At 63.5% G+C, this 54,267-nt stretch carries 64 protein-coding genes (2 of these 64 only partly in view); 38 read left to right on the top strand and 26 right to left on the bottom strand.

The window, feature by feature from the left end; all coding sequences use genetic code 11:
• From ACQUSQ_RS05800 to ACQUSQ_RS05790, 3 genes are all read right to left on the bottom strand, one after another.
• Positions 1-365: the 5' portion of a DUF6884 domain-containing protein gene (locus ACQUSQ_RS05800; RefSeq protein ID WP_435067591.1), read on the bottom strand. Its footprint begins 61 nt before the window's first position; 365 of the gene's 426 nt are visible here — the first part of the coding sequence; it begins with the start codon at positions 363-365; its stop codon lies off the left edge, out of view.
• On the bottom strand, positions 358-1,818 hold the full coding sequence (locus tag ACQUSQ_RS05795) for an HNH endonuclease (RefSeq protein ID WP_435067589.1): 1,461 nt from the start codon (positions 1,816-1,818) through the stop codon (positions 358-360). Before ACQUSQ_RS05795 ends, ACQUSQ_RS05800 begins: the two co-directional genes overlap by 8 nt.
• Before the next feature lie 188 nt (positions 1,819-2,006).
• Positions 2,007-2,303, bottom strand: a complete 297-nt coding sequence (locus tag ACQUSQ_RS05790) for a hypothetical protein (protein ID WP_435067588.1) — start codon at positions 2,301-2,303, stop codon at positions 2,007-2,009.
• 479 nt (positions 2,304-2,782) lie between these two features.
• Between ACQUSQ_RS05790 and ACQUSQ_RS05785 the strand changes: the two genes are divergently transcribed.
• The 11 genes from ACQUSQ_RS05785 to ACQUSQ_RS05735 all read left to right on the top strand — a co-directional run bounded on the left by ACQUSQ_RS05785 (position 2,783) and on the right by ACQUSQ_RS05735 (position 12,248).
• Positions 2,783-3,514 carry a hypothetical protein gene (locus tag ACQUSQ_RS05785; RefSeq protein WP_435067587.1) on the top strand — a complete coding sequence of 244 codons (732 nt, stop codon included), beginning with the start codon at positions 2,783-2,785 and terminating at the stop codon, positions 3,512-3,514.
• A gap of 41 nt (positions 3,515-3,555) precedes the next feature.
• Positions 3,556-5,835, top strand: coding sequence for a DEAD/DEAH box helicase (locus tag ACQUSQ_RS05780; RefSeq protein ID WP_435067586.1), 2,280 nt, complete (start codon positions 3,556-3,558; stop codon positions 5,833-5,835).
• A 123-nt stretch (positions 5,836-5,958) separates the two neighbouring features.
• A complete protein-coding gene (locus ACQUSQ_RS05775) occupies positions 5,959-6,768 on the top strand; it encodes a hypothetical protein (protein ID WP_435067585.1) in 810 nt (269 codons plus the stop codon).
• A 718-nt stretch (positions 6,769-7,486) separates the two neighbouring features.
• The gene (locus tag ACQUSQ_RS05770; protein ID WP_435067584.1) at positions 7,487-8,137 is read left to right on the top strand and encodes a DNA-directed RNA polymerase subunit epsilon; all 651 of its coding nucleotides are present in this window, start codon (positions 7,487-7,489) and stop codon (positions 8,135-8,137) included.
• A 547-nt stretch (positions 8,138-8,684) separates the two neighbouring features.
• Positions 8,685-9,077, top strand: coding sequence for a hypothetical protein (locus ACQUSQ_RS05765; RefSeq protein ID WP_435067583.1), 393 nt, complete (start codon positions 8,685-8,687; stop codon positions 9,075-9,077).
• A complete protein-coding gene (locus tag ACQUSQ_RS05760; protein ID WP_435067581.1) occupies positions 9,074-9,376 on the top strand; it encodes a hypothetical protein in 303 nt (100 codons plus the stop codon). Before ACQUSQ_RS05765 ends, ACQUSQ_RS05760 begins: the two co-directional genes overlap by 4 nt.
• A gap of 23 nt (positions 9,377-9,399) precedes the next feature.
• Positions 9,400-9,642, top strand: a complete 243-nt coding sequence (locus tag ACQUSQ_RS05755; RefSeq protein WP_435067580.1) for a hypothetical protein — start codon at positions 9,400-9,402, stop codon at positions 9,640-9,642.
• Positions 9,643-9,948: 306 nt separating this feature from the next.
• Positions 9,949-10,209 (top strand): hypothetical protein, encoded by a 261-nt coding sequence (locus ACQUSQ_RS05750; protein WP_435067579.1) that lies wholly within the window; start codon positions 9,949-9,951, stop codon positions 10,207-10,209.
• Positions 10,202-10,654 (top strand): hypothetical protein, encoded by a 453-nt coding sequence (locus ACQUSQ_RS05745; protein ID WP_435067577.1) that lies wholly within the window; start codon positions 10,202-10,204, stop codon positions 10,652-10,654. Before ACQUSQ_RS05750 ends, ACQUSQ_RS05745 begins: the two co-directional genes overlap by 8 nt.
• Positions 10,655-10,692: 38 nt before the next feature.
• On the top strand, positions 10,693-11,136 hold the full coding sequence (locus ACQUSQ_RS05740; RefSeq protein ID WP_435067576.1) for a hypothetical protein: 444 nt from the start codon (positions 10,693-10,695) through the stop codon (positions 11,134-11,136).
• Positions 11,133-12,248: a tyrosine-type recombinase/integrase gene (locus tag ACQUSQ_RS05735; RefSeq protein WP_435067575.1), complete on the top strand. Its 1,116-nt coding sequence runs from the start codon at positions 11,133-11,135 to the stop codon at positions 12,246-12,248. The genes ACQUSQ_RS05740 and ACQUSQ_RS05735 overlap by 4 nt, the downstream gene beginning before the upstream one ends.
• A 506-nt stretch (positions 12,249-12,754) precedes the next feature.
• On the opposite strand, the gene ACQUSQ_RS05730 is transcribed toward ACQUSQ_RS05735, so the two are convergent.
• From ACQUSQ_RS05730 to ACQUSQ_RS05720, 3 genes are all read right to left on the bottom strand, one after another.
• Positions 12,755-14,515: a hypothetical protein gene (locus tag ACQUSQ_RS05730; protein WP_435067574.1), complete on the bottom strand. Its 1,761-nt coding sequence runs from the start codon at positions 14,513-14,515 to the stop codon at positions 12,755-12,757.
• Positions 14,516-14,584: 69 nt separating this feature from the next.
• On the bottom strand, positions 14,585-15,109 hold the full coding sequence (locus tag ACQUSQ_RS05725) for a hypothetical protein (protein ID WP_435067573.1): 525 nt from the start codon (positions 15,107-15,109) through the stop codon (positions 14,585-14,587).
• A 61-nt stretch (positions 15,110-15,170) separates the two neighbouring features.
• Entirely contained in the window at positions 15,171-16,841 is a 1,671-nt protein-coding gene (locus tag ACQUSQ_RS05720) for a methyl-accepting chemotaxis protein (protein ID WP_435067572.1), read from the bottom strand.
• A 105-nt stretch (positions 16,842-16,946) separates the two neighbouring features.
• Here ACQUSQ_RS05720 and ACQUSQ_RS05715 point away from each other — a divergent pair, with 105 nt between their 5' ends.
• Complete coding sequence (locus ACQUSQ_RS05715) at positions 16,947-17,288, top strand: rhodanese-like domain-containing protein (RefSeq protein ID WP_435067570.1); 342 nt, start codon at positions 16,947-16,949, stop codon at positions 17,286-17,288.
• Positions 17,289-17,336: 48 nt separating this feature from the next.
• Here the strand turns inward: ACQUSQ_RS05715 and yciH are convergent, their stop codons facing one another.
• A complete protein-coding gene (yciH, locus tag ACQUSQ_RS05710) occupies positions 17,337-17,630 on the bottom strand; it encodes a stress response translation initiation inhibitor YciH (RefSeq protein ID WP_049935096.1) in 294 nt (97 codons plus the stop codon).
• Between the two features lie 176 nt (positions 17,631-17,806).
• On the opposite strand from yciH, the gene ACQUSQ_RS05705 reads away from it, so the two are divergent.
• The 3 genes from ACQUSQ_RS05705 to ACQUSQ_RS05695 are packed head-to-tail and all read left to right on the top strand — an operon-like array spanning position 17,807 to position 20,268.
• Positions 17,807-18,301: a phosphate-starvation-inducible PsiE family protein gene (locus ACQUSQ_RS05705; protein WP_435067569.1), complete on the top strand. Its 495-nt coding sequence runs from the start codon at positions 17,807-17,809 to the stop codon at positions 18,299-18,301.
• A 32-nt stretch (positions 18,302-18,333) separates the two neighbouring features.
• Entirely contained in the window at positions 18,334-19,224 is an 891-nt protein-coding gene (locus tag ACQUSQ_RS05700) for an alpha/beta fold hydrolase (protein ID WP_435067567.1), read from the top strand.
• 42 nt (positions 19,225-19,266) lie between these two features.
• Complete coding sequence (locus tag ACQUSQ_RS05695) at positions 19,267-20,268, top strand: AIR synthase family protein (protein ID WP_435067566.1); 1,002 nt, start codon at positions 19,267-19,269, stop codon at positions 20,266-20,268.
• Here ACQUSQ_RS05695 and ACQUSQ_RS05690 read toward each other — a convergent pair whose 3' ends face one another.
• A complete protein-coding gene (locus ACQUSQ_RS05690; RefSeq protein WP_435067565.1) occupies positions 20,269-20,697 on the bottom strand; it encodes a desampylase in 429 nt (142 codons plus the stop codon). It abuts the gene before it with no gap.
• A 5-nt stretch (positions 20,698-20,702) separates the two neighbouring features.
• Complete coding sequence (locus tag ACQUSQ_RS05685) at positions 20,703-21,257, bottom strand: isopentenyl-diphosphate Delta-isomerase (RefSeq protein WP_435067564.1); 555 nt, start codon at positions 21,255-21,257, stop codon at positions 20,703-20,705.
• A 94-nt stretch (positions 21,258-21,351) separates the two neighbouring features.
• Between ACQUSQ_RS05685 and ACQUSQ_RS05680 the strand changes: the two genes are divergently transcribed.
• Positions 21,352-22,314 carry a hypothetical protein gene (locus tag ACQUSQ_RS05680; RefSeq protein ID WP_435067563.1) on the top strand — a complete coding sequence of 321 codons (963 nt, stop codon included), beginning with the start codon at positions 21,352-21,354 and terminating at the stop codon, positions 22,312-22,314.
• Here the strand turns inward: ACQUSQ_RS05680 and ACQUSQ_RS05675 are convergent.
• Positions 22,311-23,243: a CPBP family intramembrane glutamic endopeptidase gene (locus tag ACQUSQ_RS05675; protein ID WP_435067562.1), complete on the bottom strand. Its 933-nt coding sequence runs from the start codon at positions 23,241-23,243 to the stop codon at positions 22,311-22,313. The two genes, ACQUSQ_RS05680 and ACQUSQ_RS05675, sit on opposite strands and share 4 nt — an antisense overlap.
• Before the next feature lie 47 nt (positions 23,244-23,290).
• Positions 23,291-24,577, bottom strand: coding sequence for a glucose-6-phosphate isomerase (locus tag ACQUSQ_RS05670; protein WP_435067561.1), 1,287 nt, complete (start codon positions 24,575-24,577; stop codon positions 23,291-23,293).
• 108 nt (positions 24,578-24,685) lie between these two features.
• Between ACQUSQ_RS05670 and hisS the strand changes: the two genes are divergently transcribed.
• From hisS to ACQUSQ_RS05650, 4 genes are all read left to right on the top strand, one after another.
• Entirely contained in the window at positions 24,686-25,984 is a 1,299-nt protein-coding gene (gene hisS / locus ACQUSQ_RS05665) for a histidine--tRNA ligase (protein WP_435067560.1), read from the top strand.
• Between the two features lie 49 nt (positions 25,985-26,033).
• Positions 26,034-26,291 (top strand): hypothetical protein, encoded by a 258-nt coding sequence (locus ACQUSQ_RS05660; protein ID WP_435067559.1) that lies wholly within the window; start codon positions 26,034-26,036, stop codon positions 26,289-26,291.
• Between the two features lie 75 nt (positions 26,292-26,366).
• Positions 26,367-27,170: a tRNA pseudouridine(38-40) synthase TruA gene (gene truA, locus ACQUSQ_RS05655; protein ID WP_435067558.1), complete on the top strand. Its 804-nt coding sequence runs from the start codon at positions 26,367-26,369 to the stop codon at positions 27,168-27,170.
• Positions 27,171-27,208: 38 nt separating this feature from the next.
• Positions 27,209-27,826, top strand: a complete 618-nt coding sequence (locus ACQUSQ_RS05650) for a molybdenum cofactor guanylyltransferase (RefSeq protein WP_435067557.1) — start codon at positions 27,209-27,211, stop codon at positions 27,824-27,826.
• A gap of 1 nt (position 27,827) precedes the next feature.
• Here the strand turns inward: ACQUSQ_RS05650 and yqeC are convergent, their stop codons facing one another.
• The 5 genes from yqeC to ACQUSQ_RS05625 are packed head-to-tail and all read right to left on the bottom strand — an operon-like array spanning position 27,828 to position 31,126.
• Positions 27,828-28,553 (bottom strand): selenium cofactor biosynthesis protein YqeC, encoded by a 726-nt coding sequence (yqeC, locus tag ACQUSQ_RS05645; protein ID WP_435067556.1) that lies wholly within the window; start codon positions 28,551-28,553, stop codon positions 27,828-27,830.
• 20 nt (positions 28,554-28,573) lie between these two features.
• Complete coding sequence (locus tag ACQUSQ_RS05640; protein WP_435067555.1) at positions 28,574-29,197, bottom strand: DUF7411 family protein; 624 nt, start codon at positions 29,195-29,197, stop codon at positions 28,574-28,576.
• Complete coding sequence (locus tag ACQUSQ_RS05635) at positions 29,198-29,551, bottom strand: DNA-binding protein (protein WP_435067554.1); 354 nt, start codon at positions 29,549-29,551, stop codon at positions 29,198-29,200.
• Positions 29,552-29,595: 44 nt separating this feature from the next.
• The gene (locus ACQUSQ_RS05630) at positions 29,596-30,051 is read right to left on the bottom strand and encodes a 30S ribosomal protein S19e (protein WP_435067553.1); all 456 of its coding nucleotides are present in this window, start codon (positions 30,049-30,051) and stop codon (positions 29,596-29,598) included.
• Between the two features lie 40 nt (positions 30,052-30,091).
• Positions 30,092-31,126, bottom strand: a complete 1,035-nt coding sequence (locus ACQUSQ_RS05625; protein ID WP_435067551.1) for a lysylphosphatidylglycerol synthase transmembrane domain-containing protein — start codon at positions 31,124-31,126, stop codon at positions 30,092-30,094.
• 85 nt (positions 31,127-31,211) lie between these two features.
• On the opposite strand from ACQUSQ_RS05625, the gene thiL reads away from it, so the two are divergent.
• Positions 31,212-32,075, top strand: a complete 864-nt coding sequence (gene thiL, locus ACQUSQ_RS05620; RefSeq protein WP_435067550.1) for a thiamine-phosphate kinase — start codon at positions 31,212-31,214, stop codon at positions 32,073-32,075.
• On the opposite strand, the gene ACQUSQ_RS05615 is transcribed toward thiL, so the two are convergent.
• From ACQUSQ_RS05615 to ACQUSQ_RS05605, 3 genes are all read right to left on the bottom strand, one after another.
• Positions 32,072-33,199 carry a site-2 protease family protein gene (locus ACQUSQ_RS05615; protein ID WP_435067549.1) on the bottom strand — a complete coding sequence of 376 codons (1,128 nt, stop codon included), beginning with the start codon at positions 33,197-33,199 and terminating at the stop codon, positions 32,072-32,074. The genes thiL and ACQUSQ_RS05615 overlap by 4 nt on opposite strands.
• 80 nt (positions 33,200-33,279) lie before the next feature.
• Positions 33,280-33,534: a DUF7123 family protein gene (locus ACQUSQ_RS05610; RefSeq protein WP_435067547.1), complete on the bottom strand. Its 255-nt coding sequence runs from the start codon at positions 33,532-33,534 to the stop codon at positions 33,280-33,282.
• A gap of 222 nt (positions 33,535-33,756) precedes the next feature.
• On the bottom strand, positions 33,757-34,533 hold the full coding sequence (locus tag ACQUSQ_RS05605; protein ID WP_435067546.1) for a molybdopterin synthase: 777 nt from the start codon (positions 34,531-34,533) through the stop codon (positions 33,757-33,759).
• Between the two features lie 113 nt (positions 34,534-34,646).
• Between ACQUSQ_RS05605 and pyrH the strand changes: the two genes are divergently transcribed.
• Positions 34,647-35,357 carry a UMP kinase gene (gene pyrH, locus ACQUSQ_RS05600; protein WP_435067545.1) on the top strand — a complete coding sequence of 237 codons (711 nt, stop codon included), beginning with the start codon at positions 34,647-34,649 and terminating at the stop codon, positions 35,355-35,357.
• On the top strand, positions 35,354-36,961 hold the full coding sequence (lysS, locus tag ACQUSQ_RS05595; protein ID WP_435067543.1) for a lysine--tRNA ligase: 1,608 nt from the start codon (positions 35,354-35,356) through the stop codon (positions 36,959-36,961). Before pyrH ends, lysS begins: the two co-directional genes overlap by 4 nt.
• Here the strand turns inward: lysS and ACQUSQ_RS05590 are convergent.
• From ACQUSQ_RS05590 to ACQUSQ_RS05580, 3 genes are read right to left on the bottom strand one after another with little or no spacing between them, the layout of a single operon-like run.
• Positions 36,958-37,296 (bottom strand): cupin domain-containing protein, encoded by a 339-nt coding sequence (locus tag ACQUSQ_RS05590; RefSeq protein ID WP_435067542.1) that lies wholly within the window; start codon positions 37,294-37,296, stop codon positions 36,958-36,960. The genes lysS and ACQUSQ_RS05590 overlap by 4 nt on opposite strands.
• 36 nt (positions 37,297-37,332) lie before the next feature.
• Entirely contained in the window at positions 37,333-37,683 is a 351-nt protein-coding gene (locus ACQUSQ_RS05585) for a DUF192 domain-containing protein (RefSeq protein ID WP_435067541.1), read from the bottom strand.
• A 47-nt stretch (positions 37,684-37,730) separates the two neighbouring features.
• On the bottom strand, positions 37,731-38,456 hold the full coding sequence (locus tag ACQUSQ_RS05580) for a hypothetical protein (RefSeq protein ID WP_435067540.1): 726 nt from the start codon (positions 38,454-38,456) through the stop codon (positions 37,731-37,733).
• A gap of 168 nt (positions 38,457-38,624) precedes the next feature.
• Between ACQUSQ_RS05580 and ACQUSQ_RS05575 the strand changes: the two genes are divergently transcribed.
• From ACQUSQ_RS05575 to ACQUSQ_RS05525, 11 genes are all read left to right on the top strand, one after another.
• Positions 38,625-39,575 carry a hypothetical protein gene (locus tag ACQUSQ_RS05575; protein WP_435067539.1) on the top strand — a complete coding sequence of 317 codons (951 nt, stop codon included), beginning with the start codon at positions 38,625-38,627 and terminating at the stop codon, positions 39,573-39,575.
• Between the two features lie 86 nt (positions 39,576-39,661).
• Complete coding sequence (locus ACQUSQ_RS05570) at positions 39,662-39,871, top strand: zinc ribbon domain-containing protein (RefSeq protein WP_435067538.1); 210 nt, start codon at positions 39,662-39,664, stop codon at positions 39,869-39,871.
• On the top strand, positions 39,872-40,036 hold the full coding sequence (locus ACQUSQ_RS05565) for a hypothetical protein (protein ID WP_435067536.1): 165 nt from the start codon (positions 39,872-39,874) through the stop codon (positions 40,034-40,036).
• Between the two features lie 103 nt (positions 40,037-40,139).
• Positions 40,140-41,279, top strand: coding sequence for a multicopper oxidase domain-containing protein (locus tag ACQUSQ_RS05560; RefSeq protein WP_435067535.1), 1,140 nt, complete (start codon positions 40,140-40,142; stop codon positions 41,277-41,279).
• Positions 41,280-41,407: 128 nt separating this feature from the next.
• Complete coding sequence (locus ACQUSQ_RS05555; RefSeq protein ID WP_435067534.1) at positions 41,408-41,533, top strand: hypothetical protein; 126 nt, start codon at positions 41,408-41,410, stop codon at positions 41,531-41,533.
• 36 nt (positions 41,534-41,569) lie between these two features.
• Positions 41,570-42,079 carry a DUF7097 family protein gene (locus tag ACQUSQ_RS05550; RefSeq protein WP_435067533.1) on the top strand — a complete coding sequence of 170 codons (510 nt, stop codon included), beginning with the start codon at positions 41,570-41,572 and terminating at the stop codon, positions 42,077-42,079.
• A 46-nt stretch (positions 42,080-42,125) separates the two neighbouring features.
• The gene (locus ACQUSQ_RS05545) at positions 42,126-42,677 is read left to right on the top strand and encodes a GMP synthase subunit A (RefSeq protein ID WP_435067532.1); all 552 of its coding nucleotides are present in this window, start codon (positions 42,126-42,128) and stop codon (positions 42,675-42,677) included.
• A 510-nt stretch (positions 42,678-43,187) separates the two neighbouring features.
• Complete coding sequence (locus tag ACQUSQ_RS05540; RefSeq protein ID WP_435067531.1) at positions 43,188-43,688, top strand: cation:proton antiporter regulatory subunit; 501 nt, start codon at positions 43,188-43,190, stop codon at positions 43,686-43,688.
• Entirely contained in the window at positions 43,689-44,879 is a 1,191-nt protein-coding gene (locus ACQUSQ_RS05535) for a cation:proton antiporter (RefSeq protein WP_435067530.1), read from the top strand. It begins immediately after the preceding gene.
• Between the two features lie 105 nt (positions 44,880-44,984).
• Complete coding sequence (locus ACQUSQ_RS05530; RefSeq protein WP_435067529.1) at positions 44,985-46,892, top strand: DUF2070 family protein; 1,908 nt, start codon at positions 44,985-44,987, stop codon at positions 46,890-46,892.
• Between the two features lie 40 nt (positions 46,893-46,932).
• Positions 46,933-48,045, top strand: coding sequence for a DUF373 family protein (locus ACQUSQ_RS05525; RefSeq protein WP_435067528.1), 1,113 nt, complete (start codon positions 46,933-46,935; stop codon positions 48,043-48,045).
• Here ACQUSQ_RS05525 and ACQUSQ_RS05520 read toward each other — a convergent pair.
• On the bottom strand, positions 48,042-48,884 hold the full coding sequence (locus ACQUSQ_RS05520; RefSeq protein ID WP_435067527.1) for a polyprenyl synthetase family protein: 843 nt from the start codon (positions 48,882-48,884) through the stop codon (positions 48,042-48,044). The two genes, ACQUSQ_RS05525 and ACQUSQ_RS05520, sit on opposite strands and share 4 nt — an antisense overlap.
• Before the next feature lie 57 nt (positions 48,885-48,941).
• A complete protein-coding gene (locus tag ACQUSQ_RS05515; RefSeq protein ID WP_435067526.1) occupies positions 48,942-50,030 on the bottom strand; it encodes a helix-turn-helix transcriptional regulator in 1,089 nt (362 codons plus the stop codon).
• Positions 50,031-50,156: 126 nt separating this feature from the next.
• Here ACQUSQ_RS05515 and ACQUSQ_RS05510 point away from each other — a divergent pair, with 126 nt between their 5' ends.
• Together ACQUSQ_RS05510 and ACQUSQ_RS05505 are read left to right on the top strand one after the other, a co-directional pair.
• A complete protein-coding gene (locus ACQUSQ_RS05510; RefSeq protein WP_435067525.1) occupies positions 50,157-51,473 on the top strand; it encodes a DUF7096 domain-containing protein in 1,317 nt (438 codons plus the stop codon).
• A gap of 36 nt (positions 51,474-51,509) precedes the next feature.
• Positions 51,510-51,950, top strand: coding sequence for a type IV pilin (locus tag ACQUSQ_RS05505; RefSeq protein ID WP_435067524.1), 441 nt, complete (start codon positions 51,510-51,512; stop codon positions 51,948-51,950).
• Here the strand turns inward: ACQUSQ_RS05505 and ACQUSQ_RS05500 are convergent, their stop codons facing one another.
• Together ACQUSQ_RS05500 and ACQUSQ_RS05495 are read right to left on the bottom strand one after the other, a co-directional pair.
• Positions 51,951-52,571 carry a methyltransferase domain-containing protein gene (locus ACQUSQ_RS05500; protein WP_435067523.1) on the bottom strand — a complete coding sequence of 207 codons (621 nt, stop codon included), beginning with the start codon at positions 52,569-52,571 and terminating at the stop codon, positions 51,951-51,953.
• A gap of 53 nt (positions 52,572-52,624) precedes the next feature.
• Positions 52,625-52,891, bottom strand: a complete 267-nt coding sequence (locus ACQUSQ_RS05495) for a thioredoxin family protein (protein WP_435067522.1) — start codon at positions 52,889-52,891, stop codon at positions 52,625-52,627.
• 649 nt (positions 52,892-53,540) lie between these two features.
• On the opposite strand from ACQUSQ_RS05495, the gene ACQUSQ_RS05490 reads away from it, so the two are divergent.
• Entirely contained in the window at positions 53,541-53,702 is a 162-nt protein-coding gene (locus ACQUSQ_RS05490; protein ID WP_049935049.1) for a preprotein translocase subunit Sec61beta, read from the top strand.
• Positions 53,702-54,267 carry the 5' portion of a pyridoxal 5'-phosphate synthase glutaminase subunit PdxT gene (gene pdxT / locus ACQUSQ_RS05485; protein WP_435067521.1) on the top strand. The gene runs 37 nt beyond the window's last position, so the window shows 566 of its 603 coding nt (coding positions 1-566); it begins with the start codon at positions 53,702-53,704; the stop codon falls past the right edge of the window. Before ACQUSQ_RS05490 ends, pdxT begins: the two co-directional genes overlap by 1 nt.

Below are 54,267 nucleotides of genomic sequence, written 5' to 3'. Positions count from 1 at the left end.
TCAACGGACACGTTGTTGTCTTCAAGAAGGGGTAGCAGTTCCTCGTAGTAGTCTTTCCCCGCGTGTAGAACGAGGGTAATGTCGTCTGAAAGAAGTCCCTCTTCATCCAACTGTTCGGCAACGCGATTGGCCCATTCTCGCTTCCGCCTTACCTTTGCACCAGTGAGGGTTTCGTCGTAGGGCTCGATAGCAGTCCCGTTTGGGTCAAGAAGACCATGTTTAGCCGAGAGGATCCACCAGTCGTCGTGATACTGTTCGGCATAGGCCTGCATCTTCTCGAAATAGGATGATGTGTAGAGGTCCTTTGGAGTAGCTGGCTCCTCTTGCTTGGTCTTGACACAGCTTACAAGCCCAATTTCAGTCATCGTTGAATCCGTGACGTTGGCGGTGTTCGGTGAGAAACATCGGGTGAGGTTCTGCCTGCTCTTCGTCGGGGAGAGAGATCTTGTCGTCTTCAAGCCGCTTGAATTCGTGGTAGCCGTTCCGATCAGGTGCTTCCTTCACCAAAATCTCATACTCGTCACTGATTGCGAGCCACCCCGTATCGAAGGCCCAGTGGTGTAGCTTACAGAGGGCAATCCCGTTTCGCACATCATCTGCCCCGCGCTCCTGCTTGGGGTAGATATGGGCTGCTTCGACCTCGGGATTCCCATTCGGTGTTTCTCGACTGCTACCACAGATTGCACATGTCTTATCATACGCTTGCCGAACCAACTCCGAGAACGCCGTATCGCGTGCACGTCTGCGAGCTTCGGTATATGTCTCCTCGTCGGTCAATTGCGGTTCGCTATCCGTTGCGTTTTCGAGACGTGTGCGCTCCGTTTCAACGACCTCCTGGGTCGGCTCGTCCGTCCCGTGGTGTGCCTCACGTTGATGCTCCATCGTGAAGACAAGAACTTCTCTCCCACCTCGCTCTTCAGTCTCATAGGCAAGAACATCAACCAACCCTTGATACTCCCACTCTCGATTGCCCGACTGCTGGTAGAAGAAGTGGATCGGGATGTCGGACGAAACAGCGTCAATGAGAACTGAGTTTCCGGGAGAACTTTCGCTTTGATCCCCACTCAAGCCTTCACCAATATACTCGAACTGTCCCCGAATTACCGTATCGTCGTAGGGGCCATCTTCGTTGGCAAACATCAACACGTAGCGTTGGTCGTCGTCATCCCGCCGTGGGTTGATTCCTGAAATCTGGTAGCCAAAGCCAGTATCAAACGCTTCTTCAATTTCGTCCTTCGACAGACGGTCACCAATGGACAGTCCTTCTGGCGGCGTCCACATCGATCCCGTTTCGGTCTTTGTTTCCAGTAACTCGCGGCCTTCAGGGGTGAGTCTATTCACTCCATCTTCGCGTTCCACGAATCCCAGGACTTGCAACCATTCCCGGTGTCGAATCGCAGGACCAGGCGTGGACATCTGAGCCTCGTCGAACTCGCCGACGAGCAGGCCCATGATGTCCTCATCAGTCATCGACCCATCCTGCAAGGCTTCGAGGATAGTGTCGAATCCCTTCACTCCCGATGAGAGGGCCTCGTAGAGTGTTCCGGGTTTCTGGTCTTTGAGCCACCGCTGGCCATACGTATCAAGTTCGCACCCGGTGTCGGATAGCTCGATGAATCTGATTGATTCGAGAAACGTGAGATGGTGGCTGACAGCATCCGAACTCCCTGCTCGGGTGTTTTCGATGATCCACTGGTTGAGTTGGTTTCGGGTGGGAGACTCGTCACGGACGTGGGCAAGCATCGAACGGAGATTTTGGAGCCGATTGGAGACGCCGCCGTAGAATCGATCGGCGGTCATCCGGCGGTCGTCAGCCATGCTCGTTCTGTAACATCACCGAGATTGTAAGAGTATGCCATATCTGTGGAAAGTATACCTTGGAGGTAGTTCATTTGTGTCAGACAAATAACACTCTGTTTCGCGTTGATTGACGCTCCACTCGCGCCCGAACAGCGGTGTTTCGGACGTTCTAAAGAAGGACCTTGGTACGTGTAGACTACTCTGGGTTAGGCCTGATTGAGATACGTATCTGCTACAAACCCTTCTTCGGCGAGGAGTGACCGAGCATCCCGACGCACGGACCGGTTGGTCGGGCGTCCCTCGTGAGTCCGAATGTGCTCTTTGATGCTCTCGGCAACCAGATCCACCAACTCACTAGCCGCACAGTCGGCCACGCTCTCAAGCGTTTTCGAGTAGCCGCGCTCTGCTGCTGGGAACCCTTGTCTTGATTCGAGGACTTCGTCGTTGACCGCCGTAATCTCGTAGAGATAGCCGTTGACTCGCAGTTCCAAATCTCGATGCACATAGTGAATCCCAATCCGAATCCGTATATAATCGCGGACTGCCAATATTAGCAGTCCGGTGTTTGCCATCGCCAGCAATCCCGGGATTGCTAACATCCGAGTTCCCGAATCGCCAATTACTGGACAGCCGGAATCGCTTCTAATAGCAAAATCCTGGCTTGGGGTCAACACAGTATCGACTCTAATGTAGGTAATGGATGGCACCTCACCTCTCACGTGTCAGACTACCCTGTGGTCAACTGATGAAGGCAAAATAGACACCAGTAGTCGATACAACAATTAACGACAAAGGCGTTATAAGGGCTCTGAACTTGACGGACTCGTCGAGTGCATGAATATTTTAAATAGATTAGGTAGAGCTGTTCCGAGCTCCGCGTTATTATGTCTGTAGTCAAAAAATCGACCGCGATTGTACAGAGGGAGTGACAGAAGACCGTCCAGAAAATTAATCAAACATAGGATCAGCTAAATGAATAGTTGTGCCAAAGCCATTAGACGAAGAACAAGACAGATTGGCGGTAAACATTGCTCTTGTCATACTCACTGTCACCCTCACTTCGCTGGTATGGTATTTTGGTGGGATCTATGAGTCAGGGGTTACTAATACGCTGATTGATGCATCAGTCAGTATTATACTGACGGGGATTGTTGCTGCAATCTATTACCGCCAATGGCGTACTGAGAAAAAACAGGTAGAGATCGGAGAGGCGATGAAAGATTTCCAGTCACAGCCAGCATTAGATGTAGTAGACAAAAAGCCGATCAAATCTGGATGGAAGCTGTATCTCGGTAATTTTGGGTTCGGGCCTGCACACGATCTACACCTGATAATCGACATCGATGTTGAAACCGATGACTACGCTCCCCAGTCTACTCCTGTTCGATTAGAAAACCAGCTTGACGATTCGGGAAATGATGATCTCTCTACCAATGCAATACTGCCAAAATCTGAGTCAGAGCCGTTTCTGGCGGAAGATGTAGATGTATACCTCGAAGATTCTGAGCCAATATCATTATCAACTCTATTCGAGGAGTTGGATATCTATGCCGACGACGGGAGCGAAGTGACGATCAATCTTACCGTAAAGGGACAAGACGGTTTCAAAGATGAATATACTGCCGATGCTGGAGAATACACAATCGTCGTGGATGACTTGTCGGGAGTGGCGGATTACAACGTCGATACGATCCTTACTCGCGAACGGAACTAGCAGCCCATAGGGTTATCACACTCTTTTGATATAAACATGCTATGGACCAAGGGATTTATCGGATCGAGTCAGAACTGCAAGGGGACAATGACGAGTCGATGCACATCCATTGTGAAGATGGACGATATGTTAAGCCGGAGGACGACGCCGATGAGCGAGTTTTATCGGCCGTTGAGAACGCACTTTCAGACTCTTTCCTCAAGCTATTCTATCGGTACCCGAACACACGTGAGGGGGACGGAAAGAAGATTGATTTAGTAGCCGTAAGCGCTGATCTTGGAGTACATGCAATTTCTGTATTCGACTTTAGCATAGAGGAAATTGAGAGTATTACTAATCAAACGTGGACGATCGAAGACAGGGGTTCTATAGCAGCGGTTAGAGAGGCTCGCAGTGCAGAACAGAGTCTTAAGCGTCAATTCGAAAAACGAGATGAACTATTAGAAGGGGAATTTGATCCTGATCTTCGCGCCGACGTACAGGGTTTTATTGCGTTGCCGAATATTGAACAAAAAGAATTTGTCGAACAGTTTGACCTCCCTGAACGGGTCCTACAGCGAATCATCTTCTCGAACCATCTGGATTCAACAACAAAGCTGCAATCAAGACTGACGGTAACTCAAAATTCAGCGCTGCCGGACAAAGTACTTCGACACGTCTTGGCAGTCTTGAAATTTAGTGACTTATTGAGTGGTTCTCAACTAAATGTCGTCGACGAACCTCAAACAAAGGGTGAAGTCGCGAAGACTATTCAGAATCGTCTTAAGTGTATCACAGACGAACAATTTAAGATTGGTTTTGAACATCCAGATGATCCACAACGAATACGAGGAATCGCTGGATCTGGGAAGACGGTGGTGATGGCATTAAAAGCCGCAATTATTCACTACCAAGAAGATTGGGATATTTGCGTGACATTCCGGAATCACGGCCTATATCAGACGCACCGGAATCTAATCATCGAGTTTTATAAGGCGCTCTCTGGCGGTAGTTCTCCAGATTGGGGAGATTCATTGGAGCTTCTCCATGGGTGGGGAAATAAGGATCGTAACGGTATGTATCGAAGGATCGCATTAGCGAATGGTGCAGACTTCTTTACTTCTCCACAAGCCAGTGACAAATTCAACGAATATAATCCAGCGATGAAGCTTGAGAAAGTATGTGAGCACTTATTAAATACAACAGATATAAGTCCGCAATATGATGCTATCCTAATCGACGAAGGGCAAGACTTCACGCCATCTTTTTATCAAATGTGTCGAGATGCCTTAACCGACGAACAGCGGCTGTATTGGGCCGCTGACGAGGCACAGAATCTATCAACACTCCAAGCTAGAGACTTGAAGACTCTCTTCGGAACGGATGAGAATGGGGAATTGGACATTGCAACGGATGTGAGTGAGGGCTTCATTTCGGGAGGACTACAGGGCACTCACGTCATGGACCGATCTTTCCGGACACCTCGATCGATATTAATGACAGCACACGCGTTTGGGATGGGTCTCTATCGTGACGATCCAATCCGTGCGATTCGTGACCAGGAGCAGTGGGGACGTCTTGGATACGAGGTTACCGAAGGAAACTTTTTGAAGAAAAATGTCGGTGAACCACTTCGATTGGAGCGCCCAGCCCGAAATTCTCCCCATCCACTTACACAGGTGGAACCGAATCGTGACGAAACAATTTATCCTCTCCTCAAGACACACTGGGCAGATACTTCAGAGGGGGAAGCGCGGTGGGTTGCAAAACAAATTGACAGAGATCTCAAGTCAGGCCTCTCGAAAGACGATCTTATGATTATCTACTTCTGGCCGCCAAGCGTACGAGATCAGGCCAAACGAACATTATTTGAGGAGATCAGAAAGCATAGCGAGCAAATAGAAAATAATCATGACGCTATTCATCAAGTAGGAGACACAGATAGAGCAGAGTTCAGAAAGCCAGGGAAGATTTCACTAACACAAGTTCACTATGCTCGTGGAAATGAAAGTCCAGTAGTCTACCTCATGGGCTTGGAGTATATTTCGAAGAGCGGATATGATGAATATATGTCGAGGAACTCCAACTGGCATGGCCAATACCTTGGCGCCCGCAATGAAGCGTTCGTTGGCCTAAGCCGCACACTTGCCTGGTGTCGTGTATCCGGACATGGTGAACATGATAGTGCCTTCCACGAGCTTGAGGATATTTATCGTGACACTGATTGCCACAAGCCACATCTCACGTATCCAGCACCGGAACCAAACGCCGAACAGAATGATCCTGGCCCGATGGCTATTCAACGTACTCTTCCCACTTCTGATGGACAACGAGATGGATAAGGATTCAGGATCTTGTTGAAACCCTTCGTCCCTGACATTCGATAGAGCCCTCTTCTACCCACTTAGAAGTTAAGCAGGACTGTGAAAGACTAAACTGTATGAACTTGAAGCAGAGGCAAGTAGATGTCCGAGGAGTTCCAGGTGACGGCGAGTCTGAAAGGTGCGATCGGTGAGACGCTTCTCACAGAGCACAAGTCAGCAGTCCAAGATTATTTTATTGATTGGTGTGTCTCCGATTTGAAGGAGAATAATCCAGAATGGGTACCTGATACGGAGTATCGGGTTGTGTTTGACATCGGACGAAGTCCACATTCGTATGATGTTTCGATTGATGGTGATTTCGCTACTTGGTATCCTGATGCACTCTATGAACTGACCTTCAACTCATCCTACGTGACTGGGCAAGACTTTGACCGGTATACTGTTGAGTTCCCTGTAGAGGTAAAGACAGGACAGTCCTCCGAGTTAAGCGACAATCAGCGTGCAGTAATGGCAACTATTGAGCAGCAGTCAAACCCGATCTTTCCTATTCGAGTTCGTGTGGACGTGAGCGATCTTCCGGGCCGATTCAACATCGTTCCGCACCGCATCCAGCACCGTAAGGACACGTCACTTCCGGAATACAGCACCGAAGGAACTCCCAAGCCAGAAGAAACGAAACCGGATTCAACGGAAACCTCGTGTAGTTCTCTCTCAGAATTCCAAGACAATACTGAATCGGATTTAGAGGAATACGTATCGGCCGAATTAGCGGAGGCGATAAACGAAGTATCTGATAATCACACATCGAGCTTTACTGTTGAGGAAATCATTACTGTACTTGACCGAGATATCACTGAAGAAGAAGTCCGGGCAGGGTTAGACCAGTTGGCTTTTAATGGTCAGATTTACGAAGGAAGCCCGGAGCAGTGGAAGTCTATGCAGCAGGAATAGTTATTCTCAGCTAAAGTCATGGTGAGCAACCTCAGACAACGAGGTGTCGAAACTAATCGGCTCATAATCGGCTGAACAGGATGAGGTCGTCGTACACGCTTGTTCGGACGCACAGCAGCGGCGAGCAATCGTTCATAATCGGTTTGTATACCCGCAAGAATCGATCTACTCCGAAATCGCCCTGCGGTATGAACGACAATACGAACACGTACACACGGCCTTATCTGCCCAGCAATCGCCACCCAATCCGTCGATTTCGGCTGTGTCGCCGCTTACACCGAAGCCAGTTCACTCGGGGCTGCCATCATCTGTACCGCCGAATCGCCCGACAGCAACCGGTTATGAGATGTCTGATGGACAGTTGTGAAGTCAATATCGCGTCGCGCAGTTCGTGCACTCTCCGCTTTTCGGACGCGTTGTGCCCCTCTGCGTCGGATTGACCACTTGCTGAGGTCGGTGCGTCGCCAGCCTCATAGTAGGGTTTTCGAGGGCTGTGATTCCTTCTTGCGGTGGTGAACCCGAGTATGGCACTTACGAAACGGCTGAAGCTTCGTTCAAATAGTATGTTGGCGGTTCTTAGCCCCCAGATCCGATTATGAAAATGGTCACCAGATTAAACGAATCACTGCTGAACCGGTTCCAATACGGGTCGGATCCAAAACCGACTCAAAGACTAAATGGATTGCCGTGAATTCCACCAGACAGCGACGGGATACCGATGGCCGAAGAACGCGTGCAGGCGACCGAAGCGACGAGCGAGACGGAGACTGACCATGAGGTCGATGATGACCCGGAACTGGTTCCGTCCGCACAGCAGCTGCGCGACCACCAACCCGACGCCTACACGACCGGATACGATCCATTGGGAGAGACACGAGTTGGGATCGGGACAGCGAACGGGAACATCAAGCGACTCATCCGACTGAATGAAGGTCGTCACCACAGCGACGGCAATCACAGCACCCGCGAGGCCGCACGCGATAAGAAACGCATCACTGAGTCATTCTGTACAGCCCTTGACGTTCCCACCTACCAGCAACAGCGAGCCGTCTCGGCGATGGGTCAGCTGAACCTCGACCGCTTCGGCCAACAAAAACGGATCGAGAAGGTAGCCCTCTGTACGATTGGCATCGTCGTCGATCGTGAACGGAGACGCTACTTTTTGCAAGGCAATGACCCGACAGAAGTGGATCTATCAGAGGCGAGTCAGCAGAGGTTCCCGGATCGGTTCAGCCAACATCCGAAGTTCCAGGATCTCTGCGCCCAGCATGGCGTCTCCGATGATGACCACTACAGCGTGACCCAACTCGTCAAAGCGGAACTCAAGCGAATCGGATACTTCGAGCGAGAGAACCAGCCACTGCAGTAGGATGCCTGTTGATTTCTGCCCTTAGAGCGCCGCTGAAGACCATACTCGTTCCTTTAAGTGCTTCTTGCGACAATATGCGTAATTGAGGCGGTTCGGTCAGTGTGGTTCCCCGTAAGGGGAAGCCGCTGGCCGGCTCTTATCGCGGCCGAAATTGGCGACCTCCGAAGTCATAAGACTTCAAGCAGTGCTACTTCTTCGAGCTTTGGCTCTCGGGGAATAGTACGCTCGCACGAAGGAAGCCCTTAGCAGGGTTTCCGGCGAGGGCTCATCCTTTGGGAGTCTTTCATCGAGGGGTCACCAAGTGTCCGCGGACCGTTCTTCTGAACACGCGCGCCAATTCCCGCGCGATGTATTCGAAGTCTTCGACGGTCAGTACTCAGCACCGTCCTCATTCTGAGGAGTCGTGACTGACTCGACGACCAGCAGTCGTCGATAGCGGCTGTTCTCTCAGAGTCTGCGTCCCACGCCCAGTGGCGACGCTGTCCAGCGATGCCGCGATATCTGGCTGAGTACCGCCGTCGGCAGACAGGGAATCAACCACCGCATAATGTTCAATCACTACACGCACGACGAGTCGTACGTCCCGCCCATCAACCGCCCCCACGCCCCCGAGATGTGGGAAGCACGCACGCCCGCAGAGATCTCCCTCGAAGAGGGATGGAAGGCAGCGATCCCCGTTCGCGCCCCCGAGTGCAATGCACGGTTCACGCGTCTGTACGCACCCTACGACGTACTGTTCGTCGTCCGAGGCGGCCTGCTTCGGACGGAGCTCATCAACGATGGCCGCATCGACACGGAAGGGCTCTCCGTCTGTTCGGCGTGCGACGAGCTCTACGATCCGCTCCGAGCGAGTAGGACCTGTCCCTGGTGTGACGCCGTGCTCCCCGACCAGCGGACAACGGGCGGCGTGACGCTGGTCTCAGGCGGTGGGCAGCGATGAGCGGACCGCCGTTCGTGGAGCTGGGCGACCTCGACGGGACGCACGGCTGGGTCCGGACGAAGGGGTTCGTCAACTGGATAGAAGACGTTGCGTCACACCAGCCGTATCAGCGTGTCGCGCTCGGCGACGATACGGCATCGGAGCCGGTCATCTGCACCGTCTGGACCGAGGATATCGAGCTTGAGGAAGGCGTCGGCTACCATTTCGGTGGCGTCGACGACACCTACGAGAAGCTCGAAGAGGTCCAGCTCAAGCTCTACGAGAAGTCCTGGGCGGACGAGTTCTGGCGGCGAGAGTAAGCGACCAACAGGAACCACACATCATGCATCACGACAACACGGACGCGAACGGCTGGGGGTACCGAAGCGGCGGCGGACACATCATCGGTGAGTCGATGCCAGGGACGTTCGGGGATGCCGAGCGCACGCTGCATGACCGACAGGGGCAGACACCGGTCGTGGACGAGGAGGTTGAGGTGCCGGCGACTGAAACAGAGGACGGGACTGAATCGGTCGAGACCGGTGATGTCGAGATCGATGACCTCGTGAAGCGGCTGCGGGAGTAAACTAGCGTGTAGCTCCCAGCAGTTGCTGGGGGTTCAGTAGAGCTATCGGCGCTTTGCGCCTCGTTCTACGCGCGAGAATACGGACGCGAGGCTGAAGCGTATGTTGCTGGAAGCGTCAATCCCACAACAGCAGAGGCCGTCGAATTGCGCATCGTCGATGGCGAGGTGCAGCTGATCCCTATCGTTCAGGAGGACGGATGAAACCGGCAATCAGCTACAGTAATACAGCCTCGGCAGCATCACCACATATGGTAGTGTATCCGTATGCGGTAAGTTTATTCCGAGGAAACCATATTTGGTAAGTGTATGGCAACGATGCAAACAGTACATATGGCCGACGATAGACGGGGGCTGCTTACCCCGCGAGAACGGGAGATACTGTCCGGCGAGGCCGATGTCAACGAGGACTATTACTACGCGGTTGTGAGTCGCGTCCGGAAGAAAATCCAGAAACTCGACGAAGACGTGCGGATCCTCCGTCAAAATCACCCGGCCCTGTACTCGGAACTCCAAGCCGTCATTGCGGAGGACGAGGCGAACGAGGCGAACGAGGAAGACGATGAGTAGCGACACACAGCCGTCGATGACCTACCCGACGACGGGACAGTACGAGCGTTGGAAAGATCGGACAGCAGAATTCGACATGAGCGTCTCCGAGTTCATGCAGGCGATGGTCGAGGCCGGGCTCAAGAAGTTCGACGCGACCGTCGATCCGGACGAAACGAATCAGAAACTCCGCGAGCAACGAAACGATCTGAAAGACGAACTCGACCGGACCCGAGCACGTATCCAGACGTTAGAGGATCGTCTTCACGACGACGAACGGAACACCGTCCACCAGTACGTCGAGAATAACCCCGGCGCCACTTACGACGAAATCATTCAGCACGTCATTGACACTGTCCCAGAGCGGGTGAGCGACCACCTCGATGAACTGGAGGGCGAGTCCCTCACGGCCGATGACGGCGCGTACTACGCTACTGACGACGACGCTTCGGATGGTGGTGGATGATGAGTCGCGGTCGGAAATCCCCAGATCCAGAAGATCGCATGGGCGTCTACAAGCGACTGTCGGATGTGCCGGATCGCTACCGCCTCCACCACCACGCGAACGCCTACGAAGGGCGCGATGTGTGGGAGGAGTTCCTGACTGAGCACCTGTTTCCGCGCTTCGATTCTGATCGATTCAAAGAGGATGCGCGTCGCGCTGGCCGTTACTGGAAGGAGCACATGGCCGAGCGCGGCCGTCATCACGCGCTTGCCACGCCGGCCGATGTGGAGACGTGGATGGCAGACCTCCTGGATCGACTGAAACTCAAGACCGCGTACAACTCCTACTGGGTCCGCGTGGAGCGGTTCTATCACTGGCTCCAGTGGCACACGGAACACCCGCATACGCACCATCCGGTACTGATGGCTGCCGCCGACGGTGGAGCGGCAGGTGAGGTGTGGGACGAGAAGATGGCCCGCCGTCGAGGCGGTTCGAAACGATGAGTGATACCCCTGACGCCGAGACGACAGACGCACAACGAGCGGAACTGGCCGCTGCGTTCGGCAAAGAGTTGGACCCGCTTGCAGAGTATGAGGCGACGTTCCAACAGGCCGACGCGGATCCCTTCGCGCTATTCACAGCCGAGGTACTGGCGACACGGGATATCTCCACTCGAACACGCGAGGGGTATGACCGCGTCTTTCGACAGTGGCGCGAGTTCATGGCTGACCAAGGTCGTCACCCAGCCTGTCCGAGTGAGGGCCATGTGAAAGGGTTCGCTCGACACGAACTAGACACCAAGGACAATCATCCTGATACGGTGAAAGAGAAGCTCCGGAAGCTGAACAACGCCTATACGTACTGGCAGGATGATCCGACGTTTCCGCACCCCCAAGACCACAACCCCATCAACCTCGCCAAGACCAAGGTGACGTTCGCTGACGTGGAGAGTAAGGAGCCGCCACGAATCCCGCTGGCGGACCTTCGAGACGTACTGGAGGACGTGACGCACGTCCGCGACCGTGCTATTATCGCGCTCCAGTTGAAACTCGGCCTCCGGGCGACGGAAGTGTGTAACCTGCAGTTGTCGGATATCGATATTCAGAACGCCGATCTCCGTGAGCACTATCCGGAACTCGGATCGAATCCGCGATTGGAAGGGCGTCAAAACGCCGTGTACGTGCCGCACGACCGCGAAGGGAACAAGTCCCAACGGCCGCGCCTCCTCCCGCTGGACGACGAGCTTCGACGTGTGCTACTCCGCTATCTGCTCATCCGACCGGATACGGGTGAGCCATGGGTGTTCCTCTCGTTAACTCGCCACGAGCAGCTCCGAAAACAGGATATCAACCAGCCGTGGAAAGATGCATTTAGACCGGAGTACGCCGAGACGGAGCAGCATCGAGCCGTCACCAGCCACTACGGTCGTCACCACTTCACGACGTACTGGCGGGTTGAGGAGAATCTGAATCGGGAGCTCATCAAGTACATGCGGGGCGACACTGCAGGTTCTATGTCAATTCAAGAGCGCGGTGCGATTGACGAGTACATTCACACCTACTACGAGGATATCAGAGATCTATATCGCGAGAATGTGTTCAAGCTGAATGTGTGAATCACCCTCCTCCGCGGTTACACAATCTCTTGGCTCTAATACTGGTCTCGCGGTGCCATCTTACAGGCAAGCCAGTGTGCCCCAAGCAGCTCTGATTCGACCTGACTCAGCTTGAATTTCTCATTGAGTTCCGGACGAACGACGTAAGAGAAATGGATAGTCTCATCACGGTTCCGCCGATGCCGATTGAGCCGATTACTGAGGGAGACCGTTTCGCCAATATATTCGAGCGGTGGCGCATCGTTCGGATTCCAAATCCGATAGAGACCACCCTTATCCGGAACATTACCCCTGGACTCGCTGAGCGGCTCAGGTGGCGACCAAGCAAATCCCATCCAATCCGATTCAGTAACACCTGTCGGATTCGTCCATGAGAGGGGATCAGCGCCTTCCCGGAAGCCCCGATATGAATCGTCGCGTGTTGATTTCGATGATGACCTCGACGTCGGGATTCAGATAATTGGTCTCGGTCATCAGCCGCGCCATCGTCACGCGCTTGTACTCGTTTAACTGTGGAAACTATCATCCACACACTGGAGTATTCCGTCTTTCTTTTCGACATCATCAACAGGGGTTTTGGAGCGGCTATGTCGGAGATCGTCATCTGACTGGTGACCAACGCTTAATCCCAGTTCTTCTGGCGACCACGTGATGAAAATATGCATCGGATCGAATTCAGGAATGTCAGAAACATCGAGATCACAGGCCCAGCAACCGGTTTCTACGTCAAGGCGTTTTAATTGAAGTTTTTCGCTAGGTGTGATGGCTAATATTAATCTGTTATTCTCATCCTCCGATATTATATCAAGAATGAATTTTTTCTCTTGTTTAGGCCTTGTTTCGTTAGGTTTGAACCGGAATGATAACGACCCTTCCTGTTGAGCGATTGCTTTCTCGCCACCTTTTGGATCTCCCAGTAGCTCCTTATTTACATCGTTCTTCATCATCATGTCTACGGATTGCGCCGAGTCGGGATCCATTGGTCTATATCCATCCGGCAGTTCATGCTTCGGCTGGTAATTTGGGATTTCAATTCGGCGTCGGGTAATTAATTCTTCAGAGAGATTGGGATAATATATTAGCCCAGAAACTACAACTCCTGAAATATCAGGACGAGGCGTGAGTTGTCTTCCTGTGTGTTGCCTTATTTTCAATTCCTGAAGTGAATCGCCTTCATTCAAATTTGGAAAATTTATGTGTAGTATCGAAGGTTTATTACCAAATTTTTTCGATACATCTGTGAATTGATTTTGAAATCTGTTATATATGTCTGTTCCCCAAGTAGATTTCTGGATTGCAATAAAATTCACGTTACGGACGAGAAGAGTCGCCTTTCTATCTATTGCCTCAAATAACAAGACCCAATTTCCAAAATCATCAAGTTTTTTGCCTATTTCCAAACTATTTGAAATTGCTGGCTCGATAAGATCCTCATAGAAGTTGTTCATAAGATCAAAAGCATTTGTTTTGTATTTCGGGTACAAAATTGGCTCTTCAGATGGAAATGAGAGAATCGTTATTCTACCAAATGGAACCCGCACGTCCAGCCTTGGAGAATTTTCAATTTCTTCGCTTAGAGGAAGATTATATCGGATATTTTCGACCTCTTTTTTTGTTGGAGTTTCGTCCAGTTCTAATATGACAATGTGACTTTCTACTGGTAGATGAGTCCGAATTTCCTCAAAAAGTTTATTCGCTCTATACGCTTGCTTTCGTTCCTCATCACTCTGCTTACGGCAATGCTTACACTCAATTTGAACACTCGGATTTAGATCAATCAACTCAATATCGGGTGTTTTCTCATTGGTTTCGTCTTCCTTCAAAAATGCTGGAGTGTGACCGATCTCATTATATGCAGCTGCCACTTCCAATTCGTACATACTACTTTCAAACTCACTTTCCGAACGTAACCGTTCACAGAATATTTCCTTGACTGAAACCTCTTTCAGCTGATTACCATCTGGATCAATGATCGGAGCGTCTTTGATAGTTTCATAAATCTGTCCTAATCTAAGGAAGTCAAGACTCTCATTCCGCCAATCAGGTAAATCGATGACTTCGGTTTGATCCTCATGAAGATCTTCCTTAGCCATCCTGTAAGCTTTGACAACCGGTGGTAGATCATCATGTGGAATTGGTACTTCATACGCGACTTGATCTTTATCCGCATCCGTTTCATCTATCCTGAGATGTTTCTCAAGCCATGATTCTCCTACTAAATCCAAGGCTGAGCGAAATTTCTCGTGAGGTGACTCTACCGTTGGCATAGGTAATTATAATTGATATATACGTTTGTTATATTAAATACCACCCCACTGCACGACTCGTACCCTATCTCAAGCACGACATAGAGGTTGTATTAGAGAGTCGGTTCGGGCGGGCGCGTAGCGCTCGGTGTGGACGACCACCCGTTCGTCCGCCCGGCCCACGTCGACCACCTCGATACGGTCGTCGAGTGCGAGCGGCGTGGAGTCTTCCAGCAGGCGGAGGTCACAGAGCGCGTGATAGGTGAGCCGTCGCCACGCGGCGGGCGAGGCGTCGATGAGGCGGTCGAGCGCCCGGCGGTATTTGGGTTCGAAACCGGCGGCGGCCCGCTCCGCCGTCCCCTCTCGCGTCAGGGGGCGCCGCCGATTGACGACCGTGAAGTGGTCGCGGATGCGCTCCATCGCGGCGCGGTCCTCGGGGCCGAGGCCGGGTTCGCGAACCGAGTAGTCGAACTCGTCGGTGGCAGTTTCGCGAATCGTCGCCACCACGCCGGGCGACACCTCGTACTGGGCGACGACGGCGGGTGCGTACCATGCGTCGGCGTCGCCGGGCGCTCGCGGCGTCGGGACCGCCGACTGCGTCTGTCCGTCACTCATTCGTCACCCGCCTCGCTCGCACCCAACATAGCAGTTGGTGGCTCGTTATCAGGTATAATATCTAGTCCGAGGCGGCCCCCTCGGCGCTGGGGGTCGGCGTCGCCATCGGTTCCCGGTCCGAGAGTTCGAACGCCTCCAGCAGTCCGAGGAGGGTGTCGGCCTGTTCGGCCAACTCGTCGACGCGAGTTGCCACCGTTTCGAGCGAGTCGGTCTGGTCGCGGGCCGCGTCCGCGACGCTCGTGGCGCCGGTGGCCGTCTCCGCGCTCGTCGCCGCGACCTGTTCGATGGTGGAGACGGTCTCCTCGGTCGAGGCGGCCTGCTGGTCGGTCGCGTCCGTAATCTCGCGCACCCCCTCGTCGGTCTCGTGTGCGAGTTCCGCGATGGTGTCGAGCGAGTCGATGGCGGCCTCGACCGTCTCGACGGCCTCGGACACCTCTGCGGTCGTCTCGCGCATCCCTTCGACGGCCGTCTCGGTCTGGGTCTGAACGCCGTCGATAATCGCTTGCACGTCGGTCGCTTCGGCCTGTGCCTCCTCGGCCAACGACTTCACCTCGTCGGCGACGACGGCGAAGCCATCGGCATCGCCCCCGGAGTGAGCGGCCTCGATGGAGGCGTTGAGCGCGAGGAGGTTCGTTCGCTCGGCGATATCGGAGATGGTGGCGACGATGTCGCCCATGCGGTCCATGCGGTCGTCGAGTTCGCGGAGTTGGGCCATCGTCTCGGTCGCCTGCGTCTCGATGGCGTCCATCTTGTCGAGGGCCTCGACGGCCGCCTCCTGACCCTCGTCGCCGCGGTCGGCGGTCCGAGCCGCCACCTCCGCGACGCTGTCGGCCGAGGCCGCAATCTCCTCGATGGTCGCCGAGAGGTCGCTCATCTCGGCGACGACTTGGTCTAACTGATCGCGTTGCGCCTCGGCGTCGGTCGCGATGTCGTCGGTCGCATCGCTAATCTCCTCGCTCGCCCGCGCCACCTCGTCGATGTCGGCGGAGGCGTCGACGGTCCGCTCCGAGACGGTGTCCGCGAAGGCGTACACTTCGCCGACCGTCCCCTCTAGGTCGTCGAGCATCCGGTTGAACGAGCGCGCGATAGCGGCCATGGCCTCGCTCTCGGGGTCGGGGTCCATCCGAACCGAGAGGTCGTTGTCGGCGGCCGCGGCCATGACGTCGCCGTACTCGTCGGCAGTTCGTTCGAGGCGGTCGGTCATCGCTTCGAGTTCGCGCGTGTTCGCCCGCAGGTTGTCCGTCATGCGGTCGAGGTCGTCGCCGAACGACCCCGGGACGTCCTCGTCGAGGACGGAGGCGTCGAAGTCGGCGCGGGCGAGGGCGTCGGCCTGTGCGGAAATCGTCCGGAGCGACGCGTGCATCTCGTCGAACGCCGCGACGAGGCTCCCGAGTTCGTCGTCTTGGTCGTGGGTGTCGACCGTCGCGGCGTCGAGTTCGCCGGCGGCGACGGTCGTCGCGGCGTCCTCCAGCGCCCGAACCGGGTCGACGAAGTCCCGGCGGGCGATGAGGAACGTGTTCACGCAGGCGACGGCAGCGCCGCCGAGGAGGACCATCGTCACGACGGCGCGCACGACGCCGGCCAGCAGGAACGGGAGGACGGCGAGGACGACGGCGACGCCGAACTGGATGGCCACCGCCGCGACGATTTTGCGCTCTATCGACTCGTCGACGCCGAGGCGGTCCATCGACCCCCAGAGGGCGCGTCGATACAGGTCGGGTACGGAGTCCATACCCGGCCGATACGCACCCGGACGCACAAGCGTGGCTCCGATTATCAGCTCGTAGGAACGACGCGAGACCCGGACGCTTATTCAAGACAGACTCGTTGTACCGGTATGGACGGCGAAATCAGCCCCGACAAAGTCGAGACGCTGCTGACGAGCGATGACCGACCGCGAATTATCGACATCCGCTCACCCGGCGCGTTCGCGCAGGGTCACATCCCCGGCAGCGAGAACGTGCCCTTCGGCGACCTGCCGGACCGCGTCGAGGAGTTCGCGGATTCGGACCACATCGTCACCGTCTGTCCGCACGGGAAGGCGAGCGTCCAAGCCGCGCGACTCATCGGTTCGTACGAGGGAACCGCGGACGCGACGGTCGAGAGCATGGCTGGCGGGCTGGATGCGTGGGACGGCGAGTTGGAGACCGACGGCGAGGCCCCCGAGTCGCCGTTCTAAAAACACGTACTCGACGCGCGGGCGTCGATGACGAGGACTAGGTGACGATCACGCGACGTTGAACCCTTTGTCGCGGAGGAAATCCTCCACGCGACCCAGGTGGTTCCCCTGCAACTCTATCGAGCCGTCCTCGACAGTCCCACCGCAGGCGAACTTCGATTTCAGGTCCGACGACAGACTGTCCATGTCGACGTCTTTCGGGTCGAACCCTTCGATGATCGTTACCTCCTTCCCGTAACGGCGCTCGTCGATGCGGATGTTGATCTCCTGAGACTCCTTCGCGACGTCTTCACAGACGCAGAGTTCCTCAGGGAGCCCGCACGTCGAGCAGACTTCCGACATTACAGCGTAAGGCTACTCGATGGGACTATTAAATTGTGTCGGGATACCCGACCGGATTCGGTCGGCGTCCACGCTCGCGACTGGAGGCGACGGGGCCGCAAAGCCCCGGTCACTATATGTGACGGCACACCACGGACGGGTATGACTCAGCGTTCGCACACGGGGCGGGCCGACGGATGAGCGAGGACACCGGAAAGCACGAGCCGAAAGGCCGGTCGACACCGCTCGCGTCGAGTCGGTTCGCCGACGCGACGAACCGGTTCGTGCACGCGACGGAACTCGTCGCCGCCGCGGTGTTCGCGCTTCTCTTTGCCATCGGCGTCGTCGACCTCCTGTTGCAAATCCTGCAGGCGGTCCGGTCGGGGACCATCACCGACCCGCTGGTCGTCATCGGCTTCATCGACACCGGCCTGCTCCTCCTCATCATCGTCGAGGTGTACGAGACGGTCATCGCCTACACCGAGGAGACCGACACCCGCCGAATCGTCAGGCTCGTCATCTACACCGGCGTCATCGCCATGGTCCGAAAGGCGATTATCTACCGCGTCAGCGAGTACTCGTCGGCAGAGGCCGCCCTCTACGCCGCTATCGGGTACACCATCCTCATCTTCGGGCTGGTGGCACTGCTCATGGTCGAGCGACGGTACACCGGCAGTGGCGTCGCCGACTAGACTGTTTTTGCGAGCGAGGCCGTAGGCCGGGCATGGACACGGCTGACGCTCCGGCCCGGTTCGACCCCGCCCGCGACGGCGACGGGGACACGACCACCGTCGACGTCGGCGTCGACCTGCACGTCGTCCGCCTCGGCCCCTCGGACGGCACGCCCATCGTCTTGCTCCACGGATTCCCGGAGTGTTGGTACGGCTGGCTTCCCGTCGCGCGCCGGCTTGCCGACGCGGGCCATCGAGTGCTCGTCCCCGACCAACGCGGCTACAACGCGAGCGAGAAACCGAGCGCCGTCTCGGCGTACCGACTGGAGACGCTGGCGGCGGACGTGGCGAGACTGATAGACCAGACCGGCCACGACACCGCCCACGTCGTCGGCCACGACTGGGGCGCGGCGGTGGCGTGGTGGGCGGCACTGGACTACCCCGACCGCGTCGCGACGCTGACGGCGGTGAACGTCCCCCACCCGACGGTGATGCGGCGGACGCTCCGCCGGTCGTGGGACCAGCGCCGACGGAGTTGGTACATGGCGCTGGCGCAGGTGCCCGTCCTACCAGAGTGGGTCGCCCGCGCGGCCGACTACCGGCTGTTCGAGCGGACGATGCGGTCGTCGAGTCGACCCGGCACGTTCGACGACGCCGATTTCGCGCGCTACCGGGCGGCGTGGTCGGCGCCCGGCGCGCTCACCGGAATGCTGAACTGGTATCGCGCCGCGGCGCGCCACCCGCCGGCGGTTCGAGTCGAACCGGTCGACCCCCCGACGCTGATTTGCTGGGGCGTCGACGACGACTTTCTCCGCACGTCGATGGCGCGGGAGAGCGTCGCGTACTGCCGGGACGGGCGGGCAGAACTCGTCGACGCGACTCACTGGCTTCACCGGGAGCGCCCGGGCTGGCTGGCCGACCGACTCGATTCGTGGGTCGGCTGAGCGGAGCGGCACGCCTTTGTCGCGAGAGCGGCGAGCGACGGTATGCCCGACTTGGGAAAAATCGACCGCGAGTTCTTCGAGACACACGTCCGGCCGCGGCTGGGTGCCGACCGCGACGACGTGCGTCTCGGGCCGACGCCGGGCGTCGATTTCGGCCTCCTCGATATCGGCGACCGAGCCGTCGCCATCGCGACCGACCCCGTCTCGATTCTCCCCGCCCTCGGCTTCGAACGCGCCGGGAAGTTCGCGCTCGATGTCGTCCTCGCGGACGTGGCGGTGAGCGGGCTCCCTCCGTCGCATCTCGCCATCTCCTTCTCGCTGCCGCCGTCGATGACGGACGAGGCGTTCGCGGCTGTGTGGGAGGGTATCCACCGGGAGGCGAGTGACCTCGGCGTCAGCGTCGTCACCGGCCACACCGCCCGCTACGAGGGCTGTTCGTTCCCGTGGGTGGGCGGGGCGACGGCGCTCGCCGTCGGCGACGCCGCCGATGTGATTCGGCCCGACGGCGCTCGCCCCGGCGACGACGTGGTGGTGACGAATGGCCCCGCCGTCGAGACGACGGGTCTGCTGACGACGCTGTTTCCAGAACAAATCGACCTCGACGCCGAAACGCTCGCGACGGCGCAGGCCCGCCTCGACGAGGCGAGTTGCGTCCGCGACGCCATGACCGCGGCGGCCGCCGGGCCGGTGACGGCGATGCACGACGCCACGGAGGGCGGCCTTCACGGCGCGTTCGTCGAGATGGCGACGAGCGCCGGCGTCGGCTTCGATATCGAACGCGACCGGATTCCGATGCGGCCCGGCGTCGAGGCGACGTGCGACGCCCTCGGTATCGACCCGTGGACCGCCACCGCATCGGGGTCGCTCGTCCTGACCGTCGCTCCCGGGGGGACCGAGGCGGTGCTCTCGGCGCTCGAAGACAGGGAGACGCCAGCGGCACGTGTCGGGAAAGTAGTCGAGGGCGAGGGCGTCAGCGTCGACGGGGCGCGAATCGAGGCGCCGAGCGTCGACGCCGCGTGGGCCGCGTACAGCGACCTCTCGTGACTACTCGACCCGGACCGGCATCTCGGTGAAGCCCTCGCCGGTGAAGCGATAGGCGCGGATGGGGTCGTCGGCGACGGGCGAGACGATGACGTAGACGTAGCCGGGCCACGTCGCCCGCGCGCGGTCCGTCGCGCTCGGCACGGGGTCAGTCTCGGGGTGTGAGTGATAGAACCCGACCGCCTCGGCGCCCGCGGCTTCGATGCGGTCGATGGTCTCCATCGTCGACGCGGGGTCGAGTTCGTACTCCGTCCGGGGATGGGTGGCGACGTTCGGGACGCGCCGCGCGTCGGTGACGCGGTCAGGGGGGCCGCGCGTCCCACCGAGGACGCCACAGATTTCGGCGGGGCGCTCACGGTCGGCTCCCTCGCGGGCGTGGTCGAGGAGGGCATCGCTCGTGTCGCTGTCGAGGACGAGGGCGTCGTCAGTCACGGGCCTCAGTCGTCCCGGCGCATCGCAATCTGGAACCACGGGCACAGGCGAAGCTGTCGGTACGCCTGCGGGTTCTCGGTCAGATGCTCGTAGTCGACCCAGAGGCGGCCGGCGACCTCCTCCTCGTTGGGGTCGATGGCCGTGTCGTCGAGCGTACACTGCAGGACGGCACAGACCTCCCACTCCAGCCCGGCGTTCTCGTAGTAGCGCTTGTACTCGAACTTGTCCGTGATTCGGAGGTCGCTGTACTGGTCGGAGGTGATGCCGAGTTCGTCGACCAGTCGCTCCCGCGTGGCTTCCTTCTGTCCCTGCCCCGGTCGGGGGTGGGAGGCGACGGTGCCGTCCCAGTGTGTGTCCCAGAGGCGCTTGTTCGGCGCGCGCTGGGCCAGCAGAACGTGCCCGTCGCCGTCGAAGACGAGCGCCGTGAACGCCCGGTGTCTGACGCCGTCGCCCGTGTGGGCGTCGAGACGGTTGACCGTGCCCTGTTCTTGGTCGTCGGCGTCGACGGCGATGACCTCCTGTTCGGCGTTGGGGTGGCTCCCACCCGCGTTCCCGCTCATGTCCCACGTGTCGACGGGGAGGCTAATGGTGTCTTCGATGCGCCGTCGTGCCAACCTCGAATGACCTAAATGTCGACCCGTCGAAGCGCCGACGATGAGCGAGGACCGAGACCGGAGCGTCGCGGTGTCGACCGTCCGTGACCGAGTCGCGGAGCGAGACGACGTCGACGAGAACGTCCTGTCGGCCATCGAGGACCGGGCCGAGGAAGGGCGCGTGACGCCCGAGACGATGGCGGACTGGCACCGCGAGTGTCGAGAGGAGCGCGAGTCGACGGCTGGCGCACTCGACGCGATGGAATCGGAGCTTCAGAGCTACGTCTCCGACCTCGACCCCGCGGAGCGAGAGCGCAATCAGGTGCAGGCGCGGGTCGAGGAGTTCGAATCGGAGTTCGACGACCTCGGCAGGGCGCTCGATGCGGTGGCGGCCCGGCTGTCGGACACGCCACGAGAGCCGACGGACCCGGCGGCGGTGTACGACGCCGCCGCCGCCCTGCGGCGGTGTTCGCGGTCGACACACGACGTGGCTCACGCGCTTCACCACCTCGAACAGGCGCTCGACGAGTTCGCGACGTGGCTCGACGACCCGGAGACGCGAATCGAAGAACTCGGCGACGAAATCAGCGGGTCGGAGCGGTATCTCGAAAACACCGAGACGCTCCTCGAACAGGTGGAGTCGGGGCAGAGTCCCGAGCCGTTCGACGCGTGGCTGGCCGCCTACCACCTCCAGCAGGTGATGGGCGCCGTCTTCGCGGAGCTTCGAACCGACGTGTCGGAGCTTGCGTCGTGGCTCGACGACCGGGACGGCGACTACGGCGACGACGTGGCGGCGCTTCGGGACCGGCTGGACGACCTCGAAACCCGTTACGAGGCGTGTTCGCGCCGTCTCGACGAGACCACCGACGCCATCGACGACTTCGAGTCGAAACGGGCGGCGGTCGCCGACTCACTCGACGAGTTCGAGGCGACGATTGCGGACCTCGAACCGCCGGTCGACTGGGCCGCCGTCGAGGAGTTGGTGCAGGCGCAGTTCGACGAACACGCTATCGACGTGCGCTAAGCGCCGGTCGCCGCGAGATACTGCGCGCCGAACAGCACCGTGTTGTAGAGGCCGTGAACCACCGCGGGGACGACGAGATTCCGACTCCGCTCGTAGAGGTAGCCGAGGACGAGGCCGAGCACCGCGGCGACGGTGATGTAGGCCAGCGTCGACCCGCTGCTGCCGATGAGCGCGACGAGGTGAACGAGGCCGAACAGGACACTCGCGATGACGATGGCGACGGTCGACCCCCACGTCCGGCGGAGGATGCCCTGCACGCCACCGCGGAAGACGAGTTCCTCGAAGGGACCGACGAAGAGGATGGTGACCGGAATCATATAGAGGAAATAGCGGGGGTTCTGCTGGCCGGTGGCGACGACCTGATTCTGTGCGGTCTGGACTTGGAAGTGCGAGAGCAGTTGCGCGATGCCGATTTGGGCACCGAGGAGGACGACGACGCCGACTGCGATGAGGCCGACGCCCCGGAGCGAGGGGAGCCGAACCGGAATCAGGTCCCAGTCGTCGGTGACGAGGAGATAGCCCGCGACGGCGACGCCGAAGCCGACGAACTGGAGGGCGGAGCCAGCCACCCGGAACTCGAGCGTATCGCGGGTGAGGAGGCCGGCGCCGACGAGGAGGTCCGCGCCCAGTCTGACGACGACGACGGCACAGAGGAAGGCGCCGACGATGAGAAACAGGCTCCGGAGGAGGTCACCGAGGCGGGTGGCGAGGGGGGCGCGCGAGCGGGCGGCATCCGGCGACAGGTCGCCGATTCGGTCGCGGCGGAGGTAGTAGCCAACGGCGAACAGGAGACCGAAGACGAGGGTGGCGGCGGCGAACGCCCACGACCGGTCGCTCCCGCGGAGCGACGCGTCCTGATAGACGAGCGCCGCGAGCACGAGGCCGACGAGGACGTGCAACAGCGCGGCAACGAGGAGTTCGGAGGCCATATCGCCACAAGGCGGTCCGGAAGTAAGTATCGTCCCCTTCGAGCCCGCTACTCGACGAGCAGGTGCCGCTTCTCGCCCACCGCGTCGGCCTCGGGGAAGTCGCCACCGCCGAGGAGGCCGCGCGCGGCCCGCTTGCCCCATTCGACGGCCGGCTGGGTGAACGTCTCGACGTTCGCGAGTTCGCCGTAGAGGACACACGCCGCCTCCATCCCGTAGATGAGTTCGCCGACGCCGTGGGCGTCGACGCGGTTGATTTCGACGCGGACGTTCGGGCAGTCGGCGGCGGCGAGACTCGCCTCCGTCGCCTCGAACTCCGCGTCGAGCAGGCCGCCGAGGCTCTCGCCGCCGAGGTAGGCGAGGCCGTCGAGGTCAGTCTCGGGAATCGGCACCTCGGGGCGCTCGCGGGGGCGGACGAGCGTCACGAGTTTGTCGCGGGGGCCGGCGCGATACAGTTGAAGCTGGGAGTGCTGGTCGGTTGCGCCGAGGGCGCGAACGGGCGTCTGGCCCACCGCGTCCTTCCCGAGGCTCTCTGCCCAAAGCTGTGCGAACCACTCCGCGAAGTACTCCAGCGACTCGGCGTAGGGCATGACGGCGTTGATGCCCGCACCGCGGCGTTCGAGCGCGTAACACGCGGCGCCGTAGGCGTAGGCGGGGGATTCGAACAGCGACCCGGTGAGGCGGTCGGCCTCGGCGCGGGCGCCGGCGACGAGGGCGTCGAGGTCGGCGCCCGCGAGCGCCGCGACGGGGAGCGCGACCGTCGAGAGCGCCGAGAAGCGACCGGGGACGCCCGCGGGCACGTCGAGTGCGGGCAGGTCGTGGCGCTCGGCGAGCGAGCGGAGGTTACCCTCTGCGCCCGTCGTGACGAGTGTGCGCTCGGTCCAGTCGACGCCCGCGTCGGTCATCGCCTCGCGGACGACGAGGAAGTTCGCCAGCGTCTCCGCCGTCGTCCCCGACCGGGAGACGACGTGAACGATGGTGTCAGAGAGGGAGAGCGAGTCGAGGAGCGACCGGACGTGAGCGGGGTCGACGTTGTCGAGGACGTACGCGTCGATGTCGCCACCGAGCGCCTCGGCGAGGGTGGCGGCGCCGAGCGCGCTCCCGCCGATGCCGACGGTGAGGACGGCCTCGGGGTCGTCGAAGTCGGCGACGGCGGCGCGAACGGCGTCGGTGTCGACGGTGTCGGGCAAGTTCAGCGCGGCGTAGCCGTGTTCGGCGTCGGTGCGGCCGCGGTCGATGCGTTCGTGGGCGTCGGCGACGCGGTCGTCCAGTCGCTCCAGCGCCTCGCGGGTGAGACGGGGCTGACCGTCGAGCGCGTTCCCGAGGTCGACGTACATGGGCGTAGGCGCGGCGCGGGCGGACTAAACGGTTGTTATGCAACGTCCAGCGGGACTGCCGATACCGAAAAGACAGGTTTCAAGCGCGCCCTGCGCCAACGAGCCGGTATGTACGACCGACTCAAGGGGTTCCGCGATTTCTACCCCGAAGAGATGGCCGCCCGGCGGGCCGTGGCGGACGTCTTGGAGGAGACGGCTCGCCAGTACGGCTTCCGCGAGATTGGGACGCCGGCGCTGGAGGCCGTCGACCTCTACACGGACAAGAGCGGCGACGAAATCGTCGAGGAACTGTACGCCTTCGAGGACAAGGGCGGGCGCCACGTCGCCATGACACCGGAACTGACGCCGACGGTGGCGCGGATGGTCGTCGCGAAAGGGCAGGAACTCCAGAAGCCAATCAAGTGGATGTCGACCCGGCCGTTCTGGCGCTACGAACAGGTCCAGCAGGGTCGCTTCCGGGAGTTCTACCAGACCAACGTCGACGTGTTCGGGTCGGCGGAACCCGAGGCCGACGCCGAGATTCTGTCCTACGCCGCCGACGCGCTGACGACACTCGGGCTGGAAGCCGCTGACTTCGAGTTCCGCGTCTCGCATCGGGACATCCTCGGGGGCCTCCTCCGCGCCTTCGACGGCGACGTGGCCGTTCGCGACGCGATTCGCGCCGTCGACAAATCCGAGAAAATCGAGCCGGCGCAGTACTACGACCTGCTCAACGACGCCGGCCTCTCCTACGACCAAGCCGAGACGTTCGACGACCTGCTGGGAACGGACGACCTCTCCGAACTCACGGACTTCGCGGGCACCGAAGAAGTCGATTCGGCGGTGGGCAACCTCCAGCACGTCCTCGACGCCGCCGACGACTTCGGGGTGCGAGAGTTCTGTACCGTCTCGCTGGAGACGGCGCGCGGTCTCGATTACTACACGGGCACCGTCTTCGAGTGCTTCGACACGCAAGGCGAAGTCTCGCGTGCCGTCTTCGGCGGCGGGCGCTACGACGACCTCATCGAGAGCTACGGCGGCCAGCCAACGCCGGCCGTGGGCGTCGCCCCCGGTCACGCCACCCTCTCCCTGCTCCTACAACGGGCGGGCGTCTGGCCCGACGAGGCGCTCTCGACGGACTACTACGTCCTCTCGGTGGGCGACACGCGGGCGACGGCGTCGCGCGTGGCGCGTGACCTTCGCGACCGGGGTCACGTCGTCGAGACGGACCTCGCGGGGCGGAGTTTCGGCGCGCAGATGTCCTACGCCGACGGCGTCAACGCCGAGACGGTCGTCATCGTGGGCGAGCGCGACCTCGAAAACGGCGAAGTGACTGTCAAGGAGATGGGGAGCGGCGACCAGACCACCGCGCCCGTCGACGACTTCCCCGGCGAGCGCGACCGGCCGACGTACGACGACTTCGCTTGAGGCTGCCGGCGGCGAAGATTGATGTAGGAATAGCGACAGTCGTTCTGCCATGCCGAGCAAGTCGGGGATTTCACACACCTTCGCCGCGCTCGTCGCACTCGCGGCGGCACCGCTTCTCAAACAGCTCATCTCGCTGTTCGTGAACGCCCGCGACATGGAGGCCGCCATCGAGTCGGCTGGAACCGTGCTGGCCGAGTACCCACACAATCCGCTCGCGGTCGACGCGACGACGACGACGCTCTATCTGCTGGCCGTGGCTCTGCTCACGTTCGTCTGGGGGTACGCGTACCACGTCTCGCGACACTAGTGACTCGGGCGCGACCCGTCTTCGGCGCACACGAGGAACCGAGCGGTTAACTGTCGGGCGACCGCCCCTCTACCGATGCGCGCCTTTCGTCTCGCGTACGACGGCCGCCCCTACGCCGGCTTCCAGCGCCAGCCGGACGTTCCGACCGTCGAGGACACGCTCCTCGACGCGCTCCGGGAACTGGACGTTCTCGACGGCGACCTGCCGCCGGGGTACGCGGCCGCCGGGCGCACCGACGCGGGCGTCTCGGCGCTGGCCCAGACCGTCGCGTTCGAGGCACCGGACTGGCTCACGCCCGCCGCGCTGAACGGGACGCTGCCGGGCGCGGTCCGAGCGTGGGCGAGCGCCGACGTCGGCGACGACTTCCACGCCACTCACGACGCCAGCGAGCGGACCTATCGCTACCATCTGCACGCGCCGACGCTCGACGACGACCGGGTGCGGGCGGCGCTCGACCGACTGGCGGGCGACCACGACTTTCACAACCTGACCACCGACGACGAGGGGACGGTCCGGCGACTCGAAACCGACTGTGCCCGCGATGGCGACTTCCTCGTGTTGACGCTCGCGGCGGGCGGGTTCGCCCGGCATCTCGTCCGCCGGGTCGTCGCGCTGGTGCGAGCGGTCGGGAGCGGCGCGAGCGACATCGACCGACTCGACCGGGTTCTCGGGCCGGAGTCGCTGGACGGCCCCGAGGGCGTCGGCACGGCGCCGGCGACGCCGCTCGTCCTCGCAGACGTGACGTATCCGGGCGTCGAGTTCGAGACGGACCCCGACGCGGCCGCGAGCGCTCGCGGCGCGTTCGAGGAGCGACGAATCGACGGACTGGTGACCGCTCGCGTCGCGGGCGACGTAGTCGACGGCGTCACTCGCGAATGACCGGGGGGTACTTCCCGAGGGACGGCGTAGCCGGCGGTATGTCAGAGCGCACTGCCGTGGTGCTTGCGGGCGGGCGGTCGACGCGGTTCGGCGAGGGGGACAAGGCCGTCGCCGACCTCGCGGGCACGCCGATGATACGGCGGGTCATCGACCGGGTGGCTCCGGTCGTGGACAGCGTCGTCGTCAACTGCCGGTCGGCGCAGGTGCCGGCCATCCGTGAGGCCGTCGACGGCGCCGCCGTGCCCGTCACGTTCGCGGAGGACGAGTACCCCGACGAGGGGCCGATGGCGGGGATGGCGACGGGGCTTCGCGCCGTCGAGAGCGAGTACGCCTTCGTCGTCGCCTGCGACATGCCACTGGTCGACCCCGACTTCGTCGACTACCTGTTCGAGCGGGCGGCGGGTCACGACGCCGCGGTCCCCCGGCCCGAGCAGTGGTTCGAAACCACCCACGCCGTCTATCGGGCGGCGGCGATGGCCGAGGCCTGCGAGGCGGCGCTGGAGGCGGGCGAGGAGCGCATCGTCGCGCCACTCTTTGACCTCGATTTCGTCGTCGTGGACGCCGAGGACGTGCGCGAACACGGCCACCCACGGACCTTCGAGAACTGCAACACGCGAGCGGACTTCGAGGATGCGGCGCGAGAGCTAGAGGACTGAATCAGTCGATAACGTCGACGACCGCAGGCTCTTGCATCCGCGCGAGCACCACGCGCGACACGTCGGCGCGGGCGTGAACGGCGTCGGCAATCTCACGGCCCGTCGCGGCCAGTTCGTCGTCGTCGACCATGTTTATCAGCGGTACGACCGTCGCCGTCGAGGGCGCGCGCTTGCGGCCGCCGTAGCGGCTGGCGAGGACGGTCCCCACCGCCTCGGGGGAGATGGTGTCACCGGGGGCGAGGTCGGTGAGGGCGGCCACTCGCTCCGGGCGATGGACGTGGTCGTCGGTGAGGGGCTTGCCGACGACGCGGGCGCTGGCGACGGGGATGACGGTGTCGGCCGTCGCGGGTATCTGCGGTTCGCGCTCGTCCGGCGCCTTCAGGAGTCGCGTCCGGGCGCCGTCGGCTTTCGTCAACACGGGGCCGTGGCCCGGCGTGGCGCGAATCGCGGTGACCGTCTCGCGCCCGTAGCCGAGATAGCGGTCGTCACGCTCGCGTTCGGGAACGAGACCGAGCGGCCAGTCGTCGGCCTCGCGGAGCGCGCTCACGGGGTCGGGCGTGACCTCGACGGCCGCCACTTGGTCGTCAAAGATGGGGATGCGGACAGTGGCCGTCACGACGGCCCGCTCCAGTCGGTTCGCGAGTGCGTACAGCGTCGTCTTCTTGCCGCCGGCGCCGACGACACAGACGAGTGGGACGTCGGCCGACAGCGCCTCGACGAGGTTCATAGCGCGGCTTCCACGTCCAGTTACTTCGGCGTGTCGGGGCGCCCCGACCACTCGGGGTCGACGCCGCGGACGTGGGTCTGGTCGTGTGGCGGAAACACCGACTCGACGGTATCGGCGCCCGCGCGGTCGGCCAGTATCTCGCGGAGTTCGGCCTCGTAATCCGCTCGGGAGACGGTTTCGCTCGGCCCGGTCACCACGTCGAGTGCGGCGTCGGTCATGGCGTCGACGGCCCGCCGACCGAAACCGGCGAGCGGGGCGAGATACGACACGTCGTGGCGGTCTTCGAGGCTCTGTGCAGTCGGGCGGTCGACCGTGGGCACGCGGTCGTCGCGGCGCGTGCCGTCGGCGACGGCCCGCACGTCGAGTTCCGCCGCGCGTTCGAGCGCGTGTTCGTGAACGGTCTGGATGCCGTTTCGGGGGTAGCCGTCGGCGCGCATCTGCGCGACGGCGTCGTCGGCGACTGCGGGGTCGAGGTCGAGCGTCCGGAAGGGGTAGCCGAGGCGGTCGGCGGCCCGGCGAGCGTGACGCCAGTCGTCCGTGATACCGAAGGTGCCCGTGACGAGGGTCACGTCGTAAAACCGGTCGAGGAGAAGCGCCGCGAGCGTGGAGTCTTTGCCGCCGCTGTACAGCAGGGCGACGGCCATTCAGCGGTGTCGAACGTCGAAGCTCTTGTCGGGGGTCAGCTCCTTCAGGAGCTTTCGCATCTGGTCCTCGTCGATGCGGTCCTGAATCCGGCCGCTGCGGGCGAGCGCGACAATCTGCTGTTCGACCTTCTCGGCGACTTCGGGTTTCGACATCTGGACGGCGTTGAGTCGCTGGCGGGCGCCGTCGGTGAGGTTCTGCTTCAGGACGGCCTGTTTCTGGGCTTCGGCCTGCTCGCGGGCCGCCTGCTGGTTGGCCTCGCCGCCGGCGCCGCCCTCTTGGGCCTGCTCTTTCAGTTCCTGCATCTTCTGCTGTCGAAGCTCCTCGATTCGTTCGTCGTCGGGGTTGCCACTCATGGATATGACTAGCCGTCGAAGCGGTGAAAACGATTTCGGAGGGTCTACGCGTACTTCTCGAGTTCGGGTCGGTCGAGGTCCTCGAGGACGTCGGCGGCGATTTCGTCGAGGAGGCTCTGGCCAGTGGGCGTGACGACGCGGCCCTCTCCCTGTGCGGTGGAGACGAGGTCCTCGTCTTCGAGCTGCTGGAGGATGGTGCGGATGATTTTCTTGCTGCCGGCCTCGGCGTGCGGGGCGGCGACGCGGTAGCGGGTCGAGCCCTTGTTGCGGTCGCCGTAGGCCGTCGAGAGTCGGTCGACGCCGACGGGGCCGTCGGTGGCGACTTTCCGCAGGAGGCTCGCCGCGCGGACGAACCAGAAGTCGTCCTGCTGGGGCGGAAGCTCGTTGCTGACGCCGGTCTTGGTGTAGTTGACCCAGTCGGGCTCGTCGATACGGTCCTCGAGTCGGTCGGCGAGCGCCTCGATGAGCGCGTCCGCCGGCACGTCGTAGAGGGTTACCATTGGCGCAAGGTTCCCGCGGACAGCGTTTAAACCCATCGTATTAGCCGCGAGAACGGAGGCCGAGAACGGTCACGACGAGGCCGCCGAGGACCGTCGGCGTCCAGTAGACGGCGCCCCGAAACACCACGACGGCGGCGAGCGCGATGGGTTCGGTGACCGCGGGGAGCGGCGCCGCGACCAGCAGAACGACGAGAACCGTCTCGATGCCCCCGGCGCCGCCCGGAAGCGGCGTCACGCCCGCAATGGCGCCGATGGGGACGACGAAGAGCGCGATAGAGAGCGGGATGGGCGTGCCGATGGCCTGAAACGCGAGCCACAGCCCGAGCATCTGGAAGAACCAGCCGATGGCCGAGAGGCCGAGCGCCAGCGCGAGGCCGCGGGGGTTGGCCGCGACGCGCTCGATGGCGCGAAAGAAGCCGTTGATTCGGTGTTCGATGCCGCCGACGGTCGGGACGGGGACGCGCGGAGCGCGCTTCGCCACGGCACGGATGACGGGCGTCAACACGCCGACGACGCGGGCCTCGATTCGATAGCGATGCTGCCAGCCGAGATACACGAGGGAAGGGACGCCGACGGCGAGGACGGCGACGGCCACGAGCGCGAGTTCGAGTCGGCGGTTCGTGCCCAGCGTCGTCTCCGTGACGTAGTAGGCGACGCCGATGAGCGCGATGGTGATGGAGGGGACGAAGTTGAGCGTGTCGACGCTGGCGATGGCGGCGAGGCCCGTCTCGTACTCGGTGTCGGTCGTTCGCGAGATGAGCAGGGCGGTGATGGGTTCGCCGCCCGCCTGCCCGAACGGCGTGACGTTGTTCGAGAACATCGCGCCCGTGAACACGAGAAACGCCTGCGGAATCGACACCGAGACGCCGAGGACGTCGAGGACGGTCCGGAGCGAGAAGCCCCACGCCGCCAGCCAGCCGAGCGTCGCGAGAAAGACCAGTCCCACGAGACGGAGGTCGGCGTTCCGGAGATTCGAGACGAGGTCGTCGACCCCGGCGACGGTAAAGAGAATCGCGAAGACGACGAGCGCACCGGCGAAGCCGAGTATCGTCGCGCGAGTGCGGCCGCCAGCCATACGACGGGGGAGGGAGAGCCGACGGATTAAGCCTCCGGAAGCGACGGGATCGTGATTTTTTATGCCGCCACCGAGAACGCCGTCCATGGACGAACGGAGCGCGTTGGGCATGCTCGCCGACACCGTCGGGGCGGCGGGCGACGACGCGGCAGTGATAGACAGGTTGGTGGTGACGACCGACATGCTCCACGAGCAGACGGACTTCCCCGCGGGAACGACGCGGTACACGGCGGGCTGGCGAGCGGTCGGCGCGTCGCTGTCGGACGTGGCGGCCATGGGCGCCGAGGCGACGGCCGCCGTCGCCGCCTACGGCGCACCGACGTTCGACGACGACGAGGTGCGGGCCTTCGTCGACGGCGCGGGCGACGTCTGTGAGACGACGGGTGCCCGGTACGTCGGCGGTGACCTCGACAGCCACGACGAGTTCACGGTCGCTAGCACCGCGGTCGGCCGGACCGACTCCCCTGTCTACCGGTCGGGCGCCGCACCCGGCGACGCGGTGTACGTCACCGGCACGCTCGGCCGGACCGGCGCGGCCATCCGGGCGTTCGAGCGCGGCGACGCCGAGCGAGGGAACGACCTCTTTCGGTTCGAACCACGGGTCGCCACCGGGCGAGCGGTCGCGCCCGTCGCCACCGCGATGATGGACTCCTCGGATGGACTGGCGCGCTCGCTACACCAACTCGCGGCGGCGAGCGACTGCGGAATCAGTATCTCGTGGGACCGACTTCCCGTCGACGCGAGCGTCGACGCCGTCGCGGAGGACGATACGGACCGCCGCGAACTCGCGGCGTTTTTCGGCGAAGATTTCGAACTCGTGTTCACCGCGCCGCCATCGGCGCTCGACGGCGTGGACCTCCCGACGCCGGTCAGCCGAATCGGCGACGTGACCGAGTCGGGGGTCGTCGCCGACGGCGACCCCCTTCCGGACCGCGGCTACACCCACTAACCCAGCAGTTGGATAGGGACGAGCAGGAAACAGAGCGCGCCCAGTCCGAACGTGACGAGGCCGACGAGTTGGCGCTTCCAGCCGAGGGGCCTCTCGTCGGCGGGGTGGGCCGGGCCGTTGTAGGCGATGACCGTCGCGAACACGCCCCAGAGCGCCCACAGACCCACGGACTCGTTGATTGCGAGGTCACGGACGTAGTAGAGATACCCCGCCAGTCCGAACAGGGCGAGGGGGACGAGCGAGGCGAGGGTCTCCTGACGCCGGCCGAGCATCGCCCGCACCATGTGTCCGCCGTCGAGTTGGCCGACGGGAAGCAGGTTGAGGACGGTAAAGAACATCCCAACCCAGCCACCGATGATGACGGGGTGGACGGTCTTGGCGGGGTCGGCGTAGCTGGTCGGTTGGTCGAGGGCCGTCGCGATGAGGTCGAGCAACGGCGGGTCGTTGAAGACGATGACCTGTCCCGACGACTCGACGACGCGCTGGGGGAGGGTCATCGGGTCGAGCGAGAGGCCGATGGCCGTCACGACGATGGTGGCGGCGAGGCCGGCGAGGGGCCCGGCGACGCCGATGTCGAACAGCGTCTTGCGGTCGGGCATCGTCCCGCGCATCCGAATGATGGCCCCGAGCGTCCCGAATGGGACGACGAAGGGGATGAGATAGGGGAGCGAGACGTCGACGCCGTGGTAGCGGCCGGCGACGTAGTGACCGAGTTCGTGAGTGGTCAACACGCCGAGTACGGCGGCGGTGAACGGCCACGCCCGGAGGGCGAGAAGGGGGTTCGACGCGAGGTCGGCGGCCGGGATGTAGTACCACGCGAGGGCGCCGACGAACAGCGTCGAGAGCACCGTCGCGGCAAAGAGAGCGATGTTCGTCCACGGGACGCCGTGGATGCGGCCGTCGGCCGGCGTGGCGACGACGGCCGTCTCGTAGGGTTCGCGGCCCGCCTCCAAGTCGAGGCGATAGCCGGCGCGGCGAAACGGCTCGCGGAGTTCGTCGGCGAGTCGCCCACGGGGAATGAGGGGTTCGCCGTAGTAGCGAATCCGGTCGCCGTCGCGCTCGACGTCGCGGATGTAAAACACCGAATCGAGAGCGTCAGACGGCGGCCGGTCGACTCCGTCCATCGATTCTGGATACGTCGCTCAGCGATATAAAACCCGTGAAGCAGGGGTCGGCGCGCGCTGCGGGGACCAGCGGCGACCGATTACGCCGTCTCGATGCGCCACGTGGTCGCGCTCGTGTACGACCACTTCTCGACATCCAGCTCCGTCGCGGAGTCGCGAAGCTTGACCATCAGCGCGCCGATTTCTTTCGGGGAGAGACCAACCTCGTCCGCAATGAACTTGCTCTTGAAGTACATCTCGCCATCCTGTGCCTTCGAGAGCAAGTACTCCTTCAGGCGCTCTTCTTTGGACGCACTGTCATCAGCTTCGGTGGAGGGGTTTGCGGTTGCGCTCATTTGTTGTCGCCTCGATACACCGTACTACCCGGAGGATGTTATAAAGGGAGGAACGTTCGGAGCAGTTCGGGAAGTTTTATCGATTTATCCGGTTTCGTGAATCATTCAGTACGTTTTACGAAGCCTCAAGACATTTTACGAGTACCTCTCAGGATTTCTTTCTTTTCTAATTTGCAGCATTAAACACGGCTCAATGTCCCCGGTTCGGGGCGCAAATCGGCGTCACGCCTGCTCGTGAATCCAGAATTCCTCCTCGGCCGTCGACTCCTTCTTGAAGATTGGCACTTCGTCTTTGAGGCGGTTGATGCCGTCCTCGACGGTACGGAACGCCTCCTCGCGGTGGCCCGCGAGGACGACGACGAACACGATGTCCTCGCCCTCGCCGATGACGCCGGTTCGGTGGTGCATGAGCACCTCGAAGACGCCGTCTCGGGCTTCGAGTTCCTCGCGAATCTCTCCCATCCGGTCGGCGGCGACGCCCTCGTACTTCTCGAACTCCAGATGCGTCGTCGGAGTGTCGTCGTCCGAGTCTTTCACGCGGACGCGCCCGGTGAACGTGGCGATGGCACCGGAGCGCTCGGCGAGCGGTGAGTCCTTCGCCCGCTGGACGAGCGATTCGAGCGTGACGCGGTCGTCGAGCGTCGAGAGAGCGTCCAGAACGGAGTCCAAGTCGCTCTCGGCGTCGGAGAGAGTCGCGACAACCTCGCCCACCGAGTCGGCGTCGCCGATGGTGACCGTCGGGAGCCGCGCGTCGAAGCCGACGGTGAGTGCCACGTCGTAGTCGGGAACGAGCGAATCCAACAGGTCCGAGAGGGTCTGTCCGTCGCCGGCACCTATCCACGAGCCGTCGTTCGAGAGTCCGTATGCCGCGCCGGCGTCGGTGTCGCGCGCCGCCGTCTCGGGGAGAGACTCTACCGTGGCGACCCGGCCGTCGAGGTGGGGCACGAGTCGGTCGGCCAAATCGACCGCATTTGGGCCGACGATATTGAGCGTCTTCATGGGTAGAGGACGCAGGCGCGAACCCTTAACTGTGTCTCGACGGGCGCGCGGGCGCTGGCGCCGCTCTTCCGCTTAACAACCCTTAAGCCCGCCTCGTGGCTACCGGTCGGGTAATGCGAGTCGTTATCTCTATCGGCGGCAGCGTTCTCGCGCCCGACCTCGACGCCGACCGCGTCGCGGGTCACGCGACGGCGGTCGAACGTCTCGTCGACGACGGGTGTGAGGTCGGCGCAGTAGTCGGGGGCGGCGGAACCGCCCGCGACTACATCGGGGCGGCGCGAAGCCTCGGCGCCAACGAGGTACAGTTGGACCAAATCGGCATCGACGTGACGCGAATCAACGCCCGGCTGCTGATAGCCGCGCTCGACGACCGGGCCGCCCCGTCGCCGGCCCACGAGTACGAGGAGGCTGGCGAGGCGCTCCGCCGTGGCGACGTCCCCGTGATGGGTGGCGTGATGCCCGGACAGACGACCGACGCCGTCGCCGCGGCGCTCGCTGAGTACGTCGACGCCGACCTCCTCGTCTACGCGACGAGCGTCGACGGCGTCTTCAGCGCCGACCCCGACACCGACCCCGACGCGGAGCAGTACGGACGGCTAACGGGCGCTGAACTGGTCGACTTGGTGGCGCCGATGAGTCGCGGAGCCGGCGCGTCGGCGCCCGTCGACCTGCTGGCGGCGAAACTCATCGAGCGCTCGAAGATGCGAACGGTCGTTCTCGACGGAACTGACCCCGACCGAATCGCGCGAGCGGTCCTCGACGGCGAACACACGGGCACCGACGTGGTTCCAGACGGCTGCACCACCGACATCGACTGGCCATGAGCGACGGACACAACGCCTTCTGGGCCGACGACATCGCGGACGAAATCGAGGCCCGCGACCCCGACGACCCAATCGTCATCAAGGGCGGCGTCTCGCCGTCGGGCGTTCCCCACCTCGGCCATTTCAACGAAATCATGCGCGGCTACTTCGTCGCGCGCGTCCTCCGCGAGCGTGGTCACGAGGTCCGGCAGGTGTTCACGAGCGACGACCGCGACGCCCTCCGGAGCGTCCCCCAGACGCTCGCCGATTCGGACTGGAACCTCGTCGGCCTCGGTGACGTCGACGCCGGCGCGCTGGGTCGGAATCTGGGCACGCCGTACACGGACATCCCGGACCCCTTCGGCGAAACCGACTCCTACGGCGCTCACTTCACCGACCTCCTCGCTCAGAGCGCCGAGGCGGTGGGGGTCGAGGTGGAGATGGTTTCGAACACCGAACTCTACGAATCCGGCGAGTTCGAGGCAGTGACGCGGACGGTTCTGGAACGGACCGACCTCGCGCGCGAGGTGCTGGCCGAGTATCAGGACGGCGTCGACGAGTCGTACGTCCCCTTCATGCCCCAGTGTTCGGAGTGCGGGCGGCTCACGCAGGACGTTCGGAACGTCGACTTAGACGCTGAAACCGTCGACTACCGGTGTTCGGGTCTCGACGCCGGCGGCGACCACATCGACGGCTGTGGCCACGAGGGCACCGCCACGTTCCGGGAGGGCAAACTCCCGTGGCGCTTCGAGTGGCCCGCCCAGTGGGCCGTCCTCGGCGTCGACTTCGAACCCTTCGGCAAGGACCACGCGGAGGGGTCGTGGCCGAGCGGGCAGGAAATCGCCCGGCGCGTCCTCGACATCGAGCCACCGGTCCCCATGACCTACGAGTGGTTCACGCTCAACGGCGAACCCCTCTCGTCGTCGTCGGGCAACGTCGTCACCGTCGACGAAGTGCTCGCGCTCCTCGAACCCGAGGTGTTGCGCTACTTCTTCGTGCGCAACCCCAAGCGAGCGAAGGACTTCGACGTCGAGCGTATCGACCTCCTCGTCGACGAGTTCGACCGGTTCGAGCGCATCTACTTCGGCGAAGCCGAGGACGAGGACCTGAAACCCATCGCGGACCGAGCCTACCCCTTCCTCGTCGACGAGGTGCGCGAGGAGCGGGTTCGGCTCCCGTACACCTTCGCCGCAGTCCTCGGGATGACCGACGACCACGACCTGCGGGTGCGGATGGCGCGCAATCAGGGTTTCATCGACGACGACACCCCCGAGTGGGCCATCGAGGAGGCGCTCGACCGGGTCGAACGCGCGCGGACGTGGGCCGAGCGCATGGACAACGCCTACAACTACCGCCTGCAGGCCGACCGCCCCGAAACCGACTTCGACGACGACGTGGAAGCGGCGCTCGATGACCTCGCCGACTTCGTAGCGGAGGGCCACGACGGCGAGGAGATTCAGGGCCAGATGTACGAGACGGCGCGCGACCACGATATCGAGGTGGGCGATTTCTTCGCCGCGGGCTATCGGCTCTTTTTCGACGACACCGAGGGGCCGCGGCTGGGCGAGTTCCTCGGCGAACTCGACGAGGCGTTCGTCGTGAAACGACTGCGGCGCGAGGACTAGTCCCGCCAGTCGGGGTCGGTCCGGGGCGGGCTGAAGACGTCGATTCCCTCGAAGGGTTCGTCGCCGCGATTTTCGACGCGGTGGGCTTCGCCGCCGGGGACGACGTAGGAGTCGCCGACGGTGACGACGCGTTCCTCGCCGTCGACGACGAAGACGCCCTCGCCGCGGGTGACAAAGCCCGCCTGCTCGTGGGGGTGGCTGTGTTCGGGCACCGCCTCGTCGGGGTCGATGACGAATTTCTGCACGCTCATCTCGTCGCCGTCGGCCAGTTGCGAGAGGTAGACGCCCGGCACCGCTTCGTCCGTCCGCGCGTCCTCGGTCGATAGCACGTCCATACCCCACCGGGGCGCGGGCACCACCATAAATCCATTTCAGTCGTCGATGCGAACGACGTCGCCCTCGCTGACGCCCGCGGCGGCGCCGGCGGGGAGTTCGATTATCGTGTCGGCCGTTCCGCGACCGACACCGGTCCACGCCGACAGGCGCGCGACGCGTTCGACACGCCCGTCTCGAAGCCAGAGTGCGTCGATATCGAAGGGGACAGCGACCATGTGGAGCGTCCGCTGAGCCGGCCGCTCGAAGGGAAAGACGAGCGCCGAACCGTCGGGAAAGGACCGTCGAAACATCAGCCCGCGAGCCTTCGCGAGAAACGAGTCGGCGACCGTCACGTCCGTCGCGAGGATACGGTCGTCGCCGTCGCGGCGGTGGACGATGCATGTCATACCGAGCGATTGGAGGCGAGGACCAAGAGCGTGGCCGTCGCGGGGCCTCAGAGCTGTCGCGAGGACGAGGGAGCGACGCGATTTCGGGTGGTGCCGGTCGTCGTGCCGCCGAGTGAGTCGGCGAGGGCAGTGAACGCGACGACGCCGGAGGCAGCGGCGGCGGTGGTGACGACGACGCCAAGTGCGAGTTCGGCCACCGGCGGCACCAGCGCGGTGAGCGTCGCGATGACGGCGAGTGCGAGGGGGATGGTGACGACGGCAAGGCAGATGGCGGCGATACGGGCGCGCTCGCCGCGGGCGAGCGACGCCGCCTGCGCCACGGCCGCCCGAATCGAGACGCCGTCGGTGGCGACGGCGACAAAGACCAGCGGCAGGTGGACGAGGACGACGAGGCCGGGGACGACGAAGAGAGCGAGGCCGAGGCCCGCGGCGAGCGTGCCGGCGAACGCGACCGCGACGGCCCGGCCGTAGGTGAGCGCCGTCTCGGCGGGCGCCTCGCCACCCCCGAGGGCGTCGACGTCGGGAGCGACCGTCCGCGCCAGCGCGGCGAGGACGACGACGAGCGCGACCGTCACGAGGAGGAGGCCGCCGGTCGCGCCGGCGCTCGTGAGGGGCAGAATCAGGTCGTAGGCGAGCTGCATCGACGACGCCAGACCCGACCGGGCAAAGAGGGTGTTGAGCAAGACGTTCCACGTAGCGACGGTGGCGAGTAGCGCCACCACGAGCGCGGCCGCTCGCTTCCGAGCGGCGGCGGAGAGTCCGAGGAGGGTCATCGGTCGTATTGTACCGTGACGGCGACGTATAGGTTTTTATCGAAATTTGATACGTGTCTGACGCTCGTCGCACAGCGTCGCTGATTGTCGGGTTTTCGACCGGCTATCGTCAAACGCGCGTCTGACAGTATCGATACGTTTTACACGGTCCACATGTTGGCATCGCGTATGGACCGCCGCGCATTCCTTGCCGCCCTGACCCCCCTCGCCGCCGGTTGCTTCGGTGGCCAGCCGAGCGAACCGACTCCGACGGCGACCGAGACGTCGACGGCAACCGAGACGCCAGAACCGACCGCGACCGAGACGCCGGAACCGACCGCGACGCCCACCCCCGAGGCGTCGCCGGAAGCCGCCCAACACATCGACGACGCACAGGACCGCCTCACCGAGGCGGTGTACATCTACACCGGCGGCGTCACCGACGACCTCCTGTCGGTGACCGCCGAGACGGAGTCGTTCAAGGCGCGGGACGTCCTCCTGCGCCTCGACCGCGTCCAGCGGTCGGTCGCCGCGGCCGAGGCGGCGGCGTCGACCGACGACCAACGCTCGACCGTCGACGCCCTCGATACGATGCAGCGCTTCCTCACGCACGCGACGGACGCGCAGTCGTGGCTCATCGACGGCCACGACGCACTCACGGAGGCGTACGCCCGGCTGGACGAAACCGAACTCGACGCCGCGGCCGACGATTTGGAGCGAGTCGAAACCGCGATGGACGAGGTGTCGGCGCCGGTCACGACCATCGGCGACGAACTCGACCCGGAGAGCGCGTCGGTGACCGACGCCATCGGCACCGACGAGTACGAACAGAAAGTGACACAACTCCGCGCCGAGCGGGACGCTCTCACCGTCTTCGGTGACGCCGCCGCCGACCTCCACGACGGCATCTCGCTGATTACCGACGCGCGCGACGCCGTCGACGACGACCGGACGGACGAGGCCGCAAACACCGCGGACCAGGCGTACGAACTCCTCCGTGACGTCGAGGACGAACTCGACGAGCAGATGGACGACCTCTCCAGCGACGCCAACGCGTTCGAGGACGTCGGCGACAACCTGCTGACGCTGGCGTCGAGCCGAGCCAACGAAGCCGAGAGCATCTACGACCAGTACGCCTGAGGCGACCGCGGTCCGTGCGACCGAGTCACACAAACTTGCGTCTCAGCCTCCGGTGGGTTTTGACCGATAGCCGCCGATGGTCGCGTATGTCCGACGCGGACCGCGGCTGTCCGAAGTGTGGTCACACCGAAACCGACGTGGGGACGATTTCGACCACCGGCGGCGGCCTCAGCAAGATGTTCGACATCCAGACCAACTCCTTTCAGGTGGTGTCGTGTACCAACTGTGGCTACTCGGAGTTCTACCGCGACACCGGGGCTGGCGGGAGCGACATCGTCGACGTATTCCTCGGATAGATGACCGGCGTCGGCGTCCTCGTTCTCGCCGTCGCTCTCGGCGTCGGGGCGCCGCTCTGTCTCTACTGGCTCGTCCGAGCGGAACGCGAGAATCGGACGGTGATGGACCGCGACGCCGCCGAACGCGTCGCGCGCCGCGACGAGGCGGGCGACGACCGGGACTGACGACTTATACCCCCCGAACCGGTTCGGGGGTCCGGCGCGTCGTTGCCGCCCGGTGAGAATCGCCGAGGGTGGCATATCCCCTGCCGACAGACGACTAGTCGGTATGACGGACCACGTTGGCGCACCCGGGACGACGCTCTCACGGCGGCAGTTCATGAAGGCGACCGGGGCGGCGGGCACGTTCGGCCTCGCGGGCTGTGTGGCACCGACCAACACGGAGGCCGAGGCGGCGACGGCGGCCCAGCAGTCGGCCGCGTCGCTGCCGAGCGCGGCCAAGCCGCAGGTCGTCGACGCCACCGAACAGGACAATCAAGTGACGCTCCGGGCAGTCACCTCGACGCTGCCGGTCCACCCCGGCGACTCGATGGGCGGCCCCGTCGAACTGCCGCGGGTCTGGGCGTGGCAGGCCGACGACCGGGCACCGAGCGTCCCCGGTCCCATCATCCGAACGACCGAGGGCGAGGACATCGAAGTGACTCTCGACAACACCGAGGCGGATATGCCCCACACTGTCCACTTCCACGGCGTCCGGAAGACGTGGGAGAACGACGGCGTGCCGACGACGACGGGCATCACCGTGATGCCCGGCGAGAGCCACACCTACGAGATTCCGGCGAACGTCCCCGGCACCCACCTCTATCACTGTCACTACCAGACCCACCGGCACATCGACATGGGGATGTACGGCGTCTTCCGCGTCGACCCGAAGGGGTACGAGCCGGCGGACCAAGAGTTGTTCATGACGGTGAAAGACTGGGACTCGCGGCTCAACCGCCAGCTAGCGGGCGAGTCGGTGAGTTACAGCCCGCGGAACCGACAGCCGGACGTGTTCACCATCAACGGGCGGGCCGCACCGCGGACGCTCCACCCCGAGGACGGCTCGCCGGTCCTCGTCTCGCAAGGCGATACGGTCCGCATCCACTTCGCCAACAACGGCTACATGAACCACCCGATACACACCCACAACCACCGGTTCCGGGTGGTCGAGAAAGACGGGTCACGGATTCCCGAGGCCGCCCAGTACGAGGAGGACATCCTCGACTTGGCGCCCGCAGAGCGCAAGACCATCGAGTTCGAGGCCGATGCCGACCCCGGCATCTACCTCATGCACTGCCACAAGGTCAGCCACGCGATGAACGGGGACTCCTACCCCGGCGGGATGGTCGGCGGCATCGTCTACGAGTCGGTGATGGACTCCGACATCTTCGCGCAGTTGATGGAGTACGCGGGCTACGAGCCGTAGTTCATCACCGATACGAGGATTTAGGGTTCTCGGCGCGACGTGATGTGTATGAACACCCGTTTCGCCAATTCGCCGACCACACGTCTGCTACTTCGACTCGAAAGCGCCCAGTCACGCAGTCCGGGCCGATGGTAGACGGCAACCTCGCCCTCGTGTTCGTCGCGTTCCTCGTGGCGTTCAACGTCCCGCTGGGGCTGTACTGGCTCTACAAACGCCGAACGGGGGACGAGACGGAGACGGACGAGTCGACGTAGCCGAGGATTCATACACGATAGACCCCGAGAACGCGCATGGAGCGGACGCCCACGGGAACGCCGGTGGGGGTCGACGACCCCTACGACCACGCGGACCGGTGTGACCACCTGACCGACGACGGTCGGTGTCGGTTCGCCCTCGAACGCGCCGGCGACGACCCGGAGTTCGCGTCGGCGCGGCGGGCCGACGACTACGCCTGCGTCGTCGCCGGCGACGCCGAGTGGCAGGACTGCCCCCACTACCGCTCGACGACCGATGGCCGGACGTGTCGGCGCTGTGGGCTGGAGGAAGTCCGAATCGCTCACGAGTCGGCGCGGCCGCTACTGGAGGAACACCACCTGTCCTACGGGTCGGACGAGGCCGACCACGAAATCACCGTCACCCTGTGTCGGTGGTGTCACGCCAAGGTTCACGAGGGGTGGGCGCGCATCGACGACGACGTGAACCCCGACGCCGAGGCGATGGCGGCACGGGAAGCGCGCCGGAGCAAGGAGCAAGCCGAGTTCGGATTCCAGACGGCGGCCGAACGCGACGACCGGGAGTGAGCCGTATCCGAGGCGTTTTTACGCGCTACCGGACTACCACGCGGTAATGACTCGTATCGTCGTCGTCGACAACCACGGGCAGTTCACGCACTTGGAGCAGCGAGCGCTCCGCGACGCGGGCGTGGACACCGAACTCGTCGACAACACGACACCGCCGGCGGACCTCGACGTGGACGGGTTGGTGCTCTCCGGCGGACCGGATATGGACCGAATCGGGCGCGCTGCCGAGTATCTGGAGATGGACGTGCCGGTGCTCGGCATCTGTCTCGGGATGCAGATTATGGCGACGGAACTCGACGGGGCCGTCGACGCCGGCGACTACGGCGGCTACGCCGACGTCGACGTCGAAATCGTCGACGACGACGACCCGGTCGTCGGCTCGCTCGCCCCCGAGACGCGGGTGTGGGCGAGTCACGCCGACGAAGTGACCGAACTCCCCTCGGGCTTTACCCACACCGCGACGAGCGACGTCTGTGACATCGAGGCGATGAGCGATACGGACCGCGACCTGTACGGCGTCCAGTGGCACCCCGAGGTGGCTCACACCGCCGAGGGCGAGGAACTGTTCGCGAACTTCATCGAGCGCTGTCGGTCGTAGACCGTCTGCTGGGTGGGTCGAGGATAGCGTTCAGATTAGCGTGCTCGAACTGAAAACACCTCGAAAGCCCCGACTCGCTGGAGTCGGGAGCCTCGCTGTGCTCCTCGGCCTTCGGCCTGCGGTGCTTGCGTCGGCTTCCTTCCTCCAGCAGCGAGGGAGCAAAGCTCCCTCGGGCAATCGGGCGGCGAAGCCGCCCGATGACGAGTCGCCCCTTTCAGTCCCGCCCGGCGGCGGCCGGTCGGCCAGTCGACGCGGGCGGGACTGAAAGGGGCCGATGTCTCGGCGTACCCGGACGACGCAAGCACCGCAACGAAGTGAGGAGCGTGGTTCGAGAGAGCTTCGCTCTCTCGTCATCACGAAAGAGCGCGTTGCGCTCTTTCGAACGACAGCGAGTCCCGGGAGCCGAGACACCGGGGGCTTTCGAGATGGTCCCAAATGCATCCGCGTATCTGAACGGTTCCGGGTCGAACACGGCCGAATTTATTTGACGGCGTCCCGAAGCCGCACGCAATGGTTATCTACGAGGCGGAAGTTCCCGGGGTGGGAAAGCGGTTCGAAGTCGAAACTGGCGACGACGAGCGAGTCGTCGTCATCGTCCATCACGACGGGAAACGAGAGATATTCCGTCGCGAGGGGGCGGATGCAGACGCCGAGAAACTGTTCGACCTGTCGTCGAGTCAGGCCCGCGAGATTGCGACAGTTCTGGAGGGTGCAGACTTCCAACCGCTGGATTTGGACGACGCCGACATCCCTCTCGGCGAAGCGATTATCGAGTGGATGGAACTCCCAGCCGAGTCGCCGCTGGTAGGGCAAAGTCTCCAAGAGGCACGAATCGGCGAGAAGGCGGGCGTGACGATTGCCGCGATTCAGCGTGACGGCGAGACGATTGGCAGTCCCGGTGCGGACGAGGTGCTCGCGGCGGGGGATATCCTCGTCGTCATCGGCGGCCACGCCGACCAGTCGGCGTTCCAGACCATGTTGGAAACCGGGTCGGTCGAAACCACCGACTAGATGGCCGAGACGACCCTTCTGGAAGTCGGGATTGCGCTCGTCTCCCTCGCGATTATCGGGGCCGCGGCCCGTCGAATCGGGCAGTCGGTCATTCCGGCGTACATCATCGCGGGCATTCTCATCGGCCCGTACGTCCCCACACGCATCGGCCGGTTCTCGCTCCAACTCGTGACCAACGGCGAGTTCCTCACCGTCATCGCGGAACTCGGCATCGTCCTCTTGCTGTTTTTCCTCGGGCTGGAGTTCAGCATCGGGACGCTCATCAGGAATCGCGTTCGGCTCACGAAAGTCGGAGGTATCGACCTCGTGGTGAACGCCGTCGTCGGCGTCGGTATCAGCCTGCTGTTCGGATACGGCCCGATGACGACGCTCCTCCTGACCGGCATCGTCTACATCTCGTCGAGCGCCATCATCACGAAGACGCTCACGGAGGCAGGTTGGCTCGCAAACCCCGAGAGCGAGGTCATTCTGGGGACGCTCGTCGTCGAGGACCTCGTCATCGCGGTGTATCTGGCCGTCATCTCGGCTCTGCTGGGCGGTGGCGGCTCCCTCGAAAGCATCGCGATGACGGTTGCCCAGTCGTTCGCCTTCTTGGGCGCGCTCGCGGTGGCCGCACACTACGGGACGGTACACGTGGAGCGAATCTTCTCGGTCGAGTCGAACGAGCTGTTCGTGCTTCGCATCGCGGGCGTGACCGTCCTCATCGGGGGCGCCGCGCTGGCAATCGGAGCGAGCGAAGCGGTCGCGGCGTTTTTCGTCGGGACGGCGTTCCACGGCACGAATCTCGTCCACCGAATCGAAGAACAGCTCTCCCCACTCCGGGACGTGTTCGCCGGGCTGTTCTTCCTCTCTATCGGGGTGTCGACGGACTTGCGCGTCGTCGCGGGAGTGGGGGCGCTGATTGCCGTCGCCGTCGTCGCGACGACTCTCTCGAAACTGGTGAGTGGGGTCGCCAGCGGCTCCGTCTACGACTTGAGTCGGAAGCGGTCACTCCGGGTCGGTCTGGGGCTGATTCCACGGGGCGAGTTCTCGCTCATCGTGGCGGCGCTGGCGGCGACGAGCACCATCCCCGAAGTTCAGAGCGTGGTGCCGGCGTTCACCGTCGGCTACGTGCTAGCGATGAGCCTGCTCGGGGCGACCAGTATCCAGTTCGCCGACCAGATTGCCCGCGGACTGGGAATCGAGGCGTAGCGCAGTCGACTACCGAGAGAAGGCAGGAGGGGACCATCGGGCGACGAGTGGGCGACCGACCTGAAGGGAGGGATTTACGACGCCCCGCCACGTCGGGGGGACTGAATGACGGCGACCCAGTCCGACCTCGCGGGGCTCTCGCGGTACATCTTCACCGCCCCCAGTTGGTACGCCAGCCTCGGGTTCGCACTCGTCATCGCGGCCATGGCGGGTATCGCCGCCTTCGATTCGGGGACGACCTCTCCGACGTGGCGGAACCTCCTCATCCTCGGCCGCGACGCGTGGCAGGGCATCTTCTTCATCGGCCTGCCGACCGTCATCGCGTCCGTCGGGACGACGGGCGTGGACCACTTCGTCGGCGGGAAACTCACGCCGAACCGGTCGTCGTTGTTGGCGTTGCTCTGTGAGGTCATCCTCGTCACCATCGTCACCGGCGCGGGCATCGTGAGCCTGCTCACCCCGCTCGGACAGCGATTCGTCTACGACGCGCTGATTATCGCGCTCGCCTCCATCTTCGCCTTCCGCCTGCTGGTCGTCATGGCGGTGTCGCAGTCGTCGCTGCTGATTGCCGCGGTGCCGGCCAGCCTCCAGACCGTCGTCTCGGCGCTCTTCCTGTTCGTCTACAGCGGCACCGTCCGCTTCCTCGAACTCGGCGGCCCCCTCGTCGACGCCTATCTGATGCCCTATCTCTCGCGTGCCTCGGAGGCACCGCCGGAGCTGTGGGTCATCGACGCCGCTCACTTCCAGTTGCTCGCGGTCACCTGCGTCATCTACGCCGGCGCCGTCTACACGTTCATCCGCGTCATCGACCGCCCGTGGCAACGGAGCCTCGGCGTCTCCGTCCTCGATTTTATCCGCGGGTTCATCGGCCACGTCGCGGAAGGGTCACGAGAGCTCGAAACCTTCTTCGAGAAACTGGGCGAGGAGGCCATCGTCCCCGTCACGGTCCTCGCCTTCAAGCGCCCCGACGGTAGTCAGAAGGCGCGGTTCGTCCTCCCCATGATTCACCCCGGCCCCATGGGCGAAATCGGCGGCGGCAACTTCCCGGTCCGGGTCGCCGAACACACGGACGGCCTCGTCTTCCCGCCTCACGCGACGGCGGGCCACGACTTCAACCTCGTCACCGAGCGCGAAGTCGACTCCATCCTCGACGCCATCGACGCCGCACAGGAGCGTCTCACCTACTCCTCGGAGGCGACCCGGAGCGTCCGCACGACGTCGGGCGAAGCGGCGATGCTGGGTCAGGCGTTCGGCGGGGACGCGCTGTTGGTCTCCTCCTACGCACCGGGCTTCGCCGACGACGTGGAGTACGGCGTCGGCCTCTCGGCGGCGACGGAAGCGCGGACCACCGGACTCGATGACGTCCTCCTCGTCGACGCGCACAACTCGAACAACGGCCTGCAGGGCGAGGACTTGGGCCACGTCACGCCCGGCAGCCAGCGCGCGTTCGACATGATAACCGCGGCGCGGCAGACGGGTCAGCGGTTGCAGACGGCGCCCACCGGCCCGCTCCGACTCGGCGTCGCGTGGAGCCGGACCGAGTGGGACCCCCTCGACGGCATCGGCCCCCTCGGCATCCGGGTCGCCGTCGTCGAAGTCGAGGACCAACACACGGCCTACGTCCTCGTCGACGGGAACAACATGGTGCCGGGGCTTCGCGACCGGGTCGTCGACGCCGTGACGGCACACGACGCCATCGACATGGCCGAGGTGATGACGACGGACACGCACATCGTCAACACGGTGGAGGCGGACAATCAGGTCGGAGCGGCTATCGACCACGCCCCGTTCGTGGCGCTCATCGAGGAGTTGGTCGACGACGCCGTCGACGACCTCGAACCGGTCTCGGCGGGGCTGGCCACCGAGCGGACGACGGTGACGGTGTTCGGCAACGACCGGACAGAAACCCTCGCCAGCCACGCCAACGCCGTCGTCTCGATGGGCGGGGCGCTCGCCGCGGTCATCATCCTCGTCGCGATGGCGGTCAGCGTGCTAATCTTCTTCCTGACGTAGCCCCCGAAAACAGAAATAGCCGGCGAGCGTACCCTCGTCTGTGCTCTTGGTGCTCTGTGTGGACCTCGACGACGACCTCGGTCGCAAGACCGGCCTCGAGACGCCGGTCGTGGGCCGAGACGCCGTCAGAGACGCCGCCGTCGCCCTCGCCACCGCGGACCCCGAGGACTCCGACGTGAACGTCATGTTTCAGGGAATCCACGTCCTCGACGACCTCCGCGCCAGCGAGTCCGAGGAGGTCGAAGTCGCCGCCGTCACCGGGATTCAGGGGAGCGAGGTGCGCGCCACGCGCGAAGTCGGCGACGAGGTGGACAGGGTACTCGCGTCGCTCTCGACCGGCGAGTCAGTTCGTGCCATCGTCATCACCGACGGCGCACAGGACGAGTCGGTCCTGCCCGTCATCCGCTCGCGGGTCCCCATCGACAGCGTCCGCCGCGTGGTCGTTCGGCAGGCCCAGAACCTCGAATCCATGTACTACACGGTGAAACAGGTGCTCGACGACCCCGAGACGCGGGGGACGCTGTTGGTCCCGCTGGGCATCCTCCTGCTCATCTACCCCTTCGTCACCATCGCGACGTTCTTCCAAGTTCCCGGCGCGGCAGTGTTGGGACTCATCTCCGCGCTACTCGGCCTCTACACGCTGTTCCGAGGGCTCGGGCTGGAGTCGACGGTCGACGGCATCGCCGCGCGCGTCCGGAACGTCCTCTACACGGGCCGGGTGACCATCATCACCTACGTCGTCGCGGCGGCGCTGTTAATCGTCGGCGGCGCGGAGGGCGTCGCGACGCTACGGACCGTCGAGGAGGGCCTCGCCGGCCAACCCTCCGCGGTGACGGTGCTCGCGGCGCTCGTCAACGGCTCGATTCGCTGGTTCGCCGCCGCCGGCATCACCAGTAGTCTCGGGCAAGTGACCGACGAGTGTCTCGCCGACGAGTTCAAGTGGCGCTATCTGAACGCGCCGTTTTACGTCGTCGCCATCGCCATCGTCCTCTATGCCGTCTCGGGCTTCCTGCTCCCGCCGGCCGAGGGCGTGACGGCGTTTACGCTCACCGACCTCGCCGTCGCGCTCACCGTCGGGACGCTTCTGGGCGTGTTGAGCACGCTCGCGTTCGCGCTCGCGGAAGCGCGCTACCCCACCGCCGACCCCGCCTAGCGCTCGCGGACGACGACGAACTCCGCGAGGTCCTGCAGATACTCGACGGCGTCGACGTCGCGGGTGTCGGCCGTCGCGAGCGCTTCGAGCGCCCGGTCCGAGGCTGCCTGTGCGCGCGCGTTCGCCTCGTCGGGCGATAGCCCCGTCACTTGCACGAGCGACGGGCGGTCCATCTCGGCGTCTTGGCCCGTCGGCTTGCCGAGGTCGGCGGCGTCGGCCGTGGCGTCGAGGACGTCGTCGCGAATCTGGAAGGCGACGCCGACGCGTTCGGCGTAGTCGCCAAGCGCTTCGACGGTGACGGCGTCGGCGCCACCGGCCACCGCGCCGAGTTCCGCCGCCGCGCGGAAGAGCACGCCCGTCTTTCGCCGCGCGAGTTCCATGTACTCCGCCTCCGACTCGGGACGGGCGACGAGTTCTGTCGCCTCACCCTCACCGAGTTCCACCATCGCCTCGGCGACGATACGCATCGCTCGCTCGTTCTGCGAGAAAAGCGCGAAGGCCTCGCCGAGGAGGCCGTCGCTGGCGAGGATAGCGGGGCCGTAGCCGAACTCCGCCCACGCGCTCGGCGTCCCGCGGCGGACGGCCGAGCGGTCGATGATATCGTCGATGACCAGCGACGCGTTGTGGACGAGTTCGATACCGACGGCGAAATCGACCGCGTCGGCGGGGCGCCCGCCGACAGCCTCACAGGCAAGCACTGTCACCGCCGGACGGACTCGCTTGCCGCCCGCGAGGGCGACGTGGTCGAGTTCCGCCGCGAGTTCGGCGGGTTCGACCGCCTCGACGAGGGACTCCAACCGCTCGTTCACAAGCCCCACGCGACGATCCAGATACTCCATCGGCCCACACGAGGGGCGGGGCCGGCAAGTACGTGACGCTCTGGAGACCGGAGTGAGTTACGACTCGTCGTCGGGCAACGAGATGAGGTTCTCCCGGCCGAGCCGGAGTTTCTCGATGCGGCCGTCGTCGGCCATCGTCGAGAGTAGCTGTGACACCTTGGCGTCGGACCAGCCGGTCTCCTGAACGATTCGCGCCTGCTTCATCCGCCCCCCGTTCTGGTCGAGGAGATGTTCGACTCGCTCCTCGTCCGACAGCAGTTCGGGGTCGACATCCGTGGCCGGTTCGTCGTCAGCGTCGGCGTCCGTCTCGGGGGTGTCCGTCTCGGGCGTCGCGGCCGGTGCGGGCGCGTCACTGTCGTCGGTGTCGTCGCCAGCCGTCGGCCACACGTCTCGGGAACGGGCGTAGACGGCGGCGCCGACGATGCCGAACAGGAGGAGCGTGCCGATGACCAGCGGCCACGGAATCGAGGAGGGGTCCGGCCCTTGCGTCTCCTCGTAGGAGATTGTGAGCGGGTCCTGGAACTGGTGGGGGCCCTCGACGACGACCGAGCCGTTGTCGAGGCCGAACCGGGAGTCCGTCACCTGATAGTCCTCGGGCGTCTCCACGACCAGACGCTGTGACGGGCCGATAGACGACAGCCACGTTCGGTTCCCGGGCATCAGCACCGACTCCCGAATCACGAACCCGCGCTCGGTGTCGGTCACGAAGTTCGTCCACGTGAACGAAAGCCGCAAGACGCCGGTGTCGTTCTGGACGGTGGCGTTGCGATTCGGATTCTGAATCGCCATCTCGCGACCGGTCGCCCCACCGGCTTCGTCGGCGAGCATCCGGAAGAAAGACAGGCCGGGACCGGCCTCGACGTCACCGGCTTCGAACGACTGCGCGTAGTCGCGGAAGGCGGCGCGGTCGGAGTCCGATTCGAGCGTGTACCGGACGGAGATGGTCCAGCGGGCGTCTCCGTCGGGGTCGGGGTCGATGTAGAGTTCGGTGACCGCAGGTGAGTCGATACGAGCGGGGGGCGACTCCGAGAGCGCCGGCTGGTCGGTGGCAGTCGACGGCGCTTCGGTATCGGCGAGTGCCACCGCGGGTGCCACCCCAGCGAGGAGGACGAGGAGGGCTAGGAAGGGCGCGGCAATCCGCATCATATCGTGAGTCTCAATGAGACGGGAAAACGCTTTCCATCGCCATAGCGGCGCTCTCGGGTGGATAGCGCCCGTCAAGTGCGGGAAGATGGCAGGTGTTTTAGTAGCAGGCGGCTGTACCATCGCGCGATGAGAGCCCTCCCCGTCCTCGCAGTCGCCCTCCTCGTCTGCTCTGCCGTGGTCGGGGCGACGAGCGGTTTCGCCGTCGACGACCAGTCGACACTCGGCGCGACAGAACCAGCCGATGGGTCGAGCGTCGCCCAGACCGACAACGCCTCCCTCCAGCAGATTACCGTCCTCGACATCCCGCCCCGGTCCATAGAACGATGGGGTGTCGACCGGCAGTACGTCGACCTCGGCCCCGCAGTCACGCTGTCGACGAACGAGACCACGGACCGCTTGCAGACCCTCGCGATGGCCGAGCGCATCGAGGCCGCGAACACGACCGAAGAGCGGCAGGCGCGGATTCGAGCGGCGGTCCGTGAACTGGAAACCGACGTCGACGAACTCGACGAGCGCCAGACCGAGACTGTCGCGGCCTACGGTCGCGGCGACATCACGTCGCGTGACCTGCTCGTGAACCTCGTCCGCATCAGCATCGCCGCCGAGGAACTCGGCGAGCGTCGCAGTCGACTCGAAGAACTGGCCGCCGAAACGCCGGGATACGACATCAACCGCGGCCGCGTGGCGGCGGTCGGGAACCGCCTCTCGGCGTTCACCGGGCCGGTGCGCGCTCACGCCGAGATGGTGCTGCGAGGCGACGCCGCACCGCATCGGTTCTACATCGCGACCGGCCCCGAGAGCGTGACCGTCACCACCATCGTCGACGACACCTACTACCGCGAGGCCTACCGCGGTGACCTGCGAAACGGCGCGGGCGACGCCATCGAACTCGAAGTCGCGCTCGATATCGTGTCGGCGAGCTACCCCGTCATCTGGAACACGACCCGCGAGCAGACGCAGGTGTTCGGAGGTGGCGAAACCTATCCCGTCAGCATCGCACACAGCCGCGGTGACCTGACGGCCTTCGTCGACAGCAACGCCCGCGTCGTCTACGCCGAACACCAGCGCCGACCTCTCGACTCGCTCGTCTACGACCGCCGCGCCGACCGGACCAGCGACGGACTCCGGCTCCGCGTCAACCACACGTACCCCGGCGGACCGGTCGAAGTGAACGTCGTCGACGCCCAGACCGGCGACGTCGTCGACGCGAACGTCACGATGCGAACCGAGACGGGCACGATGCGCTCGCTCGAACGCACTAGCGAGGACGGCACCCGCTGGGCGCTCTCGCCCTACCGCCGATACACCATCACCGCCCAGTATCTCGGTGACTCCGTCGAAGCCGTCATCGACCCCGGTGCGCCGCCGCGGGTACAGCCAGCGACGGGCAACGAGGGAGAGAACAACGAGACGGCGACCCCCACGCCAACGCCGACAGCCTAGCCAGCGTTTATCAGGGATGGCGCGGCCACCCGACACATGGCTACGCGGGCGCTCACCAGCGGGCCAGCACTCGCCATCGCCGTCGTCATCGCTATCGCCGTCGCGGCGACGAGTCTCGCGGTCACGCCCGCCGCGCCGCCCACGCTGGCCGCGACACTCGCCGTGGACGGCGACCGACTCACGTTCACGCATCGAGCGGGCGACGCCGTCGACGCTCGACGACTCGACGTGACCGTTCGGGTCGACGGGACACCGCTTCGCCACCAGCCGCCCGTGCCCTTCTTCGCCGCGCGGGGGTATCACTCGGGACCGACGGGGCCGTTCAACGCTCGCGCGAACACGACGTGGGGGGTCGGCGAGTCGGCGTCGCTCCGAGTGGCGGCGACGAATCGACCGGCGATAGCGCCGGGCGCTCGGGTGACCGTCGTCCTCGAACACGACGGGCGTCACCTGACGACGGTGACGGCGACGGCGTGACTATTCGGGGACGCGGGCCAGCGTCGTGATGGCGATGTCGGGGTTGTACGACGGCCCCATCGTCACGTGCCGGACGTCGTCGAAGCCGGCCTCGGCGAACATCCGGTCGGCCTCGGCCTCGTCGTAAAAGAGCATGATAGCGTCCGCGAGCCGCTGGAAGAGCGAGCTACTCGGGTAGTTGGGGCCGACGACGAGCACCGGACCGCCGGGCTTGACGACGCGGCGGAACTCCGCGAGCGCGTCGACCGGGTTGGGCCAATATTCGATGGAGCCGGACGACCAGAGGGCGTCGAAACTGTCGTCGGCGAAGGGGAGTCGCTCCGCGTCGCCGCGATAGAACTCGACCGGTCCCGTCCGGCCGAACTTCTCGAAGGCCTTCTCCATCTGGTGGATGCTCTGGTCGAGGGCGTGGACGTCGTCGCTGTATTGGAGTAGGCCCTCGGTGCCGAAGCCGGTGCCACAGCCGACGTCGAGCACCCGGTCGTCGGAATCGAGCGCGAAGAGTTCGAGCGCCTCCGCGCGCATCTCCTCGTTCCAGATAAAGGGGTTGACCCGGTCGTACACCTTCGAGAGGTACTTGTAGAACAGCCGCGCCCGAGATTTGTCTTCGAGGATGCCCATTTAAACCCGGCTTAGGATTCGACGGGCATAACGATGGGGATTCGTGACGGGGGTCAGGCGCCGGCGCGCTGGAGGGCGTCCTCGATGTCGGGACGCTGGGTGACGCCGACGAACTGTTCGACGATGCCGTCGTCGTTCTCGACGACAACAGTGGGGAGGGACTGCACCTGATAGGCGTTGGCGGTGTCCTGGTCCTGTTCGACGTCGATTTTTTCGAGCTCGACGCTGCCGTAGTCCTCGACAAGTTCCTCGAGAATGGGCTCCTGTGCGTCGCACGGTCCACACCAGTCGGCGTAGAAATCGAGTAGTCGAACGGTCATAATCCGTCCCCTCGGTATCGGGGCGGCGTGCATAAGCGTTTGCCAATCGGCGGGTAGTGTTCAGATAGGGAGGTGAAGCTGGAACCACCTCGAAAGCCCCGACTCGCTGAAGTCGGGGGACTCGCTGCGCGCGCTCGATTCGCTCGCGTGCTTGCGTCGTCCACCTTCCTCCAGCGAGTCGGGGCTTTCAGTCCCTCCCTGTGGCGACCGGTCGGCCAGCCGATGCGGGCGGGGCTGAAAGGGGCCGTCCGTTCGCCAGCCGAGGCGTTCACGAGAGCTTTGCTCTCGCGAGCCAACCAGAACGCGGAGCGTTCTGGTGACGGTCGTCAGACCGAAGGTCTGACGAGCCAGACGGATCGCAGAGCGATCCGTCGACGACGCAAGCACCGCAACGCAGTGAGGAGCGTGGTTCGAGAGAGCGAAGCTCTCTCGTCATTACCAGAACCCGTCGGGTTCTGGTTAGCAGTCAGAACTCTACGAGTTCTGACGACATCACGAAAGAGTGCGTTGCACTCTTTCGAACGACAGCGAGTCGCAGGCGGCGAACGGACGGGGGCTTTCGAGGTGTAATCAATTCAAGCGCGATAATCTGAAGAGCGCCAATCGGCGAGCCGAAACGTTTAGGCGCGCGAGGCGACCACATTCGTCCATGAGTGGCAGTCAAAGCGGCGGCCTGATGTCGAGTGCGGGGCTCGTTCGCTACTTCGACGCCGAGGACCGGAACGCCATCCGAATCGACCCCAAGACCGTGGTCGCGTTCGGCGTTCTCTTCGGCGTGCTGGTGCAGATTCTGAACGTCGTCTCGCTGTAATGTCGGCGGTCCGAATCGGCGTCGTCGCCGTCCAAGGTAACGTGAGCGAACACGTGACGGCGATAGAACGGGCAGCGACCGCCACGGGCCACGAGGCCGAGGTAATCGAGATTCGCGACTCGGGCGTCGTCCCCGACTGCGACGCCATCGCGCTCCCCGGCGGGGAGTCGACGACCATCTCTCAGCTGTTGGCCCGGGAGGGTATCGACGAAGAACTCGTCGCCCACGCCGAGGCTGACAAGCCGATTCTCGCGACCTGTGCCGGCCTCATCGTTGCCTCTCGCGACGCCAACGATGACCGCGTCGAGACGCTGGACATACTCGATATCGCCGTCGACCGCAACGCCTTCGGCCGGCAGGTCGACAGTTTCGAAGCCGGACTCGACGTGCAGGGGCTGGACGACCCCTTCCACGCGGTGTTCATCCGCGCGCCCGCCGTCGCCGACATCGGTCCCGACGTCGACGTACTGGCGACGTGGGACGACCGCCCCGTCGCAGTCCGGGAGGGCCCCGTCCTCGCCACGGCGTTCCACCCCGAACTCACCGACGACCACCGCATCCACCG

It is taken from the genome of Haloplanus sp. C73, assembly GCF_051195115.1.
GTDB lineage: Archaea > Halobacteriota > Halobacteria > Halobacteriales > Haloferacaceae > Haloplanus.
Note: the sequence above shows the minus strand (reverse complement) of the source record. Positions and strands in the feature narration are given on the sequence as shown.

Coding starts and splice junctions, on each gene's coding strand:
- ACQUSQ_RS05795 (WP_435067589.1), bottom strand. CDS start 1,818: ATGGCTGACGACCGCCGGATGACCGCCGATCGATTCTACGGCGGCGTC.
- ACQUSQ_RS05780 (WP_435067586.1), top strand. CDS start 3,556: ATGGACCAAGGGATTTATCGGATCGAGTCAGAACTGCAAGGGGACAAT.
- ACQUSQ_RS05775 (WP_435067585.1), top strand. CDS start 5,959: ATGTCCGAGGAGTTCCAGGTGACGGCGAGTCTGAAAGGTGCGATCGGT.
- ACQUSQ_RS05770 (WP_435067584.1), top strand. CDS start 7,487: ATGGCCGAAGAACGCGTGCAGGCGACCGAAGCGACGAGCGAGACGGAG.
- ACQUSQ_RS05765 (WP_435067583.1), top strand. CDS start 8,685: ATGTTCAATCACTACACGCACGACGAGTCGTACGTCCCGCCCATCAAC.
- ACQUSQ_RS05760 (WP_435067581.1), top strand. CDS start 9,074: ATGAGCGGACCGCCGTTCGTGGAGCTGGGCGACCTCGACGGGACGCAC.
- ACQUSQ_RS05755 (WP_435067580.1), top strand. CDS start 9,400: ATGCATCACGACAACACGGACGCGAACGGCTGGGGGTACCGAAGCGGC.
- ACQUSQ_RS05750 (WP_435067579.1), top strand. CDS start 9,949: ATGGCAACGATGCAAACAGTACATATGGCCGACGATAGACGGGGGCTG.
- ACQUSQ_RS05745 (WP_435067577.1), top strand. CDS start 10,202: ATGAGTAGCGACACACAGCCGTCGATGACCTACCCGACGACGGGACAG.
- ACQUSQ_RS05740 (WP_435067576.1), top strand. CDS start 10,693: ATGGGCGTCTACAAGCGACTGTCGGATGTGCCGGATCGCTACCGCCTC.
- ACQUSQ_RS05735 (WP_435067575.1), top strand. CDS start 11,133: ATGAGTGATACCCCTGACGCCGAGACGACAGACGCACAACGAGCGGAA.
- ACQUSQ_RS05730 (WP_435067574.1), bottom strand. CDS start 14,515: ATGCCAACGGTAGAGTCACCTCACGAGAAATTTCGCTCAGCCTTGGAT.
- ACQUSQ_RS05725 (WP_435067573.1), bottom strand. CDS start 15,109: ATGAGTGACGGACAGACGCAGTCGGCGGTCCCGACGCCGCGAGCGCCC.
- ACQUSQ_RS05720 (WP_435067572.1), bottom strand. CDS start 16,841: ATGGACTCCGTACCCGACCTGTATCGACGCGCCCTCTGGGGGTCGATG.
- ACQUSQ_RS05715 (WP_435067570.1), top strand. CDS start 16,947: ATGGACGGCGAAATCAGCCCCGACAAAGTCGAGACGCTGCTGACGAGC.
- yciH (WP_049935096.1), bottom strand. CDS start 17,630: ATGTCGGAAGTCTGCTCGACGTGCGGGCTCCCTGAGGAACTCTGCGTC.
- ACQUSQ_RS05705 (WP_435067569.1), top strand. CDS start 17,807: ATGAGCGAGGACACCGGAAAGCACGAGCCGAAAGGCCGGTCGACACCG.
- ACQUSQ_RS05700 (WP_435067567.1), top strand. CDS start 18,334: ATGGACACGGCTGACGCTCCGGCCCGGTTCGACCCCGCCCGCGACGGC.
- ACQUSQ_RS05695 (WP_435067566.1), top strand. CDS start 19,267: ATGCCCGACTTGGGAAAAATCGACCGCGAGTTCTTCGAGACACACGTC.
- ACQUSQ_RS05685 (WP_435067564.1), bottom strand. CDS start 21,257: ATGAGCGGGAACGCGGGTGGGAGCCACCCCAACGCCGAACAGGAGGTC.
- ACQUSQ_RS05680 (WP_435067563.1), top strand. CDS start 21,352: ATGAGCGAGGACCGAGACCGGAGCGTCGCGGTGTCGACCGTCCGTGAC.
- ACQUSQ_RS05675 (WP_435067562.1), bottom strand. CDS start 23,243: ATGGCCTCCGAACTCCTCGTTGCCGCGCTGTTGCACGTCCTCGTCGGC.
- ACQUSQ_RS05670 (WP_435067561.1), bottom strand. CDS start 24,577: ATGTACGTCGACCTCGGGAACGCGCTCGACGGTCAGCCCCGTCTCACC.
- hisS (WP_435067560.1), top strand. CDS start 24,686: ATGTACGACCGACTCAAGGGGTTCCGCGATTTCTACCCCGAAGAGATG.
- ACQUSQ_RS05660 (WP_435067559.1), top strand. CDS start 26,034: ATGCCGAGCAAGTCGGGGATTTCACACACCTTCGCCGCGCTCGTCGCA.
- truA (WP_435067558.1), top strand. CDS start 26,367: ATGCGCGCCTTTCGTCTCGCGTACGACGGCCGCCCCTACGCCGGCTTC.
- ACQUSQ_RS05650 (WP_435067557.1), top strand. CDS start 27,209: ATGTCAGAGCGCACTGCCGTGGTGCTTGCGGGCGGGCGGTCGACGCGG.
- yqeC (WP_435067556.1), bottom strand. CDS start 28,553: ATGAACCTCGTCGAGGCGCTGTCGGCCGACGTCCCACTCGTCTGTGTC.
- ACQUSQ_RS05640 (WP_435067555.1), bottom strand. CDS start 29,197: ATGGCCGTCGCCCTGCTGTACAGCGGCGGCAAAGACTCCACGCTCGCG.
- ACQUSQ_RS05635 (WP_435067554.1), bottom strand. CDS start 29,551: ATGAGTGGCAACCCCGACGACGAACGAATCGAGGAGCTTCGACAGCAG.
- ACQUSQ_RS05630 (WP_435067553.1), bottom strand. CDS start 30,051: ATGGTAACCCTCTACGACGTGCCGGCGGACGCGCTCATCGAGGCGCTC.
- ACQUSQ_RS05625 (WP_435067551.1), bottom strand. CDS start 31,126: ATGGCTGGCGGCCGCACTCGCGCGACGATACTCGGCTTCGCCGGTGCG.
- thiL (WP_435067550.1), top strand. CDS start 31,212: ATGGACGAACGGAGCGCGTTGGGCATGCTCGCCGACACCGTCGGGGCG.
- ACQUSQ_RS05615 (WP_435067549.1), bottom strand. CDS start 33,199: ATGGACGGAGTCGACCGGCCGCCGTCTGACGCTCTCGATTCGGTGTTT.
- ACQUSQ_RS05610 (WP_435067547.1), bottom strand. CDS start 33,534: ATGAGCGCAACCGCAAACCCCTCCACCGAAGCTGATGACAGTGCGTCC.
- ACQUSQ_RS05605 (WP_435067546.1), bottom strand. CDS start 34,533: ATGAAGACGCTCAATATCGTCGGCCCAAATGCGGTCGATTTGGCCGAC.
- pyrH (WP_435067545.1), top strand. CDS start 34,647: ATGCGAGTCGTTATCTCTATCGGCGGCAGCGTTCTCGCGCCCGACCTC.
- lysS (WP_435067543.1), top strand. CDS start 35,354: ATGAGCGACGGACACAACGCCTTCTGGGCCGACGACATCGCGGACGAA.
- ACQUSQ_RS05590 (WP_435067542.1), bottom strand. CDS start 37,296: ATGGACGTGCTATCGACCGAGGACGCGCGGACGGACGAAGCGGTGCCG.
- ACQUSQ_RS05585 (WP_435067541.1), bottom strand. CDS start 37,683: ATGACATGCATCGTCCACCGCCGCGACGGCGACGACCGTATCCTCGCG.
- ACQUSQ_RS05580 (WP_435067540.1), bottom strand. CDS start 38,456: ATGACCCTCCTCGGACTCTCCGCCGCCGCTCGGAAGCGAGCGGCCGCG.
- ACQUSQ_RS05575 (WP_435067539.1), top strand. CDS start 38,625: ATGGACCGCCGCGCATTCCTTGCCGCCCTGACCCCCCTCGCCGCCGGT.
- ACQUSQ_RS05570 (WP_435067538.1), top strand. CDS start 39,662: ATGTCCGACGCGGACCGCGGCTGTCCGAAGTGTGGTCACACCGAAACC.
- ACQUSQ_RS05565 (WP_435067536.1), top strand. CDS start 39,872: ATGACCGGCGTCGGCGTCCTCGTTCTCGCCGTCGCTCTCGGCGTCGGG.
- ACQUSQ_RS05560 (WP_435067535.1), top strand. CDS start 40,140: ATGACGGACCACGTTGGCGCACCCGGGACGACGCTCTCACGGCGGCAG.
- ACQUSQ_RS05555 (WP_435067534.1), top strand. CDS start 41,408: ATGGTAGACGGCAACCTCGCCCTCGTGTTCGTCGCGTTCCTCGTGGCG.
- ACQUSQ_RS05550 (WP_435067533.1), top strand. CDS start 41,570: ATGGAGCGGACGCCCACGGGAACGCCGGTGGGGGTCGACGACCCCTAC.
- ACQUSQ_RS05545 (WP_435067532.1), top strand. CDS start 42,126: ATGACTCGTATCGTCGTCGTCGACAACCACGGGCAGTTCACGCACTTG.
- ACQUSQ_RS05540 (WP_435067531.1), top strand. CDS start 43,188: ATGGTTATCTACGAGGCGGAAGTTCCCGGGGTGGGAAAGCGGTTCGAA.
- ACQUSQ_RS05535 (WP_435067530.1), top strand. CDS start 43,689: ATGGCCGAGACGACCCTTCTGGAAGTCGGGATTGCGCTCGTCTCCCTC.
- ACQUSQ_RS05530 (WP_435067529.1), top strand. CDS start 44,985: ATGACGGCGACCCAGTCCGACCTCGCGGGGCTCTCGCGGTACATCTTC.
- ACQUSQ_RS05520 (WP_435067527.1), bottom strand. CDS start 48,884: ATGGAGTATCTGGATCGTCGCGTGGGGCTTGTGAACGAGCGGTTGGAG.
- ACQUSQ_RS05515 (WP_435067526.1), bottom strand. CDS start 50,030: ATGATGCGGATTGCCGCGCCCTTCCTAGCCCTCCTCGTCCTCCTCGCT.
- ACQUSQ_RS05510 (WP_435067525.1), top strand. CDS start 50,157: ATGAGAGCCCTCCCCGTCCTCGCAGTCGCCCTCCTCGTCTGCTCTGCC.
- ACQUSQ_RS05505 (WP_435067524.1), top strand. CDS start 51,510: ATGGCTACGCGGGCGCTCACCAGCGGGCCAGCACTCGCCATCGCCGTC.
- ACQUSQ_RS05500 (WP_435067523.1), bottom strand. CDS start 52,571: ATGGGCATCCTCGAAGACAAATCTCGGGCGCGGCTGTTCTACAAGTAC.
- ACQUSQ_RS05495 (WP_435067522.1), bottom strand. CDS start 52,891: ATGACCGTTCGACTACTCGATTTCTACGCCGACTGGTGTGGACCGTGC.
- ACQUSQ_RS05490 (WP_049935049.1), top strand. CDS start 53,541: ATGAGTGGCAGTCAAAGCGGCGGCCTGATGTCGAGTGCGGGGCTCGTT.